Here is a 55,775-nt window from a genome sequence, read left to right as displayed (position 1 = left end):
ACCCCGTTAGAACGCTGACGCCGGCAGGAACGTTGCGGACCAGTGTCCTAAACTCGTCCCGGGCCTTCACCGTCTGGGCGTGCATTTGTCCTGCCATTAGCCGCGCACCGCGAAGGCAGTCATTTCGACCTTTAATCCGGCCGGTGTCAGGCCCGAGACGCCCACCGTAGTCCGGCCCGGCCCGCGTCCCGGGTAGTACTCCTGCCAGACCTCGGCCATCGCTGTGAACTCGTCAATGTCCGTCAGATAAACGGTGATGCTCAGGACGCTATCCAGGCCGCTGCCGATTTTTGCCAGTTCTTCCTGGAAGTTGCGCATCACTTCGCGCGTCTGTGCACGCACGTCGCCCAACTCCATGGTTCCGTCTGTGCGTTGGGGTACTTGGGTCATGATCACCAGATTGTTGTGGACAGCCCCTTGGGACAGCGGGAGGTTGAGATCCTCCTTGCCGGGAATGGGAAGCCAGGTGATGATGTCATTCGGCATGGTGTTCCTCCGCATTGTTGTAGTGCTGTTTCAGCTGGCATTTGCCCAGCGGCGGTCAGTTACCGCCGAAATGGAAAGGGAGTTTTCCACCAGCTGTCGGGTATAGGCGTGTTGGGGCCGGCTGAGGACCCGATGCGCCGGGCCGGTCTCGACAATCCGGCCCTGGTTCAACACAATGATGCGGTCGGCCAGACTGCTGACCACCGCCAGGTTGTGAGTCACGAAGATCATCGACAGGTTCTCGCTGTCCTGCAGATTCCGCAGCAGTTCCAGAATGGATTCCTGGACGACCACATCAAGCGCGGACGTCACTTCATCGCAGATCAGCAGCTTTGGTTTTCCGACCAGGGCCCGGGCGATGGAGACTCGCTGGCGTTCACCTCCGGAGAGCTGGTTCGGGTACATCGCCGCGCACTCGGCGCGCAAGCGAACCTTTTCCAGCGACTCCATGACGGCCTGCTGGCGACCGCGGGCGCTGCCGCCCACTACCACTTTGTGGACCAGAGCAATGCTTTCGGCCACTGTCCGCCGGGGATTAAGGGAGGTATGCGGGCTTTGGAAAATGTATTGCATGTTGCGCAGCATCGTGCGGGGGCGCCGGTCCGCTCTCGCTGGAACATCCTCACCCAAGAGCCGGACCGTTCCCTCGAAAGCCCCGTGCAAGCCGATGAGGGCCTTGGACAAGGTGCTTTTACCGGATCCGGATTCGCCCACCAGAGCCAGGCACTCCCCCCGCCTGACCTCGAAGGTAATCGACTCGAGCACGGTCCTGTCTCCATAGCCGGCGGAGACGTTGCTCAGCTCGAGCACGGCACCGTCATCGGATTCCGTGTCATCGGATGAAGGTGCGTAGTCCGTGCAGATGTCCGGTACCGCGGACAGGAGCTGGCGTGTGTAGTCTTCGCGCGGGCTGCGGAAGACGGATTGGACTGAGCCGCTTTCGACAATGCGGCCGGACTGCATGACCATGACGTTGTCAGCGATCTCGGCGATCACCGCCAAGTCGTGAGTGACATAAAGCGCCGCGATGCCGTGACGGGTGCACAGGTTGCGCACGAGGGCCAGAACGCGGCTCTGTGTGGTTACGTCCAGGCCTGTAGTGGGTTCATCCAGGACGATGACCGGCGGCTTGAGGAGGATAGCCATGGCTATCCCAACGCGCTGGAGCTGGCCGCCGGAAAGCTGGTGCGGGAAACGTTCGAGGAACTCCGGTCCCGCAGGCAGTCCGACCTCATCCATCACCTCCGCGATCCGGGTTCGCAATACAGCCTGATCCGTGCCCAACCCATGCGCACTGGCCAGCTGGTGCAGCTGGCTGCGAAGCCGCAGGGCCGGATTGAACGCGGCAGAGGGATCCTGTGACACATAGGCCACGGTGCGGCCGCGCAATGCGGCTGCGGTTCGTGCATCCGCCCCGATCACGTTCTTTCCTGCCACATCAACGACGCCGTCCGCGATGCGGGAACCGTCACGGGCATAATCGAGAAGTGCCATGCTGACTGTTGTCTTACCGGAGCCGGATTCTCCAACGACACCGAGAATTTCTCCCTCCCGGATCGCGAACGAGATGTTCTCGACGATTGCCTCGCCAGAAGAGAGCACCACCCGAAGGCCCGTGACCTCTACGACGACGTTGTTTTCCGGCATCTCGAATTCTCCTTGCAGTAGATGATCCCGGCCTAAAATCTGTTCTGGGGATCAGATTACGAGGCAGGCAATTGGTCACGGGAACAATCTCCGATGCCAGAACTGGTCCGGCGCCCATGGTGGCGTCCAAAGCCCACCATCGACATGGATCCGGTACGTATTTCACCTCCCTGCCCCGCATCCACTCGGAGTGGCCGGCCCTTGGAACCGGCAGCGAAAGACACAGCCAAACGACCAGCACCTGCACAACAGATCCTCGGCCCAGGAAGAGCCCACTCTTGTTCTATTAAAAAACATCGTATATGCCCCTATAGTGAACGATAGTGATGAGCTGCACATAAAGCAGAGATCCATCCAAGCGACCCAGCGCCACGAAGGGATCGAGATGGACCAGCAAGCCGCGATTTTCTCCGGACGTTCTGGAAACACTGGAATGAACCGCAGCGGGTGGAGCTGCAAGGCATCGACCGACTGTCGCCGGCATGGTCGGCGCGAGACGCTGGTCCACCTGCACGGTGTAGGCAACGGCGCTGGTTGGGTCATTCCGTGAGTGACTACCGGCATTAAGGCCTGTCCGCTGCTGGAAAAGACGCTGGCGCTTTCTCCGAACAGGTTCTGCCTCAGTTTCGAACCAACGGCAGCCTGACGTCGATTCCCAACTCGAGCCATATCCCACAGCACACTAACGAAAGGGCCACCATGAACCAGTGGATTGCCAACCGCGCCCCAGAGCCGCCCCACCCCTTCTCCCACACCCTGAGCAACGACCAGTGGGTGATCGTCAGCGGCATAGGTGGGCACGAGGCGGACGGAAGCATCTCCGACGAATTGGAAATCCAGGTGCGGACCGCGATCGGAACCATGGCCGCCCTGCTCGAGCAGGCCGGGAGCTCGATGTCGGAGGTGGTGTACTTCCGGCCGTACGTGTCAAAGCGCGAGTATGCCTTCGCCATGGACGAAGTCCTCCGCGAACTGTTGCCCAGTCCCAGGCCCGCCGCGGGAGCCTTGACCGTCGTCGGGCTGGTGTTTCCAGAGATGAAGATAGAGTTCGAAGCCTGGGCCCACCGCGGAGCAAAGATCAAGGAGCGCAGCTCTTAGGCTCGGGCACCCGGGCCAGCCGATTCGCGTTGCGACAGGTCTCCCGGCCGACACACAAGAAGTCACTGACGCTAAGAGTCGTTAAGCGCTCACGCACTGTGAAGATGCGGGACTGTCCGATAGACGGTGTGTGGGGTCCGGCGGTTTCATCAGTGGGAAGTTCCCTCGAACCGGCCGGCGAAGGTGATCGCGAACGCGTTGAGCGCAGGATTCCATCTCATCACCCAGCGTGCCCGGCCTCCGCCGGTAGGGTCAAGAGACCTGGTGACCAGGTAGAGGCATTTCAGTGCAGCGGCCTCGCTGGGGAAGTGCCCGCGCGCCCTCACTGCCCGCCGGTAGCGGGCATTGATCGACTCGATCGCGTTCGTCGTGCAGATCACCCACCGGATCTCCACGTCGTACTCCCGGAACGGCGCAAAGTCCGCCCAGGAGGATTCCCAGAGCTGCACGATGACGTAAGCGCCAAATACGCAAGCGCTCAGCATCCGACGAAGAGTAGGCGGGAGGTCCTGGGCCGTGTCGGGAGCCACCCTTCCTGCCGCTGAAGCAAAGAACCCCGTACCACACGCTGATGGTACGGGGTTGCATGCACACCTCCTGGTCGTCGTTACGGGCCGGATAGCGCAAACGCATGATGCCGTAGGACGTACCGCTTGGCTGTGTCCTACATCCCCAAGACCCGCCGACATACGGCACTACCTGACTACGTGCCGGTAGGCAGAGCCCTCCTCGTCGGGTCTAGATCTTCCGGTCCAGTTGCAGCGCTTTGAATGTTCCCCCCGAGGGGTCGGTGACTACGGCCCAGCGGCCAAAGGCGATCGGTTGGTCCTGGACGTTCACTCCGCCTCCGGCGGCAAGCGCGGTGTCGGCCGCCTTGGCCTGGTCTGCGACGACAAACCACATTAACCAGTGCGGGGGCAGCACTGCCTTCACGTCATCATGGATGGCGTTGATACCGCGCAGCGGGGCCCCTTCGGCGTCCCGAAAGACACTGAGTTCTTCCTCCACGTGTTCAAGAACGTTCTCCGGGAACAGTGACCGCTGGAAGCAGGTGGCGGCAGCCGAATCGTGGCTCATTACGTCCACCAGTGCCGGCCGTCCAATCGCAGCCGAAGGCAATGATGCTTTTTCCGGGGCCACGGACGCGATGCCGAACAGCGGCCCTTCCGGATCGCGCAGGACCACTGCGGCGTCATTCGAAATGGGAATGTTGACGTGTTCCTTCGCGACGGTGGCCCCAGCCGCCACCGCACGTTCGACTGTTTGTGAGATTTTCTCGGCGCCGAGATAAACCATCCACCCTGTCTCCTCTGGCTTGGCCTTGGGGTCGATACGCAAACTCGAGACGGGCAAGCCGTCAAGGCTGAATATCCCTTCCGTGCCGTCGACTTTCAGTTCCCATCCAAGGACTTCACGGTAGAAGTCCTCCAGTCCGTCGGCTGAGGTTGCGGTCAATTCCTGCCACACGCTAGTACCAGCGGTGTAGGTTTTCCGGCGGGTTTCGGCGGTCATACGGTTGTTCCTTTCGTCGGCCAAATTCGTTTCAAGCCTGCAGGTGGCTGGTGCCGGTGTTGACCGAGAACAGCTCGAAGGTGTCAGTCCTGGTGCGCGTGGTGAGAATGTCGCGGAAGTACCGCTGAAGGGGCGCGCCGTCGGCACTGTTCTGGCTGCCGGCGTTGTGCAGCATCAGATCTACGGCCTTCCAGACCAATTCCTCAACGACGAAGTACACCCCGTTTAGACGCATGGAGCGGGATTCATCAAACGCTTCCAGCCCGTCGACGGAACGGGCTGCGTACTCTTCGTAGAGGCGTGAGCTGTTGACCAGGACGGACTGTGCGGCGTCCACGTAGGAGATGGCCATCCCCAACACCCGCTGCCACTCTTCGTAGTCGGCGCGTACACCACCGTCCTTGATCCACGGGTGGCGCGTATTGCGGACAATCTTTTCAAATTCGTCAATAGCGGCGTAGCCGAGCCCCACGGACGTTGCGGCCACTTCGCCTTCGGCGAAACCGAAAAAGGTGCCGGCGAAAACCGAATTGTTGTGCAGCTTAGAGCCAACCGTGTCACCCGAGTTATTGGCCGTCCACGTCTCCGGAGAGATGCAGTAATCGGGCACAAAGGCCTTCTCGGCGTTGATGCTGTTGGAACCGGAACCGCGCATGCCGATAACCCGCCCCCAGTCGTCCTGAACGTCATACTCCTCGCGGCGCAGGATCATCCAGACGCGCTGTTCGGGATCCCCTTCCTGCTCGCCGGGGAGGTTGGCGGTGGCCATGAAGTGGGTGGAATACGGGGCTCCGGAGCAGTAGCGCCAGAATCCGCTCACTTCCCATCCGCCATTTACGCGCTCTACTGTGGTGTTTTTCCCGTTGCCGCTGGCCGGGCAGATCATGTAACCGTTGGCACCGAAGACCTCGCGTTGGGCGCGTTCTTCAAAGAAGGAACTCAAAGTCAGCGAGTGGCCCACTGACAACGACAGGCACCAAGCGGTGGAAGGGCACCCACGGGCCACTTCAGCGATGACCTGGTAAAAAGCCGAGACCCCGAGTTCAAGCCCGCCAAACATCTTTGGCTGCAGCATCCGGTAGAACCCGTGCTTGAGAAAATACTCGTGCACTTCCTGCGAGTACTGACCGTCGATTTCTGTCTGTGCCTGGGCTTCGCGCAACCGCGGGCGGATCTCCCGTGCCCGGGCCAGCAGGCGTTCAAGCTCGAATCTGATGCCCGGGTCTTTTTCCGTCGGGACCTGCAGGCTGAACGGCCCCGCCAGTCCTGGTTCCTGGATAGTTGCGGAGGCAGGTTTGGGGGCCGAAGCCACCGGAGCCTGAGTCGTCATGGATACTCTGGTCATGCTGTTGTCTCCCTCGTTACTGGAATGATTGGGTTTATAAGCGCTGGTTCAACCTTGGAAGACCGGGACGGCGGCAACAATGTTCCTTGCAACAAGAACCGCTCGCCAACTTGTGCAGCAGAAACAACCAAAGCCCGTTGCCGGCCCCGCTTCTAGTGCTGGTATTACACCCTTGAAAGGTGGGCCGGCACTTACACGGTCAGGATGCGACCGATTGATTGCCTGTGGTAGATCATCGGCGCTTGATCAGCCGTCCCGAGGTGGTGGACTGCAAAGATCACAATTGTATGGTCCCCGGCAGGAACTTCTTGATGCACTGAACACTCCATCCACGCTGCCGCACCACCGATGAGGAGCGCATTTCCTGCTGACGCATGTGTCTGCACCCCTTCAAAGCGGTCGCGGCGCCGGGACGAGAGCTGAAACGCCAATGCGGCCTGATCCTCGGCCAAAATCGAGATACCAATCCGCTCACTGACGCGCAACGCATTCCACGTGTTGTTGTCATTCTGCACGCAGATGGAGACCAGGGCAGGATCCCATGACACAGTCTGGAAAGACGATGCAGCGAATCCCGCGTCCTTGCCGTCCAATAACGCACAAACTCCAACAACGCCGGTCGGGAACTGCGCGAAGACCTGTTTTGTATTGGCATTCGACGCGTCCTCAAAGACCGGGCTTCCTTCAACTGCGGTTACTGACATGGCATGGCTCCTGCTCTGGTTCACATGTTCGGCTGGCTACTCCCAGTGTGGGCAACGGCACTTGTACGGTCGATGTGAGTTGCGACATCCATTGGCCCGACTGTTGTGCATGGGGCACACAACAGCTGCCGCAGACCAACGAATACCCGTTCGCCGGCGCGACCACTCACGTCTGGCCCAACGCATCGGGTACGAGACCGAGAACCGCACGTCTCTTGAGTGCAGGTACCGCAGGAACTTCCACGACGCGCGGGCGCTGTCCGGCGGGAACTAGGATCTTCCGGTCGGTCGGTTCCCCGATCGCAGCGAAGAAGGCATCTGGAAGCTGGGAGAGTGCGGACTCGAAGACACGGATGAACGGGGCAAAGTCGTAGCCGCCCTTATAGGTACCGGCGACCCGCTCCTTGTCTGAGTGGGACGTCACCAACGTTGCTTCCAGATCGATGACCAGCGGATCCGCGGCCGTCACCCGCGTTAACCGGCAAAACACCAACATTCTGGACTGTTAGCCGGGTAATGCTGGGACAACGCCTTCGCCAGACCCAGTTCTACCACCACCACAGCTTCGGAAGCCGCCTCGCTGCCCACACAAAACTCATGGAGTACATCGAGGCCTGGTAAAACCGTCAACGGCTCAACACTAGGGCCGGTAGCAACAAGCATCAGGAAGGTCGTGGGCGGAGGGGACGTGGAGCGCGGCGTCGCGTCCACGTCGGCCGTTGCCGCATAGTTCCCCTTCTCCCGGCGCCGGTTTCAGGCACCAGGACGAGCGCCTTCATCGGTCATGCCGTGTTCCTTTGCCAGTTTGGCACCGGGACGACTGCGGTGCCCGCCTTTGTGGCACAAAAAGCCCGGCAGGCCCCGCCGTCGTCGGCGCCATAGTCGTTCCAAATGCACGCCGGGACACATGGTCTGTTAGTGGTATGTGGTGGTTCAGCGTTGGCGGATGAAGTTCACATCGTCAGGGGAGAACAAACGACCCTTGGTCCATCCGTTGAGGTCGTATTGGTTCATGCACCCTTCTACGAGTGATCGGGCGTGGTCGAGCGTCCCGTCCTTCTGCGCCGACTCGTTAAGCTTCAAGTGGAGAAGTTCGGGCTGACCGAAGTAGTTGTGCTCGTAGAGTTCGTGGCGCGCCCCGAACTCAGAACCGATCGAATCCCAGAGCAGCTTCATGGTTTTGGAGCGGTCGAGTGCCGTCTTGCCGTTGGATCCGCGCAGGTAACGATCCAGGTAAGGCCGCATCTCGGGGGTGTCGAAGTCCACCGCGTTCGAATTCAGGTAGATCAGCCCTGAGGCGACGACCGTTTCGATGATCTCCCGAACGCGGCGATTCATGGAGGAAGCCATCGATGCGTACGCCCACCCGTAGCCTTTATTGGGAGTCAATGTTCCATTCCAGCCGGGCGTAGCGTCCTCGATCATGCCGTCCCGCAGAGCGTTTACGGCGTGGCGGTAACCGATAACTTCTCCGAGGCCCGCCTGGACGCCGCGGAACTGCCCGGCCCCGGTGATTTCCAGTGCCTTGCTGAGGGCGCCGACGAAAAAGTCCAGTTTCACACCAAACCGGGTTGCCGCTTGGAACACAGCTCGGGGCGACCAATCCGATTCGTTGTCAAACGCGGTCAGCTTTTCCGTGTCGTAGATCAGGACGTTTTCCCACGGAATCAGTGCCTGGTCGAATATGAGCACTGCATCGTTCTCATCAAGCCGGGAAGACAGCGGGTAATCGAAAGGGCTGGCAGTCCGCGCGGCCGTGGACTCATAGGAGGCGCGGGCAAACATCTTGATGCCCTTGCCATGGGTGGGGGCCAGGAAGGTAATGGCAAAAGCCTTGTCCTTCAGCGGTGCGCCGTTGTGGGAAACGTAGACGTACTGCGTGGTCGGTGACCCTGTGGCCACCACCTTGGCGCCGCTGACGATCACGCCCTTGTCGGTTTCTTTCTCCACATTGACATATACGTCCTTCACCTCTTCTGCGGCACGGGACCGGTCAACCGGCGGATGCACAATCGCGTGTCCCATATGCAGTACCCGCTCCTGGTTCTCCTTGTACCAGTAACGGGCGTTGTCGGCGAACTCGCCGAAGAACTCCGGGTTGGCACCAAGTCCCGTGATCAGCGCCGCCTTGTAATCAGGCGACCGCCCCATCCAGCCAAAGACCAACTCCTGCCACGTCCGGATAGCTTCCCTGCTAGCCCGCAGATCATCTTTACTGCGCGCAACCTTGAAGAACGGATGGGTCAGCCCGCCGCTGCCGGTATCCGTCGGCGCAGTAGTACGGTCCCGGGTGGCTGGGTCGTGCAGGGCGTCATAAAGGTCCGCGAGCGACCGGGCGGAATTGCGGAACGCCGGATGGGTGGTGACATCGTCCACCCGCTCGCCATAAATCCAGACCTCCCGCCCGTCGCGCAGGCTTTCCAAGAACTCGTCTCCGGTTTGCATGCGGCCGGCCGAGGTGGTTCCGGCTTGGTTATTCGTTGCGGTTTCGCTGACCGTGGTCATGAAATGTGTCCTTTCGTAAGGGTGCCGAACTGGCCGGCGTGGAAGGCGAGGGATGCACCGCCGGTATGGCTATGCTGTTGCACCTGTCCGATGAACAGGGTTTGGTCTCCGGCCAGGTGCCGGTCGACGACGCCGCAGGAGAGGTAGCCGATGGCTTCACCGACGAGGGCCATCCCGTCCTGCCACACGAATTGCGGCAAGGCCTTTGCGGGCTTGCCGGGAAAGTGCGATGCAACGTCGGGCTGGCCGTCGGCCAGCACTGCCGCGTGCCGGGAGCCGCGCTTCAAATGACCGTGAATCTTGGCATGGTCTCCGACTGAAACCAGCACGACCGTGGACTTTATAGTCAGGCTGGTAATGCAGCTCAATCCGGCAATGCAAGTGTTTCTCCTAAAAGCTTCCCTCAAACGGGTTACCGCTCTGGGTGACAAAAGGGTTATTAACTATTCGTCAAGGCCTAGGGCAGTCGTTTCGAAAAACAGGGCAATGTACGCCATTCCCGGCGTACGCGAAACTCCGACCTCGCCGGACCTCTACGCCGCAAGGCCGACGACCTGCATTTTCAGCCAGGTCCTCACCCACGTGACTGGACCTAGCATAAGCACCGGTAGTTGCATGGCGGTGTGTGCACAGTGCACATCACTTAGGCGGGCGGGTGTAGGCAGCGCACATTGTTTCAGGTCACATTTATCCGCAGGATAGGTAATCGGTTCACAGTTATTTTTGAACCAAAGAAGTACGTCGGCAAACAAATTGGGGTTTCAGTAGGAACACAGCGCACCCATTTCGCAAGGTCTATAAATGCGATATTAGGCGCTGTTACGCAACTAGCGGGAGATATGCATGGACCAGAGAATCATTGGGAATCCGGGCCTTATGGCTGTTGTCCAGCGGAACATGGACAGACGCAACTTTATGCGCATGCTGGGGATTGGGGGACTCGCTGCTGGAGGAGCCGTCGTTCTTGCCGGCTGCAGCAGTGACAGCGTTGCAGGTCAAGGCAGCGGCGCGGCCGGTGCCGATACCGCCGGAAGCACCCTCCGGTATGGGATACAGGGAGGCAGCTCGGCCAGCACATTGGAACCGCACCAGATTCAAGGCCAGTTCACCTCCAAGTTCGCTGACATTTTTTACGAGCAACTGACAGACTTCGATGAGAACGGCGACCTTCAGTACACGCTAGCGGAGAGCGTCACCCCGGAAGACTCCGGCCAGGTCTGGACTCTGAAACTCCGCGACGGGATAAGATTCCACAACGGAAAGACTCTGGATGCCGACGACGTCATCTTCTCGATCAACCGGGTACTGGATCCAAAGATCGGCGCTCTCGGTGCCGGGCAACTGTCCGTGATTAAGAAGATGTCCAAGGTGAATGATTCGACGGTTCAGTTTGATCTCACCTCCCCGTCGGGCGTCTTCGATATTCTCCTGGGCGACGGAGGAGGCAAGGGAATTGTGCCTGTCGACTTTGACTTGAACAGCCCCGTAGCGACCGGACCGTTTGTCTTGGACTCCTATCAGCCCGGAGTTGAGGCCAACCTCACCGCTTTTGAGGACTATCACGGCAGCCGGCCCTCTTACGCCGGCCTCCGCCTGCTAGCTCTACCGGACGATGACGCCAGGGTTAATGCCCTGGTTTCGGGTCAAGTCGATTTTATCGAAGCGCTTCCCAGTGCGCAGACGGCCCGGATTGAGTCCGAGCCGAACCTCGAGGTCCTCAACATCGACTCTGGCTCCTGGGACCTCATCTTTATGCGTACCGATACCGGCGTTACGGCGGACAACCGGGTTCGCCAGGCAATCCGACTCGCCTGCGACCGGGATCAGGTCGTCCAAGTTATCTACGGGGGGCATGCCAGGACCGCCCACGACCTCTACGGGGTTTCAGACCCGCACTTTGACACCTCACTTACCCGCACGCGGGATGTCGCCAAAGCCAAACAGCTCATTGCCGACGCGGGTGCCGAGGGCAAGAAGTTGGTCCTCTCTACCTATCCCCGGCTGGAATCGCTGTGCCAGATCGTGGCGCAGAATGCCAACGAAATCGGCTTGGATGCCAGCGTCAACGTTCTGGACGAAGCCACTTACTTCGCCGGCTACTTCGATCACCAGGTCGGTGTTGACTGGTACCCCCCCATGATGATTCTGACCACTGCGGCTATGTCTGACACGGCCGATGCCACCCTAAATCAGACCAAGTTTAAGCATAAGGAATACAACAACCTCTTCGATCAGGCGATAACGTCTCTGGATCCGAATAAGACAGAAGAGCTGGTCAAGAAAATGCAGCAGATTCTCTTTGATGAGGGCGGCTACCTCATTCCCGCCTTCCCTAATACCTTGGCTGCATATCGAAGCAATACCACTGGTTGGCCGGCCAAGGATATGAACGGTCGCGTCCTGACAGTCGAGAACGTAAAGTTCACGGCCTAGCCCACCCCACCCCACCAAGGAAAGCGGACTGGAGATGCCGATGGCCAATTTTCACTTCACCCTGATCGCAGGGCCTTCATGAACAGCGCACCTGCAGCGGGAGCGATCCCGACCGCTCCGAATCGGGCCGGCGGGCTCTGGTTTCGGCGCAACGGCTGGATCGTAAGGCGTCTGGGGTTGGCGGTCTTTTCGATGTTCGCTGTTTCCATGCTGATCTTCAGTGTCACAGTCGTGTTGCCCGGCGACGCCGCCAGCGCCGTGTTGGGCAACACCGCCACCCCGGAACGGATTGAGGCGCTGCGTGAACGCATGGGACTGGACCGGCCACCGTTGGAACAGTATCTAAGCTGGCTGGGCGGTTTTGTTCAAGGTGATTTGGGGACCTCCTTGGTCTCGGCAAAACCGGTGGCCGGCATATTGGCCCCGGCCATCGTTAACAGCGCCACACTGGTGCTCCTGACGGTAGTGATCGCCATTCCGCTGGCTGCCCTGTTCGGAATACTTGCCGCCGTCAAGCCGGGCAAAACCGTTGACGGGACAGTCAACATACTTTCCGTGGTCATCGCGGCGCTGCCCGAATTCGTCGTCGGCATCGTCCTGATCGTTGTCTTTGCGACCGGGCTCCAGCTACTGCCGGCTGTCTCGCTCATACCCATGGGGGTCAGCCCTCTGGCTATGCCGCAGGCACTCGTCTTACCGGTAGGGACACTCGTCATCGTCTCCCTGCCTTACCTCACCCGCCAGATCCGTGCTTCCTTGCTTGACGCCTTGGACTCCGAGTATGTCGTCATGGCGGAGTTGAAGGGCCTGCCGCGAAAAGTCGTCCTTATTCGGCATGCCCTGCGGAATGCTCTGGCGCCGGGGATCCAGGCGGCCGCGCTGTCCTTTGCCTGGCTACTGGCCGGAACCATTGTCGTCGAGTACCTGTTCCAGTTCCCCGGTATCGGGCTTGCCCTGAGCACAGCTGTCACGACCCGTGACGTCCCCGTACTCCAAGCTTCGATCATGCTGGTTGCAGCAGGCCACATCTTTGCAAACTTACTCAGCGACATCTTGACCGTTGCCGTTACTCCGAAATTGAGGACCAAATGAGCACAATGTCTTCCGTTCAGCAAAAGTCACCGGAGGACTCAGGCAAGGCTTCACAGCACATCTGGGGTCGCCTTATACGGGATCCCCGCTCGGGCCCAGGCCTCGCGATCGTAGCCTTGGTCGTCCTCGCCGCATTACTCGGTCCGGTCATCGCTCCGCACTCGATCACTGCCAACGTTGCTCCACCATTTACCCCGTCTGGCCCCGGCATGCCGCTTGGCACCGATTTCATGGGTCAGGATGTGCTTTCGCGCGTCCTCCACGGCGGGCGGACGGTCGTATGGATGTCGGTTGTGTCGGCCCTCCTCGGAGTCGTGGTCGGCGGCCTGGTCGGCATGCTAGCCGGATACTCCCGAGGCTGGCTGGACGAAGTGCTGATGCGCTGCGTCGACATCGGCATGGCAATTCCCACTCTGATATTTGTCCTGCTGTTCGTCTCCATGTTCGGACGTGACTACTGGATGCTGGTCCTCCTGATCGGGTTGTCCCATGCGGCACCCGTCTCGCGCGTGGTTCGTGGCGTATCCCTGGAGATTGCTGAGCGCGAATTCGTAGAGTTCGCCCAAGCTCTCGGGGCGTCCAAACTAAAAATCACGGTTACCCAGATCCTACCCAACGTCATGACGACCCTGATGGTGGAGCTCGGACTTCGCATAGTTTGGTCAGTGATCATCCTGGCCTCGCTGAGCTTGCTCGGCCACGGCGTAGCCGCCCCCGCTGCCGACTGGGGCCTGATGATCAACGAAAATCGTTCTGCCTTGACCTGGCAGCCCTGGGGTGTTCTAGTCCCCCTCGGCTTGATCTCCCTGTTCTCCGTAGGAGTGAACTTACTCACCGAAGGCATCGGTCGAATGGTCGGGCGACCCACAGGAGGAAAGTAATGAACCACGACAGCAACGCAGTTGTCCGCGTCAGGAATCTTCGGGTCACGCTGACCACCGGTCGTTGCATCGTCGACGACGTCAACTTCGATGTAGCGCGAGGCGAAATCCTCTGCATCGTCGGCCAAAGCGGGTCCGGAAAGACCACTGTCGGTACCGCCCTGCTCGGCTATACCCGCCGGGGTGCTTCAGTCGTCGCGGGAACAATCGAGGTGGACGGCTACCAAGTAAAGGGCAATGAAGGCGACGCCGGTTCTCGCCTGAGGGGGCGTTTGATCTCTTATGTGCCGCAGGATCCGAAAGCATCGTTGAACCCTGCGCTCCCGATCGGACTGCAGATAAGAGAAGTCCTGGACTACTGCACGGAAGGAAAATCCGACCGCGACAAAGAACATCTGGTCCGCACCGCCCTTGAGGACGTCGGACTACCGTCTGACTCACGCTTCATGGCCCGTTTTCCGCATCAGTTGTCAGGCGGGCAGTTGCAGCGAGTGGGCATCGCCGTCGCGATCGTCGCCCGGCCGCAGGTGGTGGTCTGGGATGAACCAACCACCGGGCTGGACGTCACCACCCAGTCTAAGATCCTGGAACTGGTCAAACGCCTGTGCTCCGAGCTGGGCATCTCATGTGTCTATGTGACCCACGACCTGGCAGTCGTTGCTGAGATCGCCGATCGGGCCCTGGTCATGAACGAAGGCAGGATCGTTGAAACCGCCCCGGTGGCTTCGCTCTTCCAGAAGCCACAGCACGAATACACACGCCGGCTGCTGGCGGCAGCACCCGACATTGACGTTGCCAATCCCGGCAGCCAAGATCCTCTGCCGGCACCAGAGGACGGCGGGGATGCCGTCCTGCGGGTACGCAATCTCGCCGCCGGCTATCACAAACTTACTGTCCTCTCCGATGTCAGCTTCGATGTCGATCCCGGCGAATGCCTGGCGATAGTCGGCGAATCAGGGTCAGGCAAGAGCACCTTGTCCCGGGCTCTGATCGGGCTGCACCCGGAACATACCGGCGAGGTTACCTGGCGGGGCAATGCACTTCCGCGCCATGCTCGGGCTCGCTCCCAAGGCGTGGTCAAAGACATCCAGTACGTATTCCAGAGCCCCTTCACAGCCTTGAACCCGAAGGTAACAGTCGGCAAGAGTCTGGAATTTGCCCACCGCCAAGCCTTGAAAGGCTCCCACAAGCAAGCTCGGGCCGCCTCCAGAGCCGCTTTGGAACGGGTGGGTTTGCCCGCCGACTACGCCTCGTTGTTGCCAAAACGGCTCTCCGGAGGTGAGCGTCAGAGGGTGGCCATCGCACGCGCCCTGATAACCGAACCGCAACTCATGATCTGTGACGAGATCACATCCGCCCTGGACGTGCTCGTACAGGAAGCTGTGATTCAGCTCCTCAAAGACCTCCGCGAACAGCGCCAACTGGCCCTGATATTCGTCACTCATAACCTTGCCCTCGTTCGCTCCTTCGCGGACAGAATTCTGGTCCTGGACCACGGCGTCGTGGTCGAAGTCGGTCAGACAGAGCAGGTACTGGGCAACCCGCAACATCCGTATACGCAGGAACTGGTTCGGAACACCCCCTCCATCACCACCGCACTCGACCAACGGCGCGACGCTACGGATGCCCAAGTCGCCGTACCGTAAGACGTTCCTTCTTCCCGGCACCCTAACAACGGCGCACTGTACGCGGTGAACTGACTTGGACTTGATGGGGTAACCGGGCGGAATGATCTAACAACATTCGGGGATAATCAGATGAATCCTGCAGTATCAGGACCGTAGGGCCGGGGGCGGGCTATCCCAATTGGAGTGACTACGTGGACAAGAACCAAGACCATCAGCCTTCGGAGCTAGTCCGCAACCTTGTGCAATCTGCCCGGATCGACGGGCTGCGTGGTATCACCGCGTCACTCAACAAGGCGCTTAATTGCGACGTGGGCCTATTTGATCTCAACGGCAGTGCTATTTCCGCCTTCCCTGCCCGGACGCTATGGGACTATTCAGCCGTCCTCAGAGCCAGCTTGGAATCGAACGCGGACCGTCGCGTTGTCGCACACCGCGTTTATGCCGATGATGAAGCAGTGGCGATCATTGCTGCGAACACAGCAGCAGACCCTGGCGGCTATTTGTCTATCGCAGTTGATTTGCTCACGTTGGAGATCGGTCGCTTGCGTGCAAGGCAAGAGGGGAAAAGGGAACTGGCGACACATGTAATCGACGATCTACTAAACGCACGAATATCGGAAGATGAGGGGCTTACCCGCCTCCTCAACGTCGGCTTTGACCCCCGTTCCCGCTACAGGGTCCTGCTTGGCACATCCCAAGCCCGGCGGGAGCGCTTGGTCTCGGTACCCTGGAACGTCCACACGCTCCTAACCGGACGAAACGAGCCGTTCCTCCGAGTCGTGGTAAACAATTGCATTCTCATGCTGGTTCCAGATGACCCCATGACCGAACAAGTTGCAGAAGTGCTGTTCAGTCATATGCAGTCCTCCGACCCGAATGCCAGCGTCGGTCTAAGCTCTGCATACACAGGGATAGTTGGACTGCGAGCCGGTTACTTCGAAGCTCTAGCTGCTACCCGGCAAGGCCTGGGCGTTCAGTCGGCGTCGAAAGTCGACCTTGCCGAAATGCTTCTCCTGACGAATTCGGCCCTGCCTCTTCATAAACTAGCTCTACGCACACTTGGTCCGTTGGTCGAATACGACGCGGAGTACAAGAGCGACCTGCTCCATACACTGCGCGCATACTTGGCGGCCGACCGCATGGCTAACCAAGCTGCCGAGCATCTCTTCATTCACCGGAACACCCTGCGGTACCGGCTCCGACAGATTGAGGAACTACTGGAGCAAGACATAGATTCGATACGAAACAGCATGAATCTCTGTTTAGCGCTTCAGGTCTTGGACACATTTGAGGCCGGCAGCAGCACATCGCCGTCGTAATTGAAACTCCTGCCGGAACTGCTCGTCACCAATGCCGCTTTCCTGTTTTCCGGAGAATGCATGCGGCTAATAGCAAACACCTGATGATAGGGATCTTCAAGCACTGCATAGCGCAGGAACGGCGAGTCGGCGGGGGCGACCAGGATGCGCGCCCCGGCTTCCAGGGCCCTCAGAGCTACGACATCTACGTCCTCCACATCGAAGTAGATCAGCCAAGTCGAATGCCATGTGTCGTTGAAGGAGCCGCCGAACTCTACGACTCCGTGGGCTTTGAACTGTCCGTCGATAAGGACCCCGGAATTGTAGGGGTCATTCGGAATGGCTGCATATTCAAGGTCAAAAGCCTGGGCAAGAGCGATCGCCGCCGCCGAGGTGTCTTTTGCAGCATAATCGCAGCTTGTCTCGCCCAGCGCGGGCAACAGATCGGCGGGATACTCGCCATCAGTTAGACCAAACCACGTTCCGGCAGGTTCTGCGCCGTAGTGCCGGACGGGGCGGTCCGGAGCATTACTGGCGGCTCCTCCCAGCTTCACCAAATGACCCTGCACTGCAGCGGCGTCGTCCACGTGGAAGATCGGCAGCCAGCCGCCTTGCGGTCCGTCGGAATCAGGGCGCCGCACGGATACCACGCAGCGCTCCGCTAAGACCTGGCGGATATCCCAGCGGACTTCCTTGTGGTGCTTCCTGTCGCCTAACAACCAACCGTAGAATCGAACAGACGCTTCGACGTCATCACTAACCAACTCAATACCGACAAATCGGCGTCGGGGGTTCTTTGCCACCATAGTCGGGGTCGCCTCTCATCTCCGGTTGGCCTTGAGCAGAGAACTCATCCGCCGGGCCTGTTGGCAGACCATTGAAATCGCTCCTACGGATATTCCGTGTTCGCATCCTTATGGCTAATACTAGTCAGTACAAATTTAACGTCCACTGGTGCGAGTCTTGTTTGTCGCACTCAACAAATATCAGGGCGGAGCAAGGGCAGCATGCACTGCGCATAGCGGCTCTTGTACCGGTAAGGGGTCGGCACCAAAGTCTGTGTTGCCGGCGCGATGGTGGTGCTCGCCCAGACTCTAATTCCCTTGGTGGAGGGAGCAAAGGGGTTCCTTGTCACCCACCACCTACTACTTCGAGGAAAAAGATGACCTCCTGCACATCCAAGTGAAAGCGAGCGGGCGGGCTGATCTGGTGGAAGGGATAACAGGCCGCCAGCATTCACGCATGGTGGCGAACTACGATTTTGACCTGTGCACGCTCGCACAGAGCCTCAACTCCGGCAGGGAACATCCGGCCGAACCTGTTTCCGGAATTGGGTGGCCGGCTGCCTCCTTCGCTGCGCTTCCCCGGCAGCCGGCCAACACGCTGGCGCGGGCGCGGCCCCTAACCACCGGCGGGGAAGACGGGTGTCAGACCGGGGTGGAACCACTGTGAAAGGCCTCATCCTGGGATCCATTTACCAGCGGCCTGCCGCTGTCGTCGAGTATCGCCAGGACAGCAGAGCGGACAGTGCCGCGGAAGAGCTGCTGGAAGCATTTAGCTTTGACGGTGCCGGGAGTCCTGGCCCGGTTGATGCGGTGTGGATCGGCAGGTCGAACCTTCCCTAAACCAGACCACAGAGAACACGGTGCCACCTCAGGAGAGTCTGCACACCGTTAGCGTGGCCGTTAGGGTTCCGCAGGGAAGAGCGCCCCCCGGGCAGCCACAACCCGGTGCAGCGATGACGCTGCACCACAATTTTCCTTTTGCTGAGGGACACGCAGGAAGAACCAGTTCAGAACGCGCTGGTCCTTCCTGCGTTTAAATCGTCCGGAACAAGGCGGCGGTCTGCACTTGCCGTTACATTCGCCGCTTACATCTGTGACGGTCAGGCGGGTAACGATGTCTCTGCCGGTCCGTCGGTTGCGGGTGCCTCTGTTGCCGGGGTTGCGGGCTGGTTTTTGCGGGCGGCGTTGCGTTTGGTTGCGGTAGGGTTTTCGAGTCCGAGTTTTTTGAGTTCCTCGGGTGTCCAGCCGTCCTTCGTCGCCCGGAGGTAGGCTTTCTTGCTGTCGCGTTCGGCGTCGGCGAGCTGGTCTTTGAGGTCGGCGACGCGCTGCCTGGCGGTGACGAGTCCGGTGACGGAAGCGATGCGGGAATCGAGCAGGCGCCGGGCCTGCTCCTGCGTTTGTTCGATGCTGAGGTTAGCCATGTCTTCGAGCTTAACCGTTCCACCTTATCGGCGCATTGTTGCCCCCGGTGTTGCCGGCCGGGACGTCCTGGTCCACGTGCATTCTCGCCTTTTCCTTGTGCCTGTCCGGGTGTGGGTTTTGGTGGGTGAGCCAGTCGTCGATGTCGGCGGGGCAGTAGCGGATACTGCGGTGCCCCAGAGTGAAGTATTCGGGCCCAATGCCCTGCCGCCGCCACTGGGAGAGCATGTGTGTGGGGATGCTGTACTGCTGCTGCACAACGGCCGGCGGGATGAGTGCCATGGTGAGTTGCTCCTGACTGCTTATGTTTGAATGCCCGTTCCTTGCGGCACGTTTGTGTCGACTTGACCGTCGAAGTGAATTGGCAGGTCGGAGTCCGGGGGTCCGTGGAATACCGCAGGGAGCGCCAGCGAGTGAGGATATGCCGCGAAAGCCGCCGGCGCAGACTTGCCAAGAGAAGGGCGGGCAGTAAACTCAGCAGCCGAAACGGAACGGCTTCAGCCGTTCAAAGTACCCCGGGCCGCGCCAGCGATCCGCATGGGTACAATCAGGTCCCGCGACCACAGCACCTGAGGAGCGTCCCGGAAGTCGGCGGAGCAAGCTGTACACTTACGTACCCGTAAGTGGTGAAACCTTTCGACATTTCGTCTCGGGTCGGGCACACTGGGGGTGTGGTCCCCGGTTCCCAGGGTCGCTGCGCTGGGCATTGAAGGGCGTCGGGAAGGGCGGTGAAAGCGCGTTGGTTGAGGAACCGGTCGAACGGGGCCGTTTGGGGAAGCGGCGGCGGGAGAACGCGCCGGCGGGGTCGAAGAAGCGCCGCACCGTGTGGGTGACGGCGGAGGAGGAAGCCCGGCTGGTTGCGCGGGCGGCGCGTGAGCGGGTGACGGTGCCGAACCTGCTAATGTCCGCGGCCCTGTCCGAGTCATCCGAGACGCCGACCCAGCGCAAGGCCGCGATGGCCGAGCTGATGGCCCTGCACACCCTGCTGGCAAGGGTGTCGAATAACGTGAACCAGATCGCGAGGCACGCCAACGCGGGGGAGGACTTCCCGCAGGATGCCGCCGCGGTGCTGGGGTATGTGCGGCAGGTGGCCGGGCGGATCGACCAGACCATTGAGGGGCTGATGTAGCCGGTGATTCCGAACATTACCCGCGGTTCAAGGCTGGCCGGGCTCATGGTGTATCTGGCGTCGACGGATGCGGATAAGACGAAGAACGCGCACACCGATCCGCACCTGGTCGCCGGCGATCCCGCGGTCATGGCGTGGTACGACGACGGGGTCCTGGACCACGCCGACGCGCTGGCGATCGCGAAGCATCTGGACCAGCCGCGCAAGGCCTACGGAGTCGAGATCTGGCAGAAAGACTTCCGCTGGGACCAGGCAACAAAGCGGCGGGTGGAGAACGGATACAAGCAGGCCGACGTGTGGCACTGCTCCCTAAGCCTGCGCGCCGAAGAAGGCGCCCTGACGGACCAGCAGTGGGGCGACATCGCCAACGATTTCGTGGACGCGATGGGCTTCACCGAGACCAGCGGCAAGGCCCAGTGCCGGTGGGCCGCGATCAACCACGGCACCAGCGAAAACGGGAACCACCACATCCACATCGCGGTGTCCCTGGTCCGCGAAGACGGCACCAAAGCCTCCACTCACGGCGATTACAAACGCGCACAGAAAACCTGCCGCGAACTCGAGGTGAAGTACGGCCTCGAGCAGCTCTCTACGGTGCACGCCACCCGCGGATACGAGCGCGCTGAGAAAGCCACGGCGATCAGGGATAACCGGGAGATGCACCGTGTGTCGCTGGCCCGCAAGGTCCGTGCCAGCGCCGGCGCCTCGGTGACGGAGGCGGAGTTCGTCCGCCGCGCCCGGGACACCGGACTCTTGGTCCGCCCGCGCTACGCGAAGAACACGACGGATGTCATTGTCGGGTACTCGGTTGCCGAGCGTCCGAAACCGGGGGAGCGGCCTATCTGGTTCGGCGGCGGCAGCCTTGCCTCGGACCTGAAGCTCGGTGCCCTGCGTGAAGGATGGCCGGACTCCCCGCAGCTGGCGACGGAAGCGGCGGCCGAGTGGAACGCCGCAGCTAGGAACAAGCGCAAGGTGTCCAGGACCGGCCCGGAGAAAGCGGCACCGCCGGCGGAACTGTGGGTGGAGTACACGCGCAACGCGACCGCTTTGGCGGACCGGCTCCGCGCTATCCCGCGTGATGATCACGCCACCTGGGCGAAAGCCGCACGGGAAGTATCCGGTGCCTTCGCGGCATGGTCGTATCGGCTCGAACCGACGCCCGGGCCGCTGGCGGCTACAGCTGCTGAACTGTCCCGCACAGCACAGCTGCGGGCTCCCCGGCAGCACGGCAAGCCCGTCGCTCTGCCGTCCATCGCCGGCACCGCCATGTTGTTTATGGCAGCGTCCAGCAAGAACAAGACGGCAGCGCAGACGGCACTCATGGTGCAGCTGATCAACACCGCCTTCGCCGTGTACGAAATGCACGCCCAATCCGGGCGAACCCGGGAAGCCCAGCGCATCCGTTCAGTGGTCGAGAACCAGCTGGCCCCCTTCACCGCAACGATGCCCAAGGCAGTAGCTGTACCGGTAGGAGCCGAACAACCGCCGGTCGCAGAAGCAGCAGTGCCGAGGGCTGTGGATATCGCGCGCCGCGGTATGGCACCTATTCGTCCCGGCTCGGTGGTGCCCGTGACGCCCACTCCGGCGACACCTGCGAAGACCTATCTGCCCAGCCGGCGTGACACCGGACCGGGCCTCGACCGGTAAGAATCACACCACTAGTGCAAGGTGAACACCATGAGTGAAGCAGACGGCATCGATGATTTTCTGGACAACGGCATGCGGCAATCACTGCTGATCGCCTCGCGCATCGCCGAGACACTGGCACGCCGCCGGCAAGAGGCCCAGAGACAGCAGGAACACCAGGACTCCCAGGCAGCACACGAAACCCGGGCCCGGCTCGCGGCCGAGCGCAGCGCAGCACACGCGGCACTCGCCTCCGTCCACAAGGATCAGTGGTGGGAGAAGGCGCAGCCGGCCGACATCGCCGCCGTCCACGCTGTCGCTGAGGGCTGGAAAGACCACGACCCCACCGCCCTGGAAGCGGCGGAGAAGATCCGTCATGAAGTCCTGACCCGGTACGGCATCGACACACACGACGTCGGCTCGGACACCGCCTACCTCGAATCCGGGATCCAAACCATCGCGACCGAAAAGGCCCGGCAGGATGAGCTGGCGCGCAGCCAGGAACAGACCCGAAAAGCTGCCGCTGAACACGAAAAAGCCATGCAGCTGCTCGCAGCCGCCCGTGCCGAAGAACTCCGCGCACAGGCCGAGAAACTCGCCCCCGAAATGGAACGCCACCAGGTGCCCGTTGAATACCTGGCCAACCCCGAACTGGCCCAGGCCCTGCAGCGAGCCCACAACGCGAAAACTCCCACAGCCGTAGCTGCTGCAGACGCCGAAGTGAAGGAACGCATGTTCCTCATTGGCAAGGACGGGATCCACGGTCCCGACATCGACCAGCTCCGCAAAGAAACCACCGCCAACGTCAACGGCGCCGACGACTCGCACTTCACGGATCCCCAGTTCGTGAAAGCCGCCAAGGACATGCACGAAACCAAACTCCTGGCCGAGGGCGGATTCACAGGCTCCCAGCGGGAGTCAATGGAACAACGGTACGAACGGGCCGAGAAAGAACTCTTCGGCCGCCTCGAAGGCGTCGGCCGCGAAATCGAAAACCGCGTCACCGGCAACGACAGCAGCCAGCTCCAAGACCAGGGACTAAAAGCAGAAACCGCGTCGGCCGCCGGCTACGGCTCAGCCATACACCACGAGAAGTTTGCTGAGTCACTGGAGAGCAGCGGTGCCAACGAAACCCAGATCCGTGGCCGCCTGGCCGCAGCCCGCAGCGAGGGCACACACCCCAGCACAGCAGTGACCACGACGGGTGGGGGTGCGGCCAAGGCCCGAAAATCCCGGGCAGGGGCAGCAATGGGTGCTGAGCGCGGCAAGTGCGGACTGTCCCGCTAGACCATCCTCCACTGCAACACTCGCTCGTCACTCACCCGTCGAGGAGAAGTCCTTACCGGTGTGTTTTGGGGAAACGGCGCTTTGGCTCTAGGGAAAGGCGCATTTTGCCGAAAGGTTTTCCTGTGACTTCAGATGTTGCCTCCGGGACTCCTGCCTCAGTCTCTTGATTCCAGGACAGTGTTGATTTGGCTGCTGCGGTACAGTTCGAGCCATGTCGCGGTGTCCTCGCCGAGGCTCTTGAACTCCGCCGTTATGGCGCGCTCGTGAGGAATGCTCTCGTCTGGCGTCGGCTGGAAGTTCATCGCCTTGAGCTGTTCCGCATATCCGCGGAAGCGTTCGTAGGTTGCCAGCGGAACGACCCTGTCCGGGCATCCAACCAGGGCGTCCTGGATCTCGACGTCTTTGGCCATGCGGCCGGCAAGTACGGCCAGCGCACCCAGGGCCAGGTCGCGGGCGGCGAAGAAGGCATTATCCAGGTACGACAGCGCCGTGATGTAGGACCCGGCCAGATAGTACGCGGCGTCCGCCTTAGCGTACGGGGAGTCAAGCGAGTGGTAGAGGCGGCGGATGAATAGGTCGAATTTGTCTGGTGCCTGCTCCAGCGCGTCGTAGCCTATCAGCGAACCTATGTGGCTGGCGTTCATCTCCGAGACGTAGCTGAGGGCTTCATCGATTCTGTCGCTGAGAACCAGTTCTTCAAGCCTGTTGAGCGAAGGCCCGTGCGTTTCGGGGACGTTGCCGCGTACAAGGGCGAGCTGGCTGACGCGGTACAGCTCCAGCCAAGTGGCCAGGCGATCTCCGCTGCTGCCAAGCTCCTCGGCCACGGCATACTCATGCGATGCGTTTTCCTTGTTTGTGGGCCGGAAATCCATTGCCTTGAGCTGTTCTGCATATCCGAGGAGGCGTTCATGGGTCGCCTGTGGAATGACTTTGTCCGGGCACCCGACCAGGGTGTCCAGGATGTCGATATCTTCGCTCATGCGGCCCGCGAGTTCATTGAGCATGTCTAGCGAGAGATCACGGAGTGCGAAGAAGGCGTTGTCGAGATGTGAAAGCTCGTCGAGGTAGGCCGCGCGGAGATGGTGGACCAGGTCGGCCTTGGCATAGGTAGAGTCGAGCGATGCGTAGAGCAGGCGGATGAATCTGTCGAAATTCTCGGGTGCCTGCTCCATTGTGTCCGGGAGAATCAGCGAGGCGACGTGCCCTGCGTTCATTTCCGACACGTAGCCGACGGCCTCGTCGATCCTGTCACCCAGCACCAGCTCTTCAAGCCTGTTGATCAATTTCCCAGCCCTCCTGTACGGAAGCCGCCAGACGGGCAGCAGTAAAGGAAAATATATCGGCTGGACAGAGTCAGGTTGCTCGTCCTTCGGGCCGTTTCATAGCCCATCCCCAATCGACAGTCTCGGCTTCGGTTCAGGCTAAGCGCAAGCTTGTAGGCAGAGCATTGATCAATTCGAGTTACGACGGCGTCTCCTACGCTCCGTCAGCAACAGGGCGATGACTGCGACAAAGAAGACGACAGGTATGAGCCATCCCGTTAGTTGGCTGATGTCGGTCACGAATGCGTCGATGAGCGCCAAGGACACGATGATTAGTAGGGCCGGCAACATGAAAGCAGCCCGTAGCTTGAAGCTAATTCCACTTGGCGCAGCCATCGTTTCCCCTACTTCAGATGTGTGAGCATTCCCGAAAGGAAAAACTACAAGTTCTAGGGCTCTCCGCGATGGCGACGTTCATGATCGATGAGGAACAGGGCCACACCAGCAAGGCCGAGAGTCGCTAGGGCCAATACAAACCACTGTCCTTCCGTAACAGCGAGGATGATGCCCCAGATTAATCCACCAAGGAGCGGTGTAGCCATCCATAGGCTGAAAGCTCTCCCTCGTTCCCTATATGTCCAAACTTGCCCCTTTTTCGGGAACATTGGCCTCTCATTTCTACATGAGCTTCACTGCCTTGCCTTCATCAAGTCTCATTCCAACGCCTTGACGAAACCCTAGAGCTTCAAGAATCGACAGTCGATCGCCATGCGGGCCGCTCATTGCATCTTCGTGATCCGACGCAGCAGTCCGGCGTTGTCCATGCTGCCATTTTCAAGTACGCGACCAGCGCTGGATGATCGAAACCTTAGTAAGCGGAGGATGGGGATCGTCATACCAAGATACTTCGACGCCTGTGGCTCGACCGTTCTCGTGCCAAATGAGGATGTTACAAGGCTCTATCTCGGCTTCGAGATCCGCGGCGAATCCGATGGGGCATTCTGTGCCTTGCGGCAGTGGCGGCACGTCGGGTGCGATCATGATGTCAAAGCATTGGTCGCAGTGATCCTCAGGGGCCGTCTGGCAGGTAGCGAACTGCGCCTCTAGGACATCAGCCAGTTCCCCCGCATGCTGCACGACCTGTCGGAAGATTTCCCTTTGGGAATCGGAAGGCTGCTCCATCAGCTCATCCTAACTGGGCTCGCGGAGGGGGCGCTGACCTGTAAGACCCGGCCTGTTGAGTGTCTTGCCGTTCCTGCATGGACTTACGGGCCCTCCGGAGTTCCACTCCGCTTTCGTGCCTGTCCTCTGGCTCTCACTCCTCTTATTAGATGACTTCCGCTGCTGGCCCTACGGTCGGATTCTTCCCCTTGAGTGCGACCATCACTGCTTCGGGGAAGGGGACCGGCACGAGAGCATAAACAGCAGTGTCCACCAACGGCCCCTCCTTGTCCTGGGCCCACCGCAGGACCTCCTCAAGGGGTGTGTCGTCAAACTGCACTTCTTCAAGGAAAGGCGCGGACGTTTCTCTGCCCGTTTCTTCGCTGCCCCGGTAGGACCACACCTGCACTCGGAACGACGGATTATGCAATTCGACAACGTCGCTCTGGACGCTATAGGGCTGTCCCATTATCTGTGGCCCTTCCAAGGACTTTGGTCTTTTAGAATTATAGATTTTTCCTCGAAGGTCGGTCATTTCGCTGCATGTATTCACTGCCTAAACCGGCCGTGTGCATTCAACGGCAACACTTCAGTGGAAGCCCCCCACGTCGTCCCAAGTGTCTAGTTTTCTAAGCAGAAGGTTTGGCGACTTGTCGCGCTAGAGTCGCCAGGAAAGTGACCGCGGAAGGATCCTTTACTGACGTCGAGGCTGTACAAGCGGCCTTATTTGAGCCATGTCTGATCTTGTAGACAGGGAACCGCCGTTGCAGGACAGTTAGAGCACAGCCAACAGTGATTCTTTGTCCTTGGGGGATGACCAGATGATTGATGATGATGCCAAGAGGGCAGAGCGCTGGGCCAAGACTGAAAGGTTGGCGACCGGCATTACGGATCATGGTGTAGGTAGGGCTGTTAAGGTCTATTTCCTGGTCTACCTGCCTATCGGCTTTGTCCTCGTTCTCGGTGTTTCCCTTCTTGTATTTGCTCTTTTCGATGGGAATGCGCAAGAGGAATGGGAAACTTACCTCACCTATGCTCTGATGCTTGCCGGAGTGGCGGCATTGGTCGGCGGATTCATCTACGGTGTCAAGAGGGTCAACCCTCTGGTGCGTCCGCAGCGGGCCGCAGCCCTCGTCTGGCTGGACAAAGCAGAAAAGAAGCGAATCACTAAGCAGATCTATGGCCGGATTCCTCCGATTCCCGAAGAGATAAGGATCGCTCGCGGTGCAGCAGCCCAAATGCGGCAAGGCCTGACGCAGTCACTGCTAACCATGCCAGGATTCGTGATCCTCTTTATCATGCAGGGATTACAAGCCCGCAATGGGTTCGTCGGAACCGTTTTCATCCTGCTCGTGGCTGTACTCATCGCGCTATCCATCATGATTATCTGGCAGTTTCGGGCGGCCGGCCGGTTCTTAGAAAACACAGCGGCTATCGCTACTGCCTAACATCAGTCCGATGGCCCATCGTTCAACGGTTTATAGCGATCTATTCCGTCGTGCGAGGATCTAGCCATGCCAGTTTCTCCTGCTGTTGTCTTGATCGGTCCTGCTGCCGCGGGAAAGTCGACGCTGGGTCTACTTGTTGCCGAAGAGCTCGGGCTGAAATTCGTAGATATGGACGAAATTGGCGAGGCCTACTATTTGGAGGTCGGCTGGAGCGTCCAGCGTTTGATCAGTCGCAGCGCTGAGGTTGGTCGAGTTGCAGCAGAACGGGAATGGGAGCCGGCACGTGCTCACGCGGTACGACGAGCAGTTGCGGAACATCCTGGAACTGTCTTGGCGCTCGGCGCCGGGCACACCTCGTTCATCGATGCCGCGTGCTTCGCGCGTGTAAGTGCAGCTCTCGCGGCCGTGGACCACGTTGTACTGGTCCTTCCTGAAGCAGGCCGGGATGCAGGGCTGGCCGAACTACGTGAAAGATCGGTCGCGACGAAAGGGACCGATTGGATCAGCTCGGGACACGATTTTCTCGCTGAATGGTTCGATGATGTAGGAACACGTTCCTTAGCGACTCACGTCGTCTACACCGAAGGCGAATCACCGCAGGCAACAGCTGTCCGCTTGGTTTCGGACCTGTTCGCCTCAAACAACACAACGGGGACTACGGGCACCTCTTCCCGCGAAAGCTGACTGTCTGACGCGGCCAGTACGCTGAATTCATGGAAACCATTTTGGCGCTCCCTGCACGAAAAGTATCCCGATCCATCACGCTTTTTGCCGAGGCTCAAAAACTCATTAGGACTTGGTCCGATGAGAATCCTATAAAGGGCAAGTTTGAAGCTACGGAGGATAGAAAACAGGTCAACCTCGTTCTGGACGTGGACGAAGATGCTCCGCTGGATAATATTGCGCTGATAGTTGGAGATGCAATCCACAACCTGCGTTCGGCATTGGACGGTCTTGCGTGGCAACTCGCCCATATGCGTGAAAAGCCGGCCAAACCCCGACAGATTTACTTCCCCGTGGCTGAGACGAAGTCGCAATGGAAAAACGCTCTTAGCGGACTTGCAACAGTCCCGGAACCGGCTTTGGAAAGAATCAAGTCGTTCCAGCCATTTAACTTCCCTAACCCCGCCGAGAGCTTCCTTGGGATACTTCACCACCTCGACATCAAGGACAAACATCATGATTTTCTCGTTGCCAAGGCGCAGATCTTTGGGGCAGGATTTGAGAATTTGCTTGTAGGGCTGGACGCCGGAACTGAAGTTACGCAACCGAAATTTGCGCCCCAACTGAATGGCTTCAAGAACTCCATCCTGGCTTCAATGTCCTTCACACGACCCATTTGGCCGGGAATTGACCCGGGTGGCAATGTCCAGGTGGCCGGGACGTTCGTATTGAAAGTCGATCCGCTCGACGTCTACTTTTCAGTTGACGAAATAGCAGAAAAATTTCCTCCGTATGTGATGCAGATGCTCGAAGACATTTGCGACGTGCGTCGCGTCAGCCGCGACCCTGCAGGAGAAACAGAGCAGCACATGCAGTGTGATGCCCAACGAAGCTAACTTCGCGACGAATCTCGTCTTCGGGCAATTACCTGCTGCACAAACTCGCTCAATCCAAACATAAGGGCTCCGCCGAAAGCCCAGACAGGAACCCTCTCCCATCCCCACGCTAGAAGTGCGAGCAAGCCAAAGACTATGGACGCACTCAGGGCAATGAGAAGCACTCGAAGCCATCCGAATCCCGCTCGTTGCGCCATGTTCAAAGAGTATGGGCAGCGCTGACTGATTCACAGCCCAAGTCCGTGTCGGATAAGTTCCGAGCGAAGACCGCATCAATCCGAGCAGCGATGCGCGGCGGCAACTAGGACAAGCCATCCAGCTTGTCCCGTTAGAGCGTCCACCTGTGTGGCTGCCTTTGCCGTGCAGCCGATTCTCAAGCGGATCGGCTTACAGGATCCACGAGCTGGTGGCTCCGGGGCCACGTCTTTCAGCTAGCCACCATGACGCCAGCTGCAGCTTTCTGCTTGCCCGAGGTCGTTCAAGTCTGTGGCCGCCCAGTGCCGAAGCAGCTAGTCTGGTTTTCCACGCTAGCTCAACGGAAGCGGCCGGAATGTTCAACAATGATCACGTCCCGCCGGGTTTTGTTCCGGATCAATCCCGAGGCGGAGACGGCCGGGCGGGCCTTGGCCGAGCAGTTTGGTACCTATTGGTAACCGGCTTTGGTGCGCTGGTCTTCTACCTCATTCAAGATGCCTTCACTCTCGGTATTGCAATACTCGCTCTGCTCGGCTCCTTTGTTCTTGGTGCCGCCATCATGGCGCCCGTCCTCACCCGTCGTAATAAGAAGCGAAGCCAGAATTCCGAAAAGCATCCCGGCTAACCGACACCGCTCGGATCGTTCCTAGTCCAACTTTGGATTACTGCGGGTTTCCGTTTCGAGGAAAGCATCAACGAACTCCGCTAAATCCTTACCGCTCTGTCCGTAGTCGATCTGCGTTGTCTTGAGCCAGGGCTGGCAACGGGCTTGGATTCTCGTTCCCCTGTCGTGCGGTGCAAGATCGAGGGTCACCACTCCGCCCCAACTCCAGAAGTTACCCTTCACGCGGAACCGTAAGCTGTCGTCTCCTTCGAAGAGATGACTGTAACGGCGGGACCGGGCAATCAAATCCCGCACTCGTCCCATCACGGCCAGGGGGCTATCGCCCGAATCGATCACGGTCGAGGCCGAGGCACCTGTTACGTTGATTCCTTTCATCGAGCTCTGGGCATTCGTGCCCTTACTCCGCCGCGCCATGAGCACGAGCAGAACGATGAACAGCACTATAAGGGCTGCGAAACCCACTGCTACAGCAACGATTCGTCCGTCGATTGCTTCCACGTATTCGACCTCCTGTTCGTTCCCGAACGTAAGTAGCTCGTAGAGGTCTCACCGGGCACCTCAGCCGTCAAGCGAGCCTTCATTACACCGCTGCAACCTTAGATAATTCATGCTGCCAGGAAGGTCGTGCTGTTACTCAGAGATGGGCAATAAAAGTGGCCGTTGGAGGATCGGCTCTCGGCACTGCGGCTAATGGCCGTCTCATAAGCCGCTCCCTGAAAGCGGCTGCTAACGAATTCCCAAGATCTGGGAAGCACCGACCAGCCAAGAGTCGTTTTCAGGACACGAAGACAGGCTGCAACGCGAAGTACAGGACGACAGCCGCAATGTAACTTATAAAGCTGCTCACCAGGAGGGCATGTGGTCGCGTCAACCAAGCTCTGCCACGCGGTGACATACCGTGAGTCTTCGTCATCATATTGAGCGCGAGGCGCACTCGCACTTCCAGAATGGATATGACGGCTGCCAAAGGGAGGAACATTAAGGCAACCGCCAGGAGAGGAATTAGATCCTTGGCGAATTGCGCCACGAGCCAAGTCAGTGGCAACACGAGAATGCCTGCAGCTATGGCACTCGTTGCCAGCCAACCACCAATTGGGTATTCGTAGTCCCGGGCTACGGGCGGGTTCAGGTCGTCAAGCTTCAGAAGCTCTACTTTGTAATCCTTGCCGAGGTCTCGGCGTAGGTACAGGTTGGTCAGCGCGCCGCAAAAGTTCAACATGCTGATGAATTGGGTATTGATGCCTGACCTCCCGTGCGAAACCCGCTTTCTTTCGTGGGTGCCATACCTAACCGTTCCGATACCAGAACCCACGGAATTACTGTAAGCCGTAGATCCGTCGGGGCCTCACTTGGCAATGTCCCGCAAGTTGAATGCCAATTGGAACGGCAAAGGCGCAATTCTTCATCACGTCTGGTGGTTCTCCAGATGAGGCTGGTTCGAGGATTGGATCGGGCGGCGTCCTGCCCAGCCTGCCATCAATAGCCCTACCAAGACCCCTGCGCTTGCGAAGCCCTCCGGCGAGGTCCAACCTAGCTCCGGCAACGTCAGAGCCACGACTACGACTGCGCAGGACAGCAGGAACTCCGTGGCGGCCTGCAGGGGCCGGCGCCTGTAGCCGGGCGATGCGATGAAGTGAGCCAATGGTACCGCTGGCACCAGGGCGAGTAGGGCGAGGCCCAAGATGGGATAGAGCGCGTAGAAGACGAAGAACAGCGACGATGCGATCAGAAGCAGCAGGAAAAGCGCCAGCTTTCCGGCCTGCCGTCCTCTGCCGTAGCTGCGCCAGCGCCGGCAGATGATGGCCCATGCCGGCAGACCCAGCAGCCAGAGCCCGCCCCAGTAGCCGGTGCCCAGCGCCCACAGCGCCACCATCACAAGACCGGGCACGACGAAGGTCAGCAGCTGGCCCCAGGAAACCTCCCGAATCCCAGGGCCGAACATGAACAGCCCGATCACGGCGTAGACAACCACATATCCGGGCAGCAGCTCAGGGTCGGGCCGGGTCCCGAGCCCCAGCAGGAGCAACAGGATGCCAATAATCGACACAGCCACAGCAGCCACAGTCCAGGGTCGGCCTGGCCCTGATGCCTCGCTAAGCCGATCTTTCAAGGTCTCCACCTCGGCAGTATTGCATAGCAAGTGCGTCCCGATCGCCATACAAGGCGGCGTTAGACGCACCCTAGAAAGCGTGTGCCCCGCTGAAGGATCGTCCTAGGGCACGCGCGGGCACCGAATTGCTGGCGCCCAGTAGAGCATTGAATCATGGTCGGAGAAGAATCTAACGCGTACCTTTAAGTCATGGACGAGCGGACGCCAGAACGAGCCATTGTGCCCAACGTGGTTGGAATGCCGTTCCATGTCGGCCGGGACGTGGCCTCCGAAGCAGGTGTCACCCTCGCCAATCCTGATCCCGACGGTCCGCCGATCAGCGCACTCGCTTGGCCAGGTCTCTTCTATATCACTTGGCAGCATCCATCGGCGGGCACCGAGGTTGACCGATGGGACTCGGTTGTGATCGAAGTCGTCGAGCACGGCGACGCACATTCAAATGCAATTCGAGAGGGTCCTTCGACGTTGCCAACCGACTCCGCGCACGCGACACCCGATCGGAACGTTTCATAGCCGCGACGAAGTCGCGATGACAGTGCGGTAAAGGATCGGTTGCGGGCCATGGGCAGACGGGGTCTAGGGCAGCACTGCGTCTGCAGACGGCCGGCGCGACTGAAGGGCGACGCAGGTCCCAGCCCCGCTCAACGTCATGCCCAAGAGCATCAGCCATGTCGGCTGCCAGCCACCTGAGTGATACACGAAGGTCCGGTCCGAGACCGTCGAGTGCCACGTGCATTCCCGTCCCATCGGCCACACGGTCCAGCGACCCTCAACACGGGAACCCTCATTGAACTCATCGAGCGGTTTATTCACCCCTTGAGGCACGGAGCCGACGATGCAAAGGTACTCCGCTGTGTCCCCGAGGCGATGGATGTACGCGTTCCACAGGGCCCCGAGACAAAGAACGGCGCCGACGGCCAGCAGCACGAACGCCGTTGTCGTCAGGGAGAGAGTCGGCAGCCGCATTCCTCCAGCATAGGCGTGACGTGCTTCAGCTGGCTCCGGGAGTTGCGGAACAGCCCCTTCTCCCCGTACTGGTGCCGGGAGAGTCGCGCTGAAGGATCGGCTTAGTGGAATCATCATTGAGCTGATGCCTTGCTGTGATTCCAAGAGCCGTCGCTAGGAAAATGATCCAGGCAAAGCCTTATGGGAAGATTCGATTCGAACTCTTGCGACACACACATCCCAATGGCGGACAGGTACAGGGTATGAGTCACGTTCCGCGCCCGCCCGACCGGGAGCACACCTTCAGAGCCCTATACGAGGCAGTTCACCCGGACCTGCTTCGATTCGTCCAGCGCCGTGCCCGTCCCGAGCATACAGAGGACATCGTCGCGGACGCATTCCTTGTCGTCTGGCGCCGCCAGGAGGAAGTACCAAAAACCCATGACGATGCGCGAGCGTGGATTTACGGCATCGCCCGGAACATATTGCTCAACGCACAGCGGGGCGATCAACGCCGGCTGGCGCTAGGGGTGCGCCTCGCCGACACGGCAGCAGTCTCCCACAACGACTCGAGTGCTGATCTGGTTATCAGCCGCGTTGACCTCGGCAGGGCATGGCGCCTGCTCTCCGAGATTCATCAAGAGGCGTTAGGCCTGGCCGTCTTCGAAGAACTCACGGCGACCCAGGCAGGTGCCGTCATCGGCATCTCGCCGGTCGCCTACAGGCTACGTCTCAGCCGCGCCCGCCGAGCTCTTCGGCTTCACCTCAATCACCTGCCGGCCGGAACACCGGCTGCGCTCTCCGGAAGGACCACAATCTCATGACTGGCGTTCACGACACCGATCCCGTGCTCCGAACACTCGACGCTGCGACGCACCAACTCAGCCCCACCCAATCCCACCGGGCACGCACGGACCTCCAACGGATCCTGGCTACCGATCCCGCGATGCCTGTCAGCCCACGTCCGCAACGGTCGAGGAAAACCCGAAGGGTTGCGCTGATAGGGGGAATGGTTGCCGCGGTGACCGCCGCCGTCGTTATCCTGCCGTCGGCCACCGGCGGTGACCAGGCATTCGCAAGCTGGACGGCCACCCCTATTGGTGTTAGCGGGCAGGAAGAAGTGGCCGCGGTCGAAGATTGCCGCGCTTCGAAAGAAGGCGTAGGAGGCGGCCAATATATAGAGGACCTCAGCGAGGCAGAAACAGCTATCGCTGAGCGTCGAGGCGTCTGGACCACCGTCATACTGACGGGACCTGATGGCTTCTCCGCACTTTGCATCACCGACGACACCTTCAACCTATTCGGCAAAGGCATGATCGGCTCCCTCGGGAAACCCACCGGCTACACCGCTCCCGGCCCCCGCGAACTCGAAGCCACTAGCCTCGGCACGGGCACCACGAGCGCAGGCGACATCTCCCTCGCAGCGGGCAAAGCAGGAACTGACGTTGTAGGCGTCGCATACGCCAGCCCGACGCTTGGGGAGGTCACAGCCACCGTCGCCAAAGGCCATTTCGCGCTTTGGCTCCCCGGCGACGACCTGAGGAACGCCAGCGACGGGTTAGACGTCACCGTGACCTACCGCGACGGCACAACAGGGACCAGCACATTAAGTCTTTGAATGGAGCGTCCGAACAGTCAGTATCAGGATCGCCATGGGGGGCTCATCATGAGCTGATGCCTTGGACGACACTGGAAAAGCCAGCCGTCACGTAGACGATGACAACGTCGGTCGCCACGACATACTGCTCTAGCATGGGAGCAACCGGAACCGGTTGCGACAGATGGGGTGGGAATTGTGGTGACCGATTGGGACCTGCAGCTGGTCGTGCCGTTGTGGCAGGGGAGCGGAGCGCCGGGCATTGCGGAAGGCGCCGCTCGTCTGGCTGAGATTGTCCGGCCCACATCCACGCGGCATGTTGTGGATCCAGCCCTTGGGACACGTGAAGAGAACCCCCGAGTAGGGGGTGACTCGTTGATTGAGAATCACGATGCCGTGGAAGCGCATTTGGTCGCCGCGCAGGACCTGTTGCAGGACCTTGGTCCGCGCAGCCTGTTGACCTTGGGCGGGGACTGCACCGTGGACGTGGCCTCGGTGTCGTACATGGCCTCGATCCATCAGGACCTCCATGTGGTGTGGATCGATGCTCACGCTGATCTGAACACGCCGGACTCCAGCCCGAGCGGACACGCCCACGGCATGCCGTTGCGCACACTGTTCGGCGAGGGCCACCAGCGCCTGGTGCCGTCCACTACGGTGTCACCGCAACGATGCGCGCTTCTGGGCACCCGTTCCATGGATCCACCCGAGCTTGCGTTCATCGACGCGCACGAGCTGCCGCTGCTAACCCCCGGCCAGTTGCAAAACGAACCGCATCGCCTGGGGCAGCTGCTGGACCGGTGGTTGCCCGGGGGTGCCCCGCTGTACGTGCATCTGGACCTGGACGTACTGGACCCGAAGGTATGGCCGGCGGTGGCCGTTCCCGAACCCGGCGGGCTGGACATCGCCACCTTGGTCGATGTGATCAAGACGCTTCGGGGCCGGGCTAACCTGGTCGGGGTCAGCATCACCGAATACGTGCCCGGCGAGGACCATGATGCTTCGCCGCTTTGGCCGGTGTTGGACGCCTTGGGCATCCCCACACATGACCGTCCAGACGAAGAAACCTGGCAGGAATGAAAGTGCCACAGGCGGAACCCGTGGAAACCAAGGACCCGCCGGACCCCGATGTAAGGGTGTGCTTCTTGGGGGATTCGTTCGTGGCCGGCGTCGGCGACCCATGGCACCTGGGCTGGGCCGGGCGGCTGGCAGCGCAAAGCCATGCACGAGGGCAGGTATTGACCTCCTACAACCTGGGCATACGCCGCGACACCAGCGCCGACATCCTTCGCCGTTTCCAGGCCGAGTGCACACCAAGATTGCCTTCCGGAAGCCACGCGGGGGTCGTGTTGTCCTTCGGGTCAACGACACCATGGTCGAATCCGGGGTGTCCCATGTTGCGGCCGATGCCTCGGTCTCCAATCTGCGCACCATCCTGCGGCAGCTCAATGCTGCGGGGTGGCCGGTCATGGTGGCCGGCCCGCCGGCCGTCGACGACGAACAGCACAATGAGCGCATCATGGCCCTCGACGCCTCCCTGGCGGCTGAATGCAACCGATAATGCAGCGCCGTACGTCAGTGCTGTCCGGCAGCTGAGGAACGATGACGTGTGGCGGCGAGAGGTGCGCGAGGGCGACGGCGCCCACCCCGGAGCCCTCGGATACGAAGCCTTGGCCGCGCTGCTGCGCCCGACCTGGGATGGTTGGCTTGCTGCCGTGCGGGCGGCCGGTCCAGTATCTAGAAGTACCTGGCCGGCAGCGACGTACTTCACGCAGCCGTCCATAAAGCGGCGCTATCCGGCCGACTCTGGTCCAAGGAAAGCGAGCCCACATAGCAGCAAGGATGCCATCATCGCTGATGATGGCAGGTGTCCCGCCATCACGTGGGCAGCCCACCCGGCTGCTGGAGCCGGGTGGGCTGTGAAGGTTGGCCAAGTGGCAACGCAAGGGCCAGCGAAAGCTGTTCCCACGGGTATTACGACCCGAGGAGCTTCCGGGGTCTATCCGTTTACTGCGGTGCTTGTCATGGACACGTTTACCGTTTTCGTGATCTTCGGGCTGTCGGCGAGTTTCAGCCAGATAACTCCGGCGATGATCACGGCCAGCCAGAACGCGCGGGCCGGGGTGAGTGTTTCGTCGAAGAAGACCGGGCCGAGGACAGCGGCGCCGACCGAGCCGATGCCGGCCCATACGGCGTAGCCGATCCCCACGTCGATCTTCTTGAGTGCGACGCTGAGGCAGAACAATGTCAAGAGGAAGAACACCAGGGCAGAGATCGACCAGCCCGGGACGCTGAATCCCTGGCTGCCTCCGACGCTCAGGGCGTAGCCGACTTCGAAGACTCCGGCCAGGAGCAGGACGAGCCATGGCCCGGTGTTCCTCTGGTGGGTGACGGGTGTTGTGCTCATGGGTTAGTCCTTTCGGGCAGGGTGGAAGGAAAAACGGAAGGTCTGGTGCGCCGGCAGAGTGGGCGCCGCATGTGGCGTCACGCCGCGCCGCCGAGTTGGAGGCCGACGACACCGACGATGACGATTCCGATGCCGGCTCCCTGGCGCCAGTTCAGTCGCTGGCCGAAGAGCATAGCACCCAGGATGGTGATCCCGACCCCTGCCACCGAGACCCAAAGCGCATAGCCGACAGCGACATCGAATGTCAGCAGTGCCAGGCTGAGGAAGAAGGTGGCGATTGCCCCGCTGACGAGTGTGGTGATGGTCCACCACAAGCGGGTGAAGCCTTGTGCCTTGCTCGCTGCGAGGGCAACCGCAATCTCGAAGATGACGGCGATTCCCAAATAGATCCAACTCATGTTTGTTTCCTTTTCGTAGGTGTGGCTGGGTTTGACGGCGTGTTGACGCTGCCCTGTCTCAGGCGCGTAAATCGTTGGAACGGTTCCAGACCGTGTTCGACCGGAAGCTGCTGCACTGTGTCGCCCAGCAGGATGCGGTCGATGCCGTAGGCCGGGTAGCTGCGGCGGTAGTCGAACCCCTGGCTGGCTACTGTGTCGCTGTCCACGGCAACGTAGATGCGGCTGACCCCGTGGTCGATGGCGAAGCGGTAGCACAGTCCGCACGGTTCTCCGCTGGCCAACAGCCAGGTGCCGTTCAGGTCGCTGAGCCCCGTATCTCCCATGGCCGCGCGCATGGCGACGATCTCCGCGTGTGCGCTCGGGTCCCCGGTCTCGTGAACGAGGTTGACGCCTGGTTCCGAGACGTAGCCGCCGGCGCCGAGAAGAACCCCGACGAAGGGCAGGCCGCCGGATTCGACATGGCGGACGCCGAACTCCACCGCCTCCTCCATGAGGTCGAGAAGTTCCTGGTGGGTACGGCTCACGGTTGCGGCACCAGTGTGGTCGCATCATCTCTGGCGTGCTTTAGCCGACCGGCATCCAGTACTCCCGGGTAGAGTCTTCCGTTCACGCGGAAGCTGGGAACAGCCGTCACTCCGACCGAGACGGCCGCGTACTCCTGGTCGGCAAGCTGCCGGGACGTCCGCTCCTCGCTCGTCAATGCCCGGATCACCTCCGCGCGGTCGAGTCCGACCGAAGTTGCGACGTCGATGATGACCTCATCCCGGCCGATGTCGCGGTCCTGTTGGAAGAACGCCCGGAACATTGCCGTCGAATATTCCTGTCCGATCCCGTGCTCGTTCGCCAGTTGCAGCACCATGAAGGCCTTGGCCGTGCGTGGCTGCGGGGACACCGAGGGCAGGAGGATGTCCATGCCCACCCGGCGGGCCATGGGGTAGACGGCCCCATCCCAGGTCTGCGGCAGGTAGTCGTCCTCCGGCCTAAGGGTCGGCACCGGATCGGGGCGCAACTCAAACGGCCGGATCTCGACCTCCACGTCGCGGACCCGTTTCAGTTCGGCTACTGCGTCCTCGACCAGGAAACAGAAAGGACAGACGTAGTCCAAAAATATCTCGACCTTGGTACTCATTCGAATCAACCTTTTTCTAGAAAATGACTGCATGTACATACATATAGTTGGGGACCTGGTTCGGCTTCGATGGCGGCTCCAATCGAAGTCAGCTTGTTGCGTGCGCTAATTGCATGTACATACATGTAATAAGGTCCAGTGCGACCTTATCGACGCTTGTGCGCCCCTTAAGGGGAGATGAGGTTGCTGATTTCGCGCAGTGCGCCGGCCAGCTGGTGTGCATCGAGCAGCGGAAAGTGCGCCCCCATGCTGCCCAGGAGCTCGCGCACTCGCTCCTCGGAGGTTTCGCGCACCTCCCTGAGCAGGGTTTCCCCATGCTCGGTGATGACAGCATAGACGCCGCGCCCGTCGTCAGGGCAGGTGTCGCGGTATGTCAGGTTCTTTGCTTCCAGGCGGCTCACCAGGCGTGTGGCGGAGCTCTGATTCAGGCCTATCCGCTGGGCGAGTTCATTGACACGCAGCTCCTTGTCGGAGGCCTGGCTGAGATGGGCAAGCGCGCGGTAGTCCGTGAGACCAATCCCGCGGGTGTCCGTTAGCCATTTGCCGAGACTCGCATCCATTGCCGAGGCGAACACGGCGACCTGGGACCAGGCGGCGCTGATGTCCCCGACCGGTGACGGGTCCTTCTGGTCAGGTAACTGCATGTGCATGCAACTAACCTATAGTTCTTTCGGCGAGTCAGGCAAATTCCTCCGCTGGAACTACTCATGTGTCTCAATGGGTCGAATGCCAAGCAGACCGAGACCGGACTATGCTCTGCCGACACAAGGGCCTGCGCGCTGCCCATAAGGCATGCCCCAAACGGGTGCATCCCAGTGACACAAAGCCCCGGTGTGAGGACTTGCAGATTCATAACAATCCAAGGCACTTGATAGGTTGACCAAAACACCGCCAAGTCCGAAAGATATCCGATGCCGCGCCCTCCATCTATCGCCCTGCAACCATTTCAAGAGGCAGACGCGGTATTTTTCGCTGGTATGGCATCTGATGAACGGGTGACCCGCTTTGTTGGCGACGGACGGCCGTGGGACCACCAGACTATCGAGGACCGTATCCGCGCAGCCCTCCGGGAAGACCCGCTCGACAGTGTTGGAGCCTCTCGCTGGTACCTGGCCACGGAGACAGACAGTCCTGTCGGCATCGTGGTCTCCTCCCGCAAGGATGAGGGCGTCGAGATCGGATACTGGGTGTCACCGGAGCACTGGGGCCGCGGCATCGCCGGGGCCATGGTCGATAGTGCACTGACCACCATTCCTGAGGTCTATGAAACCCGGGAACTCTTCGCCCGAGTGGACCCCGCCAACACCGTCTCTGCCAAGCTGCTCACCCGCCGCGGATTCCAACTTGAGACCAACAAAGACGGGCTTGACCACTACACCCTGGTGTAGCTGCCCATCCCCACAGAGCTGGCTCTGCCCCTGCGGGCCGGCTTTGTGCAACACCCCTGCCACAGGACAACGGGCCGTGGCTGTCACACTTTCCGGACTGTACAAAAACCGGGGCCGAAAGGAACAAACCATGCAGAGCCAGCCAGTAACATCCGGAGACATGAGAGATCCAGGGAGCAATTTCATGAAAGTCCCCCTGGTGCAGATTGACGCGTTTGCCGATGCCCTGTTCGAGGGCAATCCCGCCGCTGTCATGTCTTTGCCCCAGTGGTTGCCGGCCGAGGTGCTCCAGCAGGCGGCAACGGAGAACAATCTCTCCGAGACGGCATTCCTGGTGAAGAATCTGCCCGCCGGGATCCAGGCCCCGGATCCTGCCCACCCGGCATACCATTTGCGTTGGTTCACTCCTGCCGTTGAAGTAGATCTGTGCGGGCACGCGACCATGGCCGCGGCCTCCTACCTGTTCGACGACGCGCATCCTGATGCCGAGAAGCTGCAGTTATACACCCGCAGCGGATGGCTCTCGGTGACCCGCTCGGCCGACGGCCAGTACTCCATGGATTTCCCCTCCGAAATTCCCGTACCCGTGGCTATCGACCCCGACATCGCCAAAGCAATCGGCGTCCCAGTGACCGAGGCCCTGCAAGCCACCGACCTGATCTACATGGTCGAAGACGCCCAGTCCGTCATCGACCTTTCACCGGATCTCGCGGTCTTGGCCTCACTGCCCGTTCGCGGGACGATTGTCACTGCTCCCGGCACCGGGACCGACTACCATTTCGTCTCCCGGTGGTTCGGTGCCGAAGCCGGTGTGTCCGAGGACCCCGTCACCGGTTCCGCCCACTGCCAGCTCGCTCCACTATGGGCCGAACGACTCGGCAAGGAAGAACTGCTGGCTCGGCAGGTATCAGTACGCGGGGGAACCGTTCGCATCAACTTCACCGGTGAGCGCACCCTGCTGACAGGTCGATGCGTCCGCTTCATGGAAGGCACCGCGATCCTTCCCAGCTAAGGCCCACCGTGCGGCACGGCCATATGTCTCAGCCTCGCCCGTACGACGGCTCTTAACGCTGTCGAAGCATTGCTGCCGCAACCGGGACCGGGTCCGTCAGGAGCCGTGCAAGAAGCTTCTCCAGGAAGGATCTTTTGACCTGTCTCAGTCGCCGGTACCACTACGCGACAGCGATACCCGAGAACGCGACTGAGTAGCCAAATCCGCGCCGAGATGAAGGCGAGGATGTGTCCGACGGCCTCACGGTTGCGGATCCCGAGGTTATCCAAGGCGGGTGCGATTAGTATCCCGGTATGGCCGCTTCTCCTTTACCGCCCCGCACACCTAAAGGTAAATGGGAGAAGGCGTTCGACTGGTCGTACTGGTGGTTTCTGTTGGCCGGGCCTGTCATCCCCAACCTCATCCCGGGACTCACATTCTGGCAGCGCATAGTGGTGGGAATAGCAGTCATGGCCGCAGTGACAGTCTTCCTCTTCAGCCGCAGGCAGCGCGACAGGAAAGCCCGGCTTGCCAGGGATGCCCACGAGCTCGGCCTCATCGAATGCTGCCTCCGCTACCCGCGGGCGGCACCAGGCTCCCTGCGGGGGCGCTGGATGCTCGGAATGGCGCAACTGGAGAAGCGAAAAATTATCTTCCACCCTGTACTCGAAGAAGACGGCGTGCAAACAGGGTCTGCGCACAACCTGTCAGTGCACGAGTTCCTCGGCAGCAGAAATCATCCCCGTCGCGATCGGCCGGCGTTGCGAAAAAACGACCCCATCATCGCTCTGGCAACCGACAAGGGCGAAGTAGAGCTCGCAGCATCCAGAGAGAGCCTCAAGATCCTCACCGACAGGGCGCTTTGGCCAGATGTGGAATGAAGGCTGACGGCCACTCTGAACTGACCTTCGCATGCACAGCACCGAGTTCCGCAATTCGCGTATACCCCGCCCGCAATAAAACCCGGTGAAGGTGGGAGGATGTCAGTCGTCGACGCCACACTGGGGTGAATCCGGCCGGTCAGCCAGATCTTTCGAGTCTATGGGCTGAAGGTTTGAGACCACTGCCCTCACGGATAAAAGCTAGAAACCGGCACCGGTAGGCGAATCGAACTGCTGATACATGCAAGCAACTCCCTGGAACAGGTGTTGCTTCGACCAACAGAATCCGGGGGCCGTATATGGGACACTGCTTCATATGTCGAACTACTGGACGGCTACGCCAGAGTCTCCACCGACGAACCAGATCTCACCGCACAACGGGACGCGCATCAGATTGCTGACGAGCTTGCCGGCCGTGGAATAAGACTCAGCATCGGCGGCTCGGTCCATGATCCAACGGACCCGATGGGCAAGCTGTTATTCAATGTCCTGGCGATGGTCGCAGAGTTCGAAGGCGACCTCATTCGGGCCCGTAGCCGCGAAGGTATGAAGGTCGCCAAGGCAAAGGGCCGATTGCGCGGAAAGCAGCCTAAACTCTCACCCAGCCAGGAGGCGCACCTGGTCAAACTGCACGCCGCAGGCGAGCACACCATGTACGAGCTCGCAGAGCTGTTCTCCGTTGGCCGTTCCACCGTCTATCGCGCCGTGGAACGGGCGCGTCAGAAAACGGCCACCGCAATCGAACCCTGACCACTGCCGCAGCCACCGCCACCAGTTCGAAAACCGCCAAACCAAGCTGCAGTTCAACCGCCAAACGAAGTTAACAGTCACAGCAACTACATGGCATTCTTCGTGGCGGGGGAGCGGTGATCGAGTGTCGCGGTGGAGGACCGACTTACGGGCGGCCTTCTGAGGCTCCCGGGAGGGATCGGCTTCCTCAGACCGGGATACCGTGAAGGCGACGTCCTCCCGTGGTTAGCTTTACCCCTACCCCGCGAAAGAAGCCTGATGAAAACGGACACTGAAGTACTGGCAGCCGACATGATGCGATTTGCGTCCCTGCTAAGACACATGAATCTGTCCGTCGTGGCGCTCAAATACGAATCGCTTGCCAGAGCGCTTCAGAGCGAACCATCGGAAGAGTCTGTGGAGCAGGTTCGACTGTGGCTCCGCTCGTCAATGAAGGGCGGCAGCGGAAGCCTCAGTGACCGGTACGTGCAGAAGGACGGCGCAGTGGATGAAGTCCTCAACGCCGAGTACGAAGAACTTCTCCAGAAGTTCACGGATTTCGTCAATGCTGAGCCGGAATCGAAAGAGAGCGCGGCTGCTGCCAGGTTCGCCAATGGAGGCACTTACTTCCGTCTGATAGAAACTCCCGTCCGCAATAGATGGTTCTCCCTCAAAGGAACCTTCACTTACGAAGTAGCGACCGCGCCGGGAGCCACACGGCTGGTGACGTTGGATCAACTCGGTCAAGCTGTCGGCTATGGGCCGCAGGACTCCCGGAAGGACTGGCAGGAGTGCCAGATGGTTGCAGACCGCCTTTTCAGGGAGGGACGTAGGGACGATTGGGTTCACTACTCCAGCTCCTATGTCGTTCCGGACGAGACACTCCGAAAGGATTGGTAGCGATATGTTCGCAAAAGGAAGCGTCTAACTGAGGCAGATGACAATGAGGAGGCACAAAGGACTGTTCGTCCGTAGAGTCACCATTCATAGCCGTCCAAATAGCGCTTCCAGACAGACGAAGGGACTGGCCCGGCTCTTGATTCCCACCTAAGCCGCCACATGAAGGGAGGTGTCCCAGCAAAGGATCGACTCACGGACGGCGAAACTGCCTTTGATCACGCTGCCTGACGTGACAAGCTGACAGGGTGATTGACGCGGCATGGGACCAGAAGATCGATGACTTTTACGAGCAAGAGTTTGACGAAGCCGATCCGCATGGCTCCATAGCGAGGGTGCGTGCCCTTGTTTCGGAGCGGCCGGACGGCGACGCGGAAGCTCTCTTCGAATTAGGTGGCGTTCACGACGCTCTCGGGCTCGAGGATGAAGCAATCCCGCTCTACCGACAAGCCATTGAGGCAGGCCTCAGCGGCGAACGTGCTGTACGCGTGTTCATCCAGCTCTCAAGCACTCTGCGCAACGTCGGCGCATATGCCGAGGCAGTATCAATCCTCGAATCGATGCCAGCGGCGGGCGATGACGAAGCAGCACGCCAAGCTTTCCTGGCGCTGGCGCTGTACGACGAGGGGCGCTACGGGGACTCTCTGCGAACCGCGCTCCTAGCCCTCATCCCCACGCTTGAGGGCTATAAAAGAGCCCTTACAGAGTACACAGCGGAGCTTCCAAGCACAGTTCCAGAACCATGCCCAAATGGGGAGAGCAGCGGTCGCGTGAGCCTGACCTAGACATCATTTTCATCTTTCAATGTCGTCCATAAGTTCCTCGCTCAGAACCGTCATAAGTCCGCAGCGAACGGCTATTGTTTGTGGATGGCTCGCATTGCTCGGCGGTGGCAGGACAATTCCTTGGCAATTGCTGCGCTATTTCTGGCCAGTCTCATCGCAATACTCAACTCGTTGTTTGGCTTTGAACTGCCGTGGGGCTGGTTTCTTCTCGCTTTTCAGATCGGGCTACTGATAATCGGCATCTTCTACCTTGGGCGCTACATCCTTCGCCAGCGCGATGATTATTGGATGGAGCGAGGGAAAGATCCTAAACACCCAGAGCGCTAGGTGTTGACCGGGCCATAAAAGTAGTGCCCGTTTAGGATTCGCACCGCTGCTATCAGCCTTGAACCGTCACTCTTGCAGTCGGTAGGCCGTATCTCTTTAGTTTCGCGGCACGGACCGAGGTTAGTCGTCCCCCGCCCGGCGGTTCCATCCCCTGAGGTGAACCAGCAAAGCAAAGACAAGGAACACGACACTGATGGGAACCAATACGAGGACCCATGTGATTCCTTGACGTGAGGCTTGGGCTAGGGCGACAGCTGCTGCAATTCCTGCTATCCCCACTATTAAGCAGACCGTGATGACGCGTTGCCATATTCGCCTTTGTGATTGCTTAGGCACGATTGGCAGACCTTTCGGTTGGAGACAAAGCCAGTAAGCAACCAGAGCAGTAAAGGCAAGAGCGAATAGCCGGTCAGAAGCTTGACAGCACCTTAGATGCTAATGGTGGCTCAAACCGCTTAATGAAACCCTAGAGCCGAGAAAGTGTGTTCATTGGACGATCGTCCAACGGACCCTGTTCCTCGGCCACCCCGGACAAGGACCGACCACGAGCTTATGCCGTCTGGCTAAAGTTCCCCGTGCTAATAGGGCCTAGTCATCCTTTGTATGCACGCGGCAGTCCTCGGATTCGTGCTGAAGTGCTCAGGGCAGGCCTCGAACTTCTTGCTATCTCCGCCCCGTTTTGTGCCGGGAAGCGGGAGTGGAGTGCGGCAAGGCCGCAGTTGTAGGTGTCAGAGATGAAGGCCGAGGTGGTACGGATGCCGGCAATGTCACGAATGTAATCGTCAGGTCCGGGGCGGTGCAGCTTCCTTCTTATCCTTGGGGGCCGGGCAGCGGCGGGAACTTCCCGGCGTCCGGACCGGTTGTAAAGGTAGGTTCCGGTGACTCCGCCGGTGAGCCCGAGAAGCAAGGAGCGCAACGTGGGAATGTTCGACAAGCTGGTCCAAAAGGGCAAGAAAATGGCCGTTGATTATGCAAAGGAACAACTGTCCGGGCGTAGCAGCCAGCAGGGCAGAGACGATGGAAACCGCAGTACTGCCGGCTACGGCCAGGACAACGGGTACCCCCGGCACGGGTCTTCCACCGGCGGCCCGCAGCCCGGCCAGCACCACGGCCCTCAGCCAGGCGCGGGCATGCAGCTGCAGGGCAGCGGTCAGGGCACGAAAGCGGACCGGGACGCGATCGCCAAGTACAAGTACATGCTGCGCACGGCACCGCCGGAAGACATGGAAAGGGCACATGCCGAGGCTTTCGCCCGGCTGAGCCCGCAGCAGCGGGTGATGATGCAAGACGAGCTGAACACCCAGCTGCCCGCGTCCGAGCGTCCCCGTTCGGACGCGCCGGAAGAGTTGGCCAGATCAGCGACACGGGCCGAAGTGTCGAGGCCTGGATTCATGGAGAAGACCCTTGGTTCCGGAACCAAGGGCGGCCCCGGGCGCGGCGCAGGCGCAGGACTGGCCGCGGGAGCGGCAGGGGGTCTGGGCCTCGGGCTGCTGGCAGGTGTCGCCGGCGGGTTCGCCGCCTCTGCCATCGCCGGTCCCTTGCTGGACGGTTTCTCCGGACTTGAAGAGGGCATCGCCGGTGCCGCGGAAGGGCTCGGCGATGGTGTCACCGGCGCGACCGAAGGACTGAGCGACGGTGTCACTACCGCCGGAGAAGGTCTCACCGATCAAGCCGGCGGGCTCTTCGACGGTCTGCTCGGCGGCGGTGAAGGCCCATCCGACTGGCAACTCTGAAACCCGCGCCAGGCTGAACAGCCGATATCCGGCGGTCGCCGTTTTAGACTCTTTTAGAGTTTTTAGATCTGTTTAGACCCGCGGGCAGCATTCCGGGGCGATAGAGCATTCCGCTTCGCGATCCCAGCAGGGGCTGTTCATTTCGGGCAGCGCTGCTGTTCGTGGGTGGGTGGAGAAACCACAAAGACCAATAAGGCCCTCCCTCACTGCTGCTGACGCTATTCACCGGCACTGGCGTGTCGTAGCGGCCCTAGGCTGGATGAGGTTGTCCCAGCGTATGCCAGCACGCTCTTTCCAAGGCACGGGACGACGCGGGATGGGAGCAACCTGTCAGTTCGGCGGCACCCCGCAATGACTTGGTCAGGTCATAAGCAGCAAGTATTTTGCACGGTTTCTAACGCATCTTCATTAAGGGCCTCTTCCTGTTCGCGGAATCGATTCGACACGATATCCAACCGGGAAGAGGCCCCCGCCGTCTCACGACGCGGCGTGAAGTGAACAATGCAAGCAAACCAACGGCCACGACTGGGCAGTTTCGTGGCCATACGCGGGCAGCCCCAGTGGCCGTCAGCGGGTAATTCCGTGGCCACCTATGGGCAGTTTTTCATGGCCGCCTACAGATCGGCGGCCATCACACAAGTACTATCCTCCAGAGACATCGAACATGTCATTCTTCCGCTTCTAGTTCGCATAATTTGTTGCAGTGCTCCCTAAATGGCACCAGGCGCAATGATTGCAATACCGGGCTTTGCTGGGATAACAGCATGGCGGAAAGTTGCTTCTCAGCCCTGAAAAACGAGCGCGTCCACCGCACGAGGAACCGAGTGACGCCACTATATGGCGTCACTCGGCTGCATTGGAGGCGGTTTTTCTAGTTCCCCTGGGTCACTTCGGTCGCCGCCGCAAGGGGTGTAGGTGGCACCTGAGATGTGGCACTCTCCTGAAGGAATTCTGTGATTTTCTTGGCTATGGCCTTCGATTGGGTCCACTGCAGGTTGTGCGGGCCCTCGACTTCGACGTTTTCGTGGTGACTGACGTTCTTGAGCTGGTTCTCGTGCGCCTCGAGCCAGTTGGGAATGGTGGCGATGCTGTCGCTGGCGAGCAAGTTCAGAACAGGGAGGTCGTTGGGGTAGGTGACACCGTGAAGTGCTGCGGCATTGCTGCCCACCCGGGCGGATTCGTCGGCGACCGCCGCATTGCCGTAGTTCCAGATTGTCATTTGGCGCACGCGTTCTAATTCTGCCCGGGTGAAGTCGTCGCTTGACGGGTCCACCAAGTTGGGCGCGATGGAGACTACGGCTCGGATCAGGCCAATAGTGGAGAGTATTCGCTCGACGTTGATGCCCCCGCCAGGGGAGGATTCCGTATCCGCAATGGCGGCGGGCACTGAGGGATCGATGCCCACTACCGCGGATACTTCGCTCGGGTACCGGTTCGCGTAGTCGAGTGTGTAGAAGCCGGCGATCGAGTGTCCTGCCAGAACGTATGGCTTCTCGAGGTCGAGTGAGGACAGGGCCTCGTGGATCTCGGTGCTGATGTTCTTTACGGTCCGTTCGGGTGCGCTCATATCGCTGTAGCCGTATCCGAAGCCCTCGACGACGATGACGTCGTAAGCATCGAGTTCCCTGATCAAAGGGGCGAAGTCCAGCGCCGGAGCGATCGTGCCCAGGCCGCTGAGCAGGACCAGGGGCTGTGCACCCTCGGTGCCAGCCCGAACGACGTTAACCTCGCCGCCGGCGACTTCCACGAGGTCACCGTACCGAGCAGTACTCGACTTCTCCTGCTGTTCCAGAATCGCGTTGGCCGTTGTGGATGCAAGTGTCATTCCCAGTGCGGTGAGAGCGATGACGCCGGTGGTTTTGAGTGAGCGCCGGAATGGCCGGCGGCGTTTTTCGGGTGCTCCTTGGGTTGCGTGGCCCGCGGTGTTCGGGAGCTGACGACTGACCTGTGACATGGGGACGTTCCAGACGTGGGATGTTCGAATGAAGTGAGAGCCCGTTCAAAGGCGGGCCATTCGTCCGGATGACATCGCCCCCGAAGAGTGAAGGGAAGTCCTACAGACGTGCTGTGTTTTCGCTAAGTTGCACTTCGTGTTTGTGTGAACCGAGAGTGGGCGGGTTTGCCAACACCATCAAAGTATACCCCCGGGGGGTATGTGTCAATGGTGCTGGCGGAATTGACGGATCGGTTATGTGACCCTCGTAGCAGCCGCCACAGCTAGTGGCTTCTCGAAAGCAAAAGCATCATCGGTCGGGGTGCAGATGCCGTACTGTTCCGGTGTTTGATAAGCAGATCAAGATGCGGAACCTCCACTGGACGGGGCGTTCAAATGTTCGCCACGCTGAGCCCGAGCACGAGGACTACCTGAGAGCCGCGATCGCGCACCGATGAGTTTCCCTCGCCGCTCCCGGTCTCTACACTGGAGACCGACTGACGGAAGGCTGGCACCGTGCGGAAACTGATTTACGGCATGAACCTGACTCTGGACGGCTACATCGCTGCGGCCGGCGACGACATCGGCTGGAGCGGGCCAAGTGATGAACTGTTCCAGTGGTGGCTCGACCAGGAGCGGGCGATCGGCCTGTTGCTGTATGGACGCAAGCTGTGGGAGACAATGAGCTCCTACTGGCCGACCGGCGACCAGCAGCCCAATGCCACCCCGGCGCAGATCGAGTTCGCGCGGAACTGGCGGGACACGCCGAAGGTAGTGTTCTCCTCGACGATGGAGAAGGTCGACTGGAACACCCGCCTGGTCACCGGCGACGCGGTCGCAGAGATCACCCGGCTCAAGGCCGACGACGGCGAGCCGATGAGGGTTGGTGGCGCAACGCTCGCCGGGGCGGCCATGCGAGCCGGGCTGATCGACGAGTACACGATCGTGACCCATCCGGTCCTGGTGGGCGGCGGCACGCCGTTCTTCACCGCGCTGGATAGCTGGGTGAACCTGAACTTGGTGGAGACACGGACGTTTCCCGGCGGAGTGGTCCTGACCAGCTACGAGACGAGGCGCTGAGCGCGCCGGCTCCAGCCGGGACTCGTGGACCACCAGATCCCGCAATTACACTTAAGCTTGTTCGCGTCACGTCTTAGGAGGTTCCGCGACCGCCAGGAGGATTCATGTCTCGTGTCACCAGCGACGTGCAAGCATTTGAAGCCCACGCAACTGACGCTGATCTTGATGATCTGCGCAGACGATTGGCTGGGGCGCGGCTGCCGGAGGCCGAGACGGTCTATCGCGCCGCGCCCGACCCTCGTCGATGGGAGCAGGGCGTTCCTCTCGCCGATCTGGTCGATGTCGTGAACTACTGGCGCACCGGGTACAACTGGCGGTGGTTCGAAGAGCGGCTTAACCGCATCGGCCAGTTCCGCACGACCATTGATGATCTGGGAATCCACTTCCTGCACCGCCGATCCGCGCGCGCAGATGCTACTCCTTTGATCCTGACGCACGGCTGGCCAGGCAGCATTGCTGAGTTTATCGATGTCGTGGACGAGCTGGCAGATCCGAAAGATCCAGGTGCGCCGGCGTTCCACGTCGTCGTTCCGTCAATGCCGGGCTTTGGGTACAGCGACAAGCCGACCACCACCGGGTGGGGGACCGGAAAGATCGCCGCCGCGTGGGTGGAACTGATGGGACGGCTCGGCTACGGCAAGTTCGCCGCCCACGGTGGCGACTGGGGAGGTGTGATCACCACGGTTCTCGGCGGCAGGTACCAAGAGCATGTCCTCGGCATTCATACAACGTTGGCTCAGGCCCCGCCGGGATTGGCCACGGACGGGCTGACGGCGGCCGAGCGCAGGTGGACCGAGGAAACCCGCGATTTCTGGGACCACCGTGCGGCGTACGCGAAGCAGCAGGCGACCCGACCGCAGACCATCGGCTACTCGCTCGTTGATTCACCGGTCGGGCTCCTTGCCTGGATTCTTGACAAGTTCGCTGAGTGGACGGATACCGAAGACAGCCCGTTCGAATCGATTTCCATTGACAGGATTCTTGACGACGTCACGCTGTATTGGCTGACGCGGACCGGCGCGTCGGCGGCCCGCATCTACTACGAAAGTCACGGCGGTATCAACGCGCTGGACCCCGAGCTTCGGGTCGACGTACCCGCAGCAATCAGCATGTATCCCCGCGACATCGAGAAGTGTCCGCGCGCCTGGGCACAGGAGCGGTACCGACAGATCGTCCGATGGAAGACGCCCGAAATCGGGGGACACTTCCCGTCGCTGGAGATTCCCGAGTATTTCGTCAAGGATCTCCAAGAGGGTCTCGCGGCGGTGCTGGCCGCTAAACGGTGAACGCGGCTCAGCGCGTGGTGCGGTGCGCCGAGGCGACTGACTCAAACCCTGTCTGAAGGCAGCTGCTGTAGCCGCCACGCGATTATCTCGCGGATGAGCTCGGTCGGGAGCGGGGCATCATGGCGCAGCTGGATAGCGTGCTCGGTGGTTCCATATGCGGCCAGCTCTGTCGAGAAATGCGCGATCGCGTCCGGAGTCGGATAGAACCCGATGTGGCGTTTTGTTCCGGTGAAGAAGAACAACGGCTCGGTGCCGAGTTTGAAGGTCGGCATACGCCAACTGATCGATTCCACCGCTTCATCGGGCACGGCCGACCGGATCAGTTCGTAGACGGTCAGCAGTCGATCCCGTACATCGCCCTCGTACCGGTCGATGTACTCGATGATGGAACTCGCTGTCATGGTGGTCTCCCTCTTCGCCGACGTCATTTGTCAGCCTTTCTTCAGTTCCTCGGCGAGCATCACGAGGATTCCACTGGGGCCGCGGAGGTACGTGAGTTTGTAGACGTCCTCGTAGGTCGCCACACCGCGTAGCGGATGGCATCCGTGCTTTGCCGCTATCTCGAGGGCCTCATCGATGTTGTCAACCGAGAAGGCCACGCGGTGCATACCGATGTCGTTGGGACGGGTCGGATGCGACTCGATTGCTTCAGGATGGATGTATTCGAAGAGCTCGAGTCGACCATTACCGTCCGGGGTTTGTAGCATCGCGATCTTGGCGTGGTTTCCATCAAGACCAACGGCAGTATCGGTCCACTCGCCGCTGACCGTGTCGCGGCCGATGAGTGCAAGACCGAGATCGGTGAAAAAGGCGATTGCTGCTTCGATGTCGCGAACAGCGATACCCACATTCTCAAATTTGATGGCCATGCGTTGAAAGCTACCAAGACGGAGCGATTAGCTCCAGTGGCGGATCCAGCGCTTGAACGGCTCGACCGGTGGGCATTGACGGGACTACCGTTGAGATGGAGGCCCGGATGGACGAGTTCGAGGAGTTACTGTCCACGGCGCGGACGGCGTACGCCCGCGGGGACTGCTACGCCGCCCACCGGGATTTTACGCATGCCCGGGCATTCTCGGAGCTGCCGACCGAGGATCTGAGCCTGCTGGGCAGCTCCGCCTGGTGGGTAGGACAGGTCAGGGAATCGCTGGAGATTTCCGAAGAGGTATACCACCGGTTCAACGACGACGGCGATGACTTGGCTGCTGCTACGAAGGCCTTGAACCTCGCGCTGCTGTGGTTCATCCGAGGCGACCTAGTCATAGCCTCCGGCTGGGTCAACCGGGCCAGAAGAATCCTGTCCCAGCTAACCGAAGGCGTTGAGCACGGCTACCTTGTCTACTTGGATGCGACGGTGGCGTTGGACTTCGGGAACCTCCAACCGGCGCGGGCTGCGGCGGCGACGCTCCAGGAGATGGGACGCCGCCTGCGGGCTCCAGCCCTGACATCGTTCGGTCTGGTACTCGCAGGGCTGGCGGACGTGCACACTGGCAGTACGGCCGAGGGCTTTGCCCAGCTGGATGAAGCCATGTTGCCGGTGCTGGCAGGCCAGCTGCCGCCGGAATGGGCCGGAGATATTTACTGCACCGTGATCCACACCTGCCATGCGCTGGCCGATTTGTCCCGGATGCGGGCCTGGACCCAGGCGACGGAGCAGTGGTGCGAGCAATTCCACGGCGAGGCGATTTACTCCGGCATCTGCCGGATCCACCGGCTTCAGCTGGAGAGCGCGGAAGGCGGATGGGAGGCTGCTGAACAGGCCATCGAACGGACCGGGTCGGAGCTTGTGGGCCGGAACAACTGGGTAGCGGGGGAGGCCTACTACCAGTTGGGCGAGATCCGTCGTCTGCGCGGTGACCTAAGTGGCGCCCGTGGAGCCTACGCGCGGGCACAAGAGCTTGGCTGTGAGCCGCAGCCCGGGGAGTCCCTTCTGCACCACGCTGTCGGGAAGCAGGACGCCGCGTGGGCGGGCCTTTGCGCTGCATTGGCCGGCCGTGATCGGCTGGCCTGCGCCAGGCTGCTGGAATCCGCCGTCGAAATAGCCCTCGCTCTCGGCCTCCTGGATGAAGCGGAGCGGTTGTGCGGGCAGCTGGAAGAAACTGCAGCCGTGTACGCTACAGCAGGTTTCCGCGCCTGGGCCGGGCAGGCCAGGGCTGCCGTCCTGATCGCGCAGTCGCGGCACGAAGAGGCTCTGCCGGTGCTGCAGAGCGCCGCGCGTGAGTACCGCGGACTGCACGCGCGGTACGAAACGGCCAGAGTCTACGAGCTGCTGGGGCGGGCCCACCGCGGGCTGGGACAAACCGGCACAGCTGCCGCGGACACCGCTACCGCACTGGCCATTTACCGGGAACTTGGCGCGCTGCCGGATGTCCAGCGGCTTGATGGCCGGCGCTTGCCCGGCGGGTTAACGGAACGGGAGGCCGATGTGCTTTCTTTCATCGCCGCCGGGGCCAGCAACAAGGATGCGGCGGATGCTTTGTTCATCAGCCAGAAGACGGTCGGCCGCCACCTGGCCAATATCTTCGCCAAGATCGGCGTGTCCACGCGGACGGCTGCCGCGGCATGGGCACACGAACATGGGTTGCCTTCGCGCCGGTAAAGCAACGGCGCGAACCAACAACCCGGTCTGCATGACCTGCACCAGTGCACTCGGGAACAAGATGGGTAATTCGCCCGACGCGCAGCCCTCGTCCGCTTCGTAGCGTTGATAGTGAACTATTCGAACGGACGTCAAAGGAGAATCGGTCATGGAAATCGACCTGATGGTTCTGGCCGGCGGCGTTTCCACCATCATCTTTGCCGGCAGCGTCATGCCCATGATCGTGAAAGCTGTGCAGACCAGGGACCTGGCCTCATACAGTTTGGGGAGCCTCTTGCTGAGCAACATGGGCAACCTGGTCCATTCCGTTTACATCTACAGCCTGCCGGCAGGCCCCATCTGGGCCTTGCACGCCTTCTACCTGGTCACGACCGGATTCATGCTGGCAATGTACCTCCGGCACGAAGCGCTGGGCAGGAAGCGCTCGCAGGGTTCGACGCATGCAACGGCGGGCACAATGCAGGATTCGCCCGAGGCCGGGCTCTCATCCGAATTCCAACAGTCACCTCAATTGGGTAGTACCAGCCCTTAGCAGCAGGAGAAAGAACAATGACTATTGAGCAAGGCACATCACTGCAGGCTTCCGCCAATCAGGAACCTGATGCCGAAGCCGTGCAGGCGTTTGTCGGTCGTTTCGTGGGTATCCTCAACGATGCTGCGATCGCGGTGCTGACCAGCGTTGGCCACCAGACGGGGCTGTTCGAGACCATGGCAGGAATGCCGGCCGCCACCAGCGAGCAGATTGCCGATGCGGCAGGTCTCAACGAGCGCTATGTACGCGAGTGGCTGGGCGGCATGACCACGGCGCGCGTTGTCAGCTACGACCCTGCAGCCAAGACGTACCGGCTGCCGCGCGAGCATGCGGCCGTGCTGACCAGCGCGGCGGGTCCGGACAACATGGCCATCCTGATGCAGGACATCTCGATGATGGGCGAGGTGGAACAGAAGATTATCGAGCGGTTCCGGACCGGCGGAGGCCTGTCGTACGCGGACTACCCGCGGTTTCATCAAAACATGGCAGAGACCAGTGCCGCGGTGAACGATGCGGCTCTGTTGGATGTGATCCTGCCGCTGGTTCCTGGACTGCCAGAAAGGTTGCGGGCGGGTCTTGACCTTGCCGATGTTGGCTGCGGCTCCGGGCACGCGGTCAACCTCATGGCACAGGCTTTCCCAGCCAGCCGCTTCACCGGCTATGACTTTTCGGAGGAAGCCATCCAGAGCGCGCGGAGCGAGGCCAAGGACCTGGGGCTGGCCAATGCGGCCTTTGAGGTGCTGGATGTGGCCAAGTTCGACGTCGAGGCAGGCTTCGACGTCGTGACAGCTTTTGACGCCATCCACGACCAGGCCCATCCCGCCACGGTGCTCCGCAACATCCGCCGTGCCCTGCGTCCGGACGGAGTCTTCCTCATGGTGGATATCAAGGCATCCAGCAAGGTGGAGGAGAACATGGACATGCCCTGGGCCAGCTATCTCTATGCCATTTCGACGTTCCACTGCATGAGCGTATCGCTGGGGCTGGACGGCGACGGGCTGGGGACCGCCTGGGGCCAGCAGCTTGCGCTGTCCATGCTCGGCGAGGCCGGCTTTGGCACCGTTGAAGCCAAAGACGTCGAATCGGATCCGTTCAACACCTACTTCGTCGCCCGGACTTAAAGCCCGGCCAGCAGTCGCTTCACCTGCCGCTTGGGTACGGGGCGGAAGCCTGCGTCCAGATAGCGCTGCCGGACGTGCCGTTCGGCCCGGAAGAGCGCCCAGCCGCGCTTGAGCAGGAAAGGAACGGGTTTGCGGTGCTCCCGCAGGTCGCGCACGAGGCGGCGCACCGCCGTCGTAATCGGGGAAACCTGGATGAAGATGGGCTCCACCGAGACGCCGAGGTCCAACAGCCTGGCCAGAACGGCGTCGGCGAAGATCCCTTCGGCAATCACGGGGCCTTCGGCCAGCCGGAGGGAGCGGTGGCCGGTGTAGCTGGAGGTGGCAATGGAGTACTTGGGCACCTGCGTGCGGCCGGTCTGCAGCAGTTCCAGCATGGCGCGGGCGGCTGCACCGCTATTCCAGGTGTCCGGATGGTCCCAGTCGATCTCCTCGTACGCCGTCTGGGGCAGCGGCGACTGCGGGGTGTGCTCGCTGATCTCCCGGTAGAAGCTGTCCAGCTCCACGTGCGGGCGGCCGAAGCGCGCGGCGAGGTAGGACTTGCCGGAGCCGGAGGCGCCGCCGAGCAGGACGAGCGGGATGTGGGGAGAAGGCACAGGCCCATTATTGCGTGCGTGAGCCGTACAGGTCCGATACCTGCCAAATCCGCGGCACCAGGGGAGTTCTTGGAGCGGCGGAATGATCAGGGGCACCGCTACTGTTGGATAGTGTGTCTGGGGCGCCGGAGAGCGCCGCGCAGCCCGAAGGAAAGCAGGAGTGGACATGGTCAAGGCGACCTGGAACGGAGCCGTCATCGCCGAATCCGGCGAGACGGTCATGGTAGAGGGCAACCATTACTTTCCCCGCGGAAGCGTGAACGAGGAGTTCCTGCTTCCCAGCGACCGGACTACCGAATGCGTCTGGAAAGGCACGGCGCACTACTACAGCCTTGAGGTCGCGGGGGAGCGCAATGCTGACGCCGCCTGGTACTACCCGAATCCAACTCACGACGCCGGAAACATCCGTGGCCACGTGGCCTTCTGGAACGGAGTCACTGTTGGCGACTGAGCTGGCCGGAGAACCTCAATTGGAAGCGGCATTTGCGCCTGTGCCTGATGCCGCCCGGCGGCTGGACTGGACGCGGCAGGAATCTTCCTTCGGTGCGAGGGAGGACCTGCTGTACGGGCTGAGCATACTGGATGCCGCCAAGAAGGGCCGGCTGGGGCCTGCCCTGCGGCTGTACCGTCCTGTGCCGACCGTCGCCTTCGGCCAGCGGGATGCGCACCTGCCCGGGTTCGAAGAAGCCGCCACGCGCTGCCGTGCCTTGGGTTTTGAGCCATTGGTCCGTAAAGCCGGCGGACGCGCTGCCGCCTACCATCAGGGGTGCCTGGTACTGGACCATGTGGAGCCCGAACGCGATGCGATTGTCGGGGCGAAAAGCAGGTTCTCCCAGTTCGGAAAACTCCTGGCCAAGGGACTGCGGGATGCGGGCCTGATCGCGCGGGTCGGAGAGATCCCGGGGGAGTACTGCCCCGGGGAGTTCAGCATCCACGGCGAACATCCGATGGACGCCACGGTCCAGATCAAACTTGTGGGAACTGCGCAGCGGGTTGTTTCCGGAGCCTGGCTGTTTTCCTCCGTCGTCGTTGTTGAAAATTCCGCCCCGCTGCGCGAAGTTCTCACCCAGAGCTACGATGCGCTCGGCTTGGACTGGGATCCGCGTACTGCCGGTGCGGCGGAGGACCTGGTGCCCGGAACGGATGCGGACAAGGTCGAGCAGGCCCTGCTCGGCGCGTTCGGTACCTA

Annotated in this window: 59 protein-coding genes and 3 pseudogenes (2 of these 62 running past the window's edge); 34 read left to right on the top strand and 28 right to left on the bottom strand. The window is 60.7% G+C overall.

Annotated elements, in window-relative coordinates:
* The 3 genes in view from AC3A4M_RS11310 to AC3A4M_RS11300 are tightly spaced (at most 30 nt apart) and all read right to left on the bottom strand, a layout consistent with a single transcriptional unit that may run on beyond the window.
* On the bottom strand, window positions 1-85 hold the 5' end (the start) of the coding sequence (locus tag AC3A4M_RS11310; protein WP_498735828.1) for a flavin reductase family protein. It extends 413 nt beyond the left edge of the window; the window shows 85 of its 498 coding nt (coding positions 1-85); its start codon is at window positions 83-85; its stop codon lies off the left edge, out of view.
* A gap of 11 nt (window positions 86-96) precedes the next feature.
* Window positions 97-486, bottom strand: a complete 390-nt coding sequence (locus AC3A4M_RS11305; protein ID WP_498735827.1) for a RidA family protein — start codon at window positions 484-486, stop codon at window positions 97-99.
* Window positions 487-516: 30 nt separating this feature from the next.
* A complete protein-coding gene (locus tag AC3A4M_RS11300) occupies window positions 517-2,133 on the bottom strand; it encodes an ABC transporter ATP-binding protein (RefSeq protein WP_498735826.1) in 1,617 nt (538 codons plus the stop codon).
* Between the two features lie 699 nt (window positions 2,134-2,832).
* On the opposite strand from AC3A4M_RS11300, the gene AC3A4M_RS11295 reads away from it, so the two are divergent.
* Entirely contained in the window at window positions 2,833-3,231 is a 399-nt protein-coding gene (locus AC3A4M_RS11295; RefSeq protein WP_498735825.1) for a RidA family protein, read from the top strand.
* Between the two features lie 149 nt (window positions 3,232-3,380).
* On the opposite strand, the pseudogene AC3A4M_RS11290 reads toward AC3A4M_RS11295, so the two are convergent.
* From AC3A4M_RS11290 to AC3A4M_RS11260, 7 genes and pseudogenes are all read right to left on the bottom strand, one after another.
* Window positions 3,381-3,683 (bottom strand): annotated as a pseudogene (locus AC3A4M_RS11290) (transposase); the annotation flags it as partial.
* Window positions 3,684-3,969: 286 nt separating this feature from the next.
* Window positions 3,970-4,743, bottom strand: coding sequence for a VOC family protein (locus AC3A4M_RS11285; protein ID WP_498735824.1), 774 nt, complete (start codon window positions 4,741-4,743; stop codon window positions 3,970-3,972).
* A 31-nt stretch (window positions 4,744-4,774) separates the two neighbouring features.
* Entirely contained in the window at window positions 4,775-6,088 is a 1,314-nt protein-coding gene (locus tag AC3A4M_RS11280) for an acyl-CoA dehydrogenase family protein (protein WP_498735823.1), read from the bottom strand.
* A 191-nt stretch (window positions 6,089-6,279) separates the two neighbouring features.
* A complete protein-coding gene (locus tag AC3A4M_RS11275) occupies window positions 6,280-6,792 on the bottom strand; it encodes a flavin reductase family protein (protein ID WP_498735822.1) in 513 nt (170 codons plus the stop codon).
* A 183-nt stretch (window positions 6,793-6,975) separates the two neighbouring features.
* A pseudogene (locus AC3A4M_RS11270) lies at window positions 6,976-7,264 on the bottom strand (IS1380 family transposase); the annotation flags it as partial.
* A gap of 461 nt (window positions 7,265-7,725) precedes the next feature.
* Complete coding sequence (locus AC3A4M_RS11265) at window positions 7,726-9,297, bottom strand: 4-hydroxyphenylacetate 3-hydroxylase N-terminal domain-containing protein (RefSeq protein ID WP_498735821.1); 1,572 nt, start codon at window positions 9,295-9,297, stop codon at window positions 7,726-7,728.
* A complete protein-coding gene (locus tag AC3A4M_RS11260) occupies window positions 9,294-9,665 on the bottom strand; it encodes a flavin reductase (RefSeq protein ID WP_498735820.1) in 372 nt (123 codons plus the stop codon). Before AC3A4M_RS11260 ends, AC3A4M_RS11265 begins: the two co-directional genes overlap by 4 nt.
* A 475-nt stretch (window positions 9,666-10,140) precedes the next feature.
* On the opposite strand from AC3A4M_RS11260, the gene AC3A4M_RS11255 reads away from it, so the two are divergent.
* From AC3A4M_RS11255 to AC3A4M_RS11230, 6 genes and pseudogenes are all read left to right on the top strand, one after another.
* On the top strand, window positions 10,141-11,730 hold the full coding sequence (locus AC3A4M_RS11255; RefSeq protein ID WP_498735819.1) for an ABC transporter substrate-binding protein: 1,590 nt from the start codon (window positions 10,141-10,143) through the stop codon (window positions 11,728-11,730).
* Between the two features lie 78 nt (window positions 11,731-11,808).
* Window positions 11,809-12,822, top strand: a complete 1,014-nt coding sequence (locus tag AC3A4M_RS11250; protein WP_498735818.1) for an ABC transporter permease — start codon at window positions 11,809-11,811, stop codon at window positions 12,820-12,822.
* Window positions 12,819-12,980, top strand: a pseudogene (locus AC3A4M_RS11245) (hypothetical protein); the annotation flags it as partial. The gene AC3A4M_RS11250 and the pseudogene AC3A4M_RS11245, both read left to right, overlap by 4 nt.
* A 126-nt stretch (window positions 12,981-13,106) precedes the next feature.
* A complete protein-coding gene (locus tag AC3A4M_RS11240; RefSeq protein ID WP_498735970.1) occupies window positions 13,107-13,703 on the top strand; it encodes an ABC transporter permease in 597 nt (198 codons plus the stop codon).
* Window positions 13,703-15,349 carry an ABC transporter ATP-binding protein gene (locus AC3A4M_RS11235; protein ID WP_498735817.1) on the top strand — a complete coding sequence of 549 codons (1,647 nt, stop codon included), beginning with the start codon at window positions 13,703-13,705 and terminating at the stop codon, window positions 15,347-15,349. Before AC3A4M_RS11240 ends, AC3A4M_RS11235 begins: the two co-directional genes overlap by 1 nt.
* Window positions 15,350-15,522: 173 nt before the next feature.
* Window positions 15,523-16,650 (top strand): PucR family transcriptional regulator, encoded by a 1,128-nt coding sequence (locus AC3A4M_RS11230; protein ID WP_498735816.1) that lies wholly within the window; start codon window positions 15,523-15,525, stop codon window positions 16,648-16,650.
* Here the strand turns inward: AC3A4M_RS11230 and AC3A4M_RS11225 are convergent.
* Window positions 16,602-17,435, bottom strand: coding sequence for a VOC family protein (locus AC3A4M_RS11225; protein ID WP_498735815.1), 834 nt, complete (start codon window positions 17,433-17,435; stop codon window positions 16,602-16,604). The two genes, AC3A4M_RS11230 and AC3A4M_RS11225, sit on opposite strands and share 49 nt — an antisense overlap.
* 322 nt (window positions 17,436-17,757) lie before the next feature.
* Between AC3A4M_RS11225 and AC3A4M_RS11220 the strand changes: the two genes are divergently transcribed.
* Window positions 17,758-18,081, top strand: a complete 324-nt coding sequence (locus AC3A4M_RS11220; protein WP_498735814.1) for a hypothetical protein — start codon at window positions 17,758-17,760, stop codon at window positions 18,079-18,081.
* A 433-nt stretch (window positions 18,082-18,514) separates the two neighbouring features.
* Here the strand turns inward: AC3A4M_RS11220 and AC3A4M_RS11215 are convergent, their stop codons facing one another.
* Complete coding sequence (locus tag AC3A4M_RS11215; RefSeq protein ID WP_498735813.1) at window positions 18,515-18,835, bottom strand: hypothetical protein; 321 nt, start codon at window positions 18,833-18,835, stop codon at window positions 18,515-18,517.
* Between the two features lie 10 nt (window positions 18,836-18,845).
* A complete protein-coding gene (locus AC3A4M_RS11210; RefSeq protein WP_498735812.1) occupies window positions 18,846-19,115 on the bottom strand; it encodes a helix-turn-helix transcriptional regulator in 270 nt (89 codons plus the stop codon).
* A gap of 424 nt (window positions 19,116-19,539) precedes the next feature.
* On the opposite strand from AC3A4M_RS11210, the gene AC3A4M_RS11205 reads away from it, so the two are divergent.
* From AC3A4M_RS11205 to AC3A4M_RS11195, 3 genes are read left to right on the top strand one after another with little or no spacing between them, the layout of a single operon-like run.
* Window positions 19,540-19,962 (top strand): MobC family plasmid mobilization relaxosome protein, encoded by a 423-nt coding sequence (locus AC3A4M_RS11205; protein WP_498735811.1) that lies wholly within the window; start codon window positions 19,540-19,542, stop codon window positions 19,960-19,962.
* A 3-nt stretch (window positions 19,963-19,965) separates the two neighbouring features.
* Window positions 19,966-21,609, top strand: a complete 1,644-nt coding sequence (locus AC3A4M_RS11200; RefSeq protein ID WP_498735810.1) for a relaxase/mobilization nuclease domain-containing protein — start codon at window positions 19,966-19,968, stop codon at window positions 21,607-21,609.
* Between the two features lie 30 nt (window positions 21,610-21,639).
* Window positions 21,640-22,875 (top strand): hypothetical protein, encoded by a 1,236-nt coding sequence (locus AC3A4M_RS11195; RefSeq protein ID WP_498735809.1) that lies wholly within the window; start codon window positions 21,640-21,642, stop codon window positions 22,873-22,875.
* Between the two features lie 155 nt (window positions 22,876-23,030).
* On the opposite strand, the gene AC3A4M_RS11190 is transcribed toward AC3A4M_RS11195, so the two are convergent.
* The 3 genes from AC3A4M_RS11190 to AC3A4M_RS11180 form a co-directional block, all read right to left on the bottom strand.
* Window positions 23,031-24,158, bottom strand: coding sequence for a hypothetical protein (locus AC3A4M_RS11190; protein ID WP_498735808.1), 1,128 nt, complete (start codon window positions 24,156-24,158; stop codon window positions 23,031-23,033).
* Window positions 24,159-24,971: 813 nt separating this feature from the next.
* Window positions 24,972-25,319: a hypothetical protein gene (locus tag AC3A4M_RS11185; protein ID WP_498735807.1), complete on the bottom strand. Its 348-nt coding sequence runs from the start codon at window positions 25,317-25,319 to the stop codon at window positions 24,972-24,974.
* A gap of 145 nt (window positions 25,320-25,464) precedes the next feature.
* Complete coding sequence (locus tag AC3A4M_RS11180) at window positions 25,465-25,767, bottom strand: hypothetical protein (protein WP_498735806.1); 303 nt, start codon at window positions 25,765-25,767, stop codon at window positions 25,465-25,467.
* Window positions 25,768-26,119: 352 nt separating this feature from the next.
* On the opposite strand from AC3A4M_RS11180, the gene AC3A4M_RS11175 reads away from it, so the two are divergent.
* From AC3A4M_RS11175 to AC3A4M_RS11160, 4 genes are all read left to right on the top strand, one after another.
* Window positions 26,120-26,746, top strand: coding sequence for a hypothetical protein (locus AC3A4M_RS11175; protein ID WP_498735805.1), 627 nt, complete (start codon window positions 26,120-26,122; stop codon window positions 26,744-26,746).
* Window positions 26,747-26,812: 66 nt separating this feature from the next.
* Window positions 26,813-27,430 carry a shikimate kinase gene (locus tag AC3A4M_RS11170; RefSeq protein WP_498735804.1) on the top strand — a complete coding sequence of 206 codons (618 nt, stop codon included), beginning with the start codon at window positions 26,813-26,815 and terminating at the stop codon, window positions 27,428-27,430.
* A 29-nt stretch (window positions 27,431-27,459) separates the two neighbouring features.
* Window positions 27,460-28,305: a hypothetical protein gene (locus tag AC3A4M_RS11165; RefSeq protein WP_498735803.1), complete on the top strand. Its 846-nt coding sequence runs from the start codon at window positions 27,460-27,462 to the stop codon at window positions 28,303-28,305.
* Window positions 28,306-28,855: 550 nt separating this feature from the next.
* On the top strand, window positions 28,856-29,125 hold the full coding sequence (locus AC3A4M_RS11160; protein WP_498735802.1) for a hypothetical protein: 270 nt from the start codon (window positions 28,856-28,858) through the stop codon (window positions 29,123-29,125).
* A 21-nt stretch (window positions 29,126-29,146) separates the two neighbouring features.
* Here the strand turns inward: AC3A4M_RS11160 and AC3A4M_RS11155 are convergent, their stop codons facing one another.
* From AC3A4M_RS11155 to AC3A4M_RS11145, 3 genes are all read right to left on the bottom strand, one after another.
* Window positions 29,147-29,623 carry a hypothetical protein gene (locus AC3A4M_RS11155; protein WP_498735801.1) on the bottom strand — a complete coding sequence of 159 codons (477 nt, stop codon included), beginning with the start codon at window positions 29,621-29,623 and terminating at the stop codon, window positions 29,147-29,149.
* A gap of 277 nt (window positions 29,624-29,900) precedes the next feature.
* Window positions 29,901-30,437, bottom strand: a complete 537-nt coding sequence (locus AC3A4M_RS11150; RefSeq protein WP_498735800.1) for a hypothetical protein — start codon at window positions 30,435-30,437, stop codon at window positions 29,901-29,903.
* A gap of 93 nt (window positions 30,438-30,530) precedes the next feature.
* Entirely contained in the window at window positions 30,531-31,178 is a 648-nt protein-coding gene (locus AC3A4M_RS11145; protein ID WP_498735799.1) for a hypothetical protein, read from the bottom strand.
* A 1,265-nt stretch (window positions 31,179-32,443) separates the two neighbouring features.
* Between AC3A4M_RS11145 and AC3A4M_RS11140 the strand changes: the two genes are divergently transcribed.
* The 4 genes from AC3A4M_RS11140 to AC3A4M_RS11125 all read left to right on the top strand — a co-directional run bounded on the left by AC3A4M_RS11140 (window position 32,444) and on the right by AC3A4M_RS11125 (window position 35,338).
* Window positions 32,444-33,004 (top strand): RNA polymerase sigma factor, encoded by a 561-nt coding sequence (locus AC3A4M_RS11140; RefSeq protein ID WP_498735798.1) that lies wholly within the window; start codon window positions 32,444-32,446, stop codon window positions 33,002-33,004.
* Window positions 33,001-33,798 carry a hypothetical protein gene (locus AC3A4M_RS11135; RefSeq protein ID WP_498735797.1) on the top strand — a complete coding sequence of 266 codons (798 nt, stop codon included), beginning with the start codon at window positions 33,001-33,003 and terminating at the stop codon, window positions 33,796-33,798. The genes AC3A4M_RS11140 and AC3A4M_RS11135 overlap by 4 nt, the downstream gene beginning before the upstream one ends.
* A 168-nt stretch (window positions 33,799-33,966) precedes the next feature.
* Complete coding sequence (locus AC3A4M_RS11130) at window positions 33,967-34,857, top strand: arginase family protein (RefSeq protein ID WP_498735796.1); 891 nt, start codon at window positions 33,967-33,969, stop codon at window positions 34,855-34,857.
* A gap of 226 nt (window positions 34,858-35,083) precedes the next feature.
* Window positions 35,084-35,338: an SGNH/GDSL hydrolase family protein gene (locus AC3A4M_RS11125; RefSeq protein WP_498735795.1), complete on the top strand. Its 255-nt coding sequence runs from the start codon at window positions 35,084-35,086 to the stop codon at window positions 35,336-35,338.
* 438 nt (window positions 35,339-35,776) lie between these two features.
* On the opposite strand, the gene AC3A4M_RS11120 is transcribed toward AC3A4M_RS11125, so the two are convergent.
* The 5 genes from AC3A4M_RS11120 to AC3A4M_RS11100 form a co-directional block, all read right to left on the bottom strand.
* On the bottom strand, window positions 35,777-36,184 hold the full coding sequence (locus AC3A4M_RS11120; RefSeq protein WP_498735794.1) for a DMT family transporter: 408 nt from the start codon (window positions 36,182-36,184) through the stop codon (window positions 35,777-35,779).
* Window positions 36,185-36,261: 77 nt separating this feature from the next.
* A complete protein-coding gene (locus tag AC3A4M_RS11115) occupies window positions 36,262-36,582 on the bottom strand; it encodes a DMT family transporter (protein ID WP_498735793.1) in 321 nt (106 codons plus the stop codon).
* Window positions 36,579-37,106, bottom strand: a complete 528-nt coding sequence (locus AC3A4M_RS11110) for a tRNA-specific adenosine deaminase (protein ID WP_498735792.1) — start codon at window positions 37,104-37,106, stop codon at window positions 36,579-36,581. Before AC3A4M_RS11110 ends, AC3A4M_RS11115 begins: the two co-directional genes overlap by 4 nt.
* Window positions 37,103-37,711 (bottom strand): DsbA family oxidoreductase, encoded by a 609-nt coding sequence (locus AC3A4M_RS11105; RefSeq protein WP_498735791.1) that lies wholly within the window; start codon window positions 37,709-37,711, stop codon window positions 37,103-37,105. Before AC3A4M_RS11105 ends, AC3A4M_RS11110 begins: the two co-directional genes overlap by 4 nt.
* 167 nt (window positions 37,712-37,878) lie before the next feature.
* A complete protein-coding gene (locus tag AC3A4M_RS11100) occupies window positions 37,879-38,361 on the bottom strand; it encodes a MarR family winged helix-turn-helix transcriptional regulator (RefSeq protein ID WP_498735790.1) in 483 nt (160 codons plus the stop codon).
* A 261-nt stretch (window positions 38,362-38,622) separates the two neighbouring features.
* Between AC3A4M_RS11100 and AC3A4M_RS11095 the strand changes: the two genes are divergently transcribed.
* The 8 genes from AC3A4M_RS11095 to AC3A4M_RS11060 all read left to right on the top strand — a co-directional run bounded on the left by AC3A4M_RS11095 (window position 38,623) and on the right by AC3A4M_RS11060 (window position 45,442).
* Window positions 38,623-39,099 (top strand): GNAT family N-acetyltransferase, encoded by a 477-nt coding sequence (locus tag AC3A4M_RS11095; protein ID WP_498735789.1) that lies wholly within the window; start codon window positions 38,623-38,625, stop codon window positions 39,097-39,099.
* 184 nt (window positions 39,100-39,283) lie between these two features.
* Entirely contained in the window at window positions 39,284-40,111 is an 828-nt protein-coding gene (locus AC3A4M_RS11090) for a PhzF family phenazine biosynthesis protein (protein WP_498735788.1), read from the top strand.
* A gap of 293 nt (window positions 40,112-40,404) precedes the next feature.
* Entirely contained in the window at window positions 40,405-40,971 is a 567-nt protein-coding gene (locus tag AC3A4M_RS11085) for a hypothetical protein (RefSeq protein WP_498735787.1), read from the top strand.
* Between the two features lie 297 nt (window positions 40,972-41,268).
* Window positions 41,269-41,721, top strand: a complete 453-nt coding sequence (locus AC3A4M_RS11080) for a recombinase family protein (RefSeq protein WP_498735969.1) — start codon at window positions 41,269-41,271, stop codon at window positions 41,719-41,721.
* Between the two features lie 258 nt (window positions 41,722-41,979).
* Window positions 41,980-42,600, top strand: coding sequence for a hypothetical protein (locus AC3A4M_RS11075; protein ID WP_498735786.1), 621 nt, complete (start codon window positions 41,980-41,982; stop codon window positions 42,598-42,600).
* A 245-nt stretch (window positions 42,601-42,845) separates the two neighbouring features.
* Window positions 42,846-43,382, top strand: a complete 537-nt coding sequence (locus AC3A4M_RS11070) for a tetratricopeptide repeat protein (RefSeq protein WP_498735785.1) — start codon at window positions 42,846-42,848, stop codon at window positions 43,380-43,382.
* Window positions 43,383-43,466: 84 nt separating this feature from the next.
* Window positions 43,467-43,709 carry a hypothetical protein gene (locus AC3A4M_RS11065; RefSeq protein ID WP_498735784.1) on the top strand — a complete coding sequence of 81 codons (243 nt, stop codon included), beginning with the start codon at window positions 43,467-43,469 and terminating at the stop codon, window positions 43,707-43,709.
* A 923-nt stretch (window positions 43,710-44,632) separates the two neighbouring features.
* The gene (locus tag AC3A4M_RS11060; protein WP_498735968.1) at window positions 44,633-45,442 is read left to right on the top strand and encodes a hypothetical protein; all 810 of its coding nucleotides are present in this window, start codon (window positions 44,633-44,635) and stop codon (window positions 45,440-45,442) included.
* A gap of 871 nt (window positions 45,443-46,313) precedes the next feature.
* Here AC3A4M_RS11060 and AC3A4M_RS11055 read toward each other — a convergent pair.
* Window positions 46,314-47,267 (bottom strand): alpha/beta fold hydrolase, encoded by a 954-nt coding sequence (locus tag AC3A4M_RS11055; RefSeq protein WP_498735783.1) that lies wholly within the window; start codon window positions 47,265-47,267, stop codon window positions 46,314-46,316.
* Window positions 47,268-47,891: 624 nt separating this feature from the next.
* On the opposite strand from AC3A4M_RS11055, the gene AC3A4M_RS11050 reads away from it, so the two are divergent.
* Entirely contained in the window at window positions 47,892-48,455 is a 564-nt protein-coding gene (locus AC3A4M_RS11050) for a dihydrofolate reductase family protein (protein WP_498735782.1), read from the top strand.
* A 104-nt stretch (window positions 48,456-48,559) separates the two neighbouring features.
* On the top strand, window positions 48,560-49,741 hold the full coding sequence (locus AC3A4M_RS11045) for an epoxide hydrolase family protein (protein WP_498735781.1): 1,182 nt from the start codon (window positions 48,560-48,562) through the stop codon (window positions 49,739-49,741).
* Between the two features lie 41 nt (window positions 49,742-49,782).
* On the opposite strand, the gene AC3A4M_RS11040 is transcribed toward AC3A4M_RS11045, so the two are convergent.
* Window positions 49,783-50,142 carry an iron chaperone gene (locus AC3A4M_RS11040; protein ID WP_498735780.1) on the bottom strand — a complete coding sequence of 120 codons (360 nt, stop codon included), beginning with the start codon at window positions 50,140-50,142 and terminating at the stop codon, window positions 49,783-49,785.
* A 30-nt stretch (window positions 50,143-50,172) separates the two neighbouring features.
* On the bottom strand, window positions 50,173-50,610 hold the full coding sequence (locus AC3A4M_RS11035) for a VOC family protein (RefSeq protein WP_498735779.1): 438 nt from the start codon (window positions 50,608-50,610) through the stop codon (window positions 50,173-50,175).
* 107 nt (window positions 50,611-50,717) lie between these two features.
* Here AC3A4M_RS11035 and AC3A4M_RS11030 point away from each other — a divergent pair, with 107 nt between their 5' ends.
* From AC3A4M_RS11030 to AC3A4M_RS11020, 3 genes are all read left to right on the top strand, one after another.
* The gene (locus AC3A4M_RS11030; RefSeq protein WP_498735778.1) at window positions 50,718-52,340 is read left to right on the top strand and encodes a LuxR C-terminal-related transcriptional regulator; all 1,623 of its coding nucleotides are present in this window, start codon (window positions 50,718-50,720) and stop codon (window positions 52,338-52,340) included.
* Window positions 52,341-52,488: 148 nt separating this feature from the next.
* Window positions 52,489-52,872, top strand: coding sequence for a hypothetical protein (locus AC3A4M_RS11025; RefSeq protein ID WP_498735777.1), 384 nt, complete (start codon window positions 52,489-52,491; stop codon window positions 52,870-52,872).
* A 17-nt stretch (window positions 52,873-52,889) separates the two neighbouring features.
* A complete protein-coding gene (locus AC3A4M_RS11020; protein WP_498735776.1) occupies window positions 52,890-53,993 on the top strand; it encodes a class I SAM-dependent methyltransferase in 1,104 nt (367 codons plus the stop codon).
* Here AC3A4M_RS11020 and AC3A4M_RS11015 read toward each other — a convergent pair.
* Window positions 53,990-54,586, bottom strand: coding sequence for a uridine kinase family protein (locus AC3A4M_RS11015; protein ID WP_498735775.1), 597 nt, complete (start codon window positions 54,584-54,586; stop codon window positions 53,990-53,992). The two genes, AC3A4M_RS11020 and AC3A4M_RS11015, sit on opposite strands and share 4 nt — an antisense overlap.
* A 166-nt stretch (window positions 54,587-54,752) precedes the next feature.
* Between AC3A4M_RS11015 and AC3A4M_RS11010 the strand changes: the two genes are divergently transcribed.
* Both AC3A4M_RS11010 and AC3A4M_RS11005 read left to right on the top strand, forming a co-directional pair.
* On the top strand, window positions 54,753-55,037 hold the full coding sequence (locus AC3A4M_RS11010) for a DUF427 domain-containing protein (RefSeq protein ID WP_498735774.1): 285 nt from the start codon (window positions 54,753-54,755) through the stop codon (window positions 55,035-55,037).
* A gap of 40 nt (window positions 55,038-55,077) precedes the next feature.
* A protein-coding gene (locus AC3A4M_RS11005) for a lipoate--protein ligase family protein (RefSeq protein ID WP_498735967.1) crosses the window boundary here: on the top strand, window positions 55,078-55,775 show its 5' portion. Its footprint extends 70 nt past the window's final position; only the first 698 of its 768 coding nucleotides appear in the window; it begins with the start codon at window positions 55,078-55,080; the stop codon falls past the right edge of the window.

This window comes from Arthrobacter sp. Soil_C_60, assembly GCF_057656375.1.
Note: the sequence above shows the minus strand (reverse complement) of the source record. Positions and strands in the feature narration are given on the sequence as shown.

Bases quoted from the DNA above. Each gene is read 5' to 3' on its own strand.
- AC3A4M_RS11225 (WP_498735815.1), bottom strand. From the start codon at position 17,435: ATGGTGGCAAAGAACCCCCGACGCCGATTTGTCGGTATTGAGTTGGTT.
- AC3A4M_RS11215 (WP_498735813.1), bottom strand. From the start codon at position 18,835: ATGGCTAACCTCAGCATCGAACAAACGCAGGAGCAGGCCCGGCGCCTG.
- AC3A4M_RS11210 (WP_498735812.1), bottom strand. From the start codon at position 19,115: ATGGCACTCATCCCGCCGGCCGTTGTGCAGCAGCAGTACAGCATCCCC.
- AC3A4M_RS11020 (WP_498735776.1), top strand. From the start codon at position 52,890: ATGACTATTGAGCAAGGCACATCACTGCAGGCTTCCGCCAATCAGGAA.
- AC3A4M_RS11250 (WP_498735818.1), top strand. From the start codon at position 11,809: ATGAACAGCGCACCTGCAGCGGGAGCGATCCCGACCGCTCCGAATCGG.
- AC3A4M_RS11065 (WP_498735784.1), top strand. From the start codon at position 43,467: ATGGCTCGCATTGCTCGGCGGTGGCAGGACAATTCCTTGGCAATTGCT.
- AC3A4M_RS11025 (WP_498735777.1), top strand. From the start codon at position 52,489: ATGGAAATCGACCTGATGGTTCTGGCCGGCGGCGTTTCCACCATCATC.
- AC3A4M_RS11255 (WP_498735819.1), top strand. From the start codon at position 10,141: ATGGACCAGAGAATCATTGGGAATCCGGGCCTTATGGCTGTTGTCCAG.
- AC3A4M_RS11265 (WP_498735821.1), bottom strand. From the start codon at position 9,297: ATGACCACGGTCAGCGAAACCGCAACGAATAACCAAGCCGGAACCACC.
- AC3A4M_RS11060 (WP_498735968.1), top strand. From the start codon at position 44,633: ATGTTCGACAAGCTGGTCCAAAAGGGCAAGAAAATGGCCGTTGATTAT.
- AC3A4M_RS11235 (WP_498735817.1), top strand. From the start codon at position 13,703: ATGAACCACGACAGCAACGCAGTTGTCCGCGTCAGGAATCTTCGGGTC.
- AC3A4M_RS11240 (WP_498735970.1), top strand. From the start codon at position 13,107: ATGTCGGTTGTGTCGGCCCTCCTCGGAGTCGTGGTCGGCGGCCTGGTC.
- AC3A4M_RS11195 (WP_498735809.1), top strand. From the start codon at position 21,640: ATGAGTGAAGCAGACGGCATCGATGATTTTCTGGACAACGGCATGCGG.
- AC3A4M_RS11075 (WP_498735786.1), top strand. From the start codon at position 41,980: ATGAAAACGGACACTGAAGTACTGGCAGCCGACATGATGCGATTTGCG.
- AC3A4M_RS11180 (WP_498735806.1), bottom strand. From the start codon at position 25,767: ATGGGACAGCCCTATAGCGTCCAGAGCGACGTTGTCGAATTGCATAAT.
- AC3A4M_RS11275 (WP_498735822.1), bottom strand. From the start codon at position 6,792: ATGTCAGTAACCGCAGTTGAAGGAAGCCCGGTCTTTGAGGACGCGTCG.
- AC3A4M_RS11030 (WP_498735778.1), top strand. From the start codon at position 50,718: ATGGACGAGTTCGAGGAGTTACTGTCCACGGCGCGGACGGCGTACGCC.
- AC3A4M_RS11170 (WP_498735804.1), top strand. From the start codon at position 26,813: ATGCCAGTTTCTCCTGCTGTTGTCTTGATCGGTCCTGCTGCCGCGGGA.
- AC3A4M_RS11115 (WP_498735793.1), bottom strand. From the start codon at position 36,582: ATGAGTTGGATCTATTTGGGAATCGCCGTCATCTTCGAGATTGCGGTT.
- AC3A4M_RS11185 (WP_498735807.1), bottom strand. From the start codon at position 25,319: ATGGAGCAGCCTTCCGATTCCCAAAGGGAAATCTTCCGACAGGTCGTG.
- AC3A4M_RS11035 (WP_498735779.1), bottom strand. From the start codon at position 50,610: ATGGCCATCAAATTTGAGAATGTGGGTATCGCTGTTCGCGACATCGAA.
- AC3A4M_RS11140 (WP_498735798.1), top strand. From the start codon at position 32,444: ATGAGTCACGTTCCGCGCCCGCCCGACCGGGAGCACACCTTCAGAGCC.
- AC3A4M_RS11175 (WP_498735805.1), top strand. From the start codon at position 26,120: ATGATTGATGATGATGCCAAGAGGGCAGAGCGCTGGGCCAAGACTGAA.
- AC3A4M_RS11040 (WP_498735780.1), bottom strand. From the start codon at position 50,142: ATGACAGCGAGTTCCATCATCGAGTACATCGACCGGTACGAGGGCGAT.
- AC3A4M_RS11095 (WP_498735789.1), top strand. From the start codon at position 38,623: ATGCCGCGCCCTCCATCTATCGCCCTGCAACCATTTCAAGAGGCAGAC.
- AC3A4M_RS11105 (WP_498735791.1), bottom strand. From the start codon at position 37,711: ATGAGTACCAAGGTCGAGATATTTTTGGACTACGTCTGTCCTTTCTGT.
- AC3A4M_RS11295 (WP_498735825.1), top strand. From the start codon at position 2,833: ATGAACCAGTGGATTGCCAACCGCGCCCCAGAGCCGCCCCACCCCTTC.
- AC3A4M_RS11085 (WP_498735787.1), top strand. From the start codon at position 40,405: ATGGCCGCTTCTCCTTTACCGCCCCGCACACCTAAAGGTAAATGGGAG.
- AC3A4M_RS11285 (WP_498735824.1), bottom strand. From the start codon at position 4,743: ATGACCGCCGAAACCCGCCGGAAAACCTACACCGCTGGTACTAGCGTG.
- AC3A4M_RS11305 (WP_498735827.1), bottom strand. From the start codon at position 486: ATGCCGAATGACATCATCACCTGGCTTCCCATTCCCGGCAAGGAGGAT.
- AC3A4M_RS11135 (WP_498735797.1), top strand. From the start codon at position 33,001: ATGACTGGCGTTCACGACACCGATCCCGTGCTCCGAACACTCGACGCT.
- AC3A4M_RS11280 (WP_498735823.1), bottom strand. From the start codon at position 6,088: ATGACCAGAGTATCCATGACGACTCAGGCTCCGGTGGCTTCGGCCCCC.
- AC3A4M_RS11165 (WP_498735803.1), top strand. From the start codon at position 27,460: ATGGAAACCATTTTGGCGCTCCCTGCACGAAAAGTATCCCGATCCATC.
- AC3A4M_RS11045 (WP_498735781.1), top strand. From the start codon at position 48,560: ATGTCTCGTGTCACCAGCGACGTGCAAGCATTTGAAGCCCACGCAACT.
- AC3A4M_RS11160 (WP_498735802.1), top strand. From the start codon at position 28,856: ATGTTCAACAATGATCACGTCCCGCCGGGTTTTGTTCCGGATCAATCC.
- AC3A4M_RS11120 (WP_498735794.1), bottom strand. From the start codon at position 36,184: ATGAGCACAACACCCGTCACCCACCAGAGGAACACCGGGCCATGGCTC.
- AC3A4M_RS11055 (WP_498735783.1), bottom strand. From the start codon at position 47,267: ATGACACTTGCATCCACAACGGCCAACGCGATTCTGGAACAGCAGGAG.
- AC3A4M_RS11100 (WP_498735790.1), bottom strand. From the start codon at position 38,361: ATGCACATGCAGTTACCTGACCAGAAGGACCCGTCACCGGTCGGGGAC.
- AC3A4M_RS11010 (WP_498735774.1), top strand. From the start codon at position 54,753: ATGGTCAAGGCGACCTGGAACGGAGCCGTCATCGCCGAATCCGGCGAG.
- AC3A4M_RS11090 (WP_498735788.1), top strand. From the start codon at position 39,284: ATGAAAGTCCCCCTGGTGCAGATTGACGCGTTTGCCGATGCCCTGTTC.
- AC3A4M_RS11300 (WP_498735826.1), bottom strand. From the start codon at position 2,133: ATGCCGGAAAACAACGTCGTCGTAGAGGTCACGGGCCTTCGGGTGGTG.